General features: G+C 71.4%; 45 protein-coding genes and 4 pseudogenes. 26 read left to right on the top strand and 23 right to left on the bottom strand.

Going from position 1 to position 49,515, the window contains the following annotated elements; translation table 11 throughout:
- Positions 1-106: 106 nt before the first annotated feature.
- On the bottom strand, positions 107-1,372 hold the full coding sequence (locus tag F3T56_RS01865) for a TerD family protein (RefSeq protein ID WP_484422096.1): 1,266 nt from the start codon (positions 1,370-1,372) through the stop codon (positions 107-109).
- 322 nt (positions 1,373-1,694) lie between these two features.
- Here F3T56_RS01865 and F3T56_RS01870 point away from each other — a divergent pair, with 322 nt between their 5' ends.
- From F3T56_RS01870 to F3T56_RS01890, 5 genes are all read left to right on the top strand, one after another.
- Positions 1,695-2,144: a DUF6643 family protein gene (locus F3T56_RS01870; RefSeq protein WP_149822891.1), complete on the top strand. Its 450-nt coding sequence runs from the start codon at positions 1,695-1,697 to the stop codon at positions 2,142-2,144.
- Between the two features lie 56 nt (positions 2,145-2,200).
- Entirely contained in the window at positions 2,201-3,031 is an 831-nt protein-coding gene (locus F3T56_RS01875; RefSeq protein ID WP_149822892.1) for an MOSC domain-containing protein, read from the top strand.
- Positions 3,032-3,253: 222 nt separating this feature from the next.
- A complete protein-coding gene (locus tag F3T56_RS01880; protein ID WP_149822893.1) occupies positions 3,254-3,877 on the top strand; it encodes an Rv1733c family protein in 624 nt (207 codons plus the stop codon).
- Positions 3,878-3,988: 111 nt separating this feature from the next.
- Positions 3,989-6,430 carry a right-handed parallel beta-helix repeat-containing protein gene (locus F3T56_RS01885; RefSeq protein ID WP_172638771.1) on the top strand — a complete coding sequence of 814 codons (2,442 nt, stop codon included), beginning with the start codon at positions 3,989-3,991 and terminating at the stop codon, positions 6,428-6,430.
- A gap of 696 nt (positions 6,431-7,126) precedes the next feature.
- Positions 7,127-8,080, top strand: coding sequence for an alpha/beta hydrolase (locus tag F3T56_RS01890; RefSeq protein ID WP_425473532.1), 954 nt, complete (start codon positions 7,127-7,129; stop codon positions 8,078-8,080).
- On the opposite strand, the gene F3T56_RS01895 is transcribed toward F3T56_RS01890, so the two are convergent.
- Positions 8,077-10,386, bottom strand: a complete 2,310-nt coding sequence (locus F3T56_RS01895; RefSeq protein WP_149822895.1) for a hypothetical protein — start codon at positions 10,384-10,386, stop codon at positions 8,077-8,079. The two genes, F3T56_RS01890 and F3T56_RS01895, sit on opposite strands and share 4 nt — an antisense overlap.
- 400 nt (positions 10,387-10,786) lie before the next feature.
- Here F3T56_RS01895 and F3T56_RS01905 point away from each other — a divergent pair, with 400 nt between their 5' ends.
- Positions 10,787-11,617, top strand: a complete 831-nt coding sequence (locus F3T56_RS01905; RefSeq protein ID WP_149822897.1) for a DeoR/GlpR family DNA-binding transcription regulator — start codon at positions 10,787-10,789, stop codon at positions 11,615-11,617.
- A gap of 147 nt (positions 11,618-11,764) precedes the next feature.
- Here F3T56_RS01905 and cds1 read toward each other — a convergent pair whose 3' ends face one another.
- On the bottom strand, positions 11,765-12,907 hold the full coding sequence (gene cds1, locus F3T56_RS01910; protein ID WP_216372917.1) for an L-cysteine desulfhydrase Cds1: 1,143 nt from the start codon (positions 12,905-12,907) through the stop codon (positions 11,765-11,767).
- Between the two features lie 380 nt (positions 12,908-13,287).
- Here cds1 and F3T56_RS01915 point away from each other — a divergent pair, with 380 nt between their 5' ends.
- Complete coding sequence (locus F3T56_RS01915) at positions 13,288-13,611, top strand: hypothetical protein (protein WP_149822898.1); 324 nt, start codon at positions 13,288-13,290, stop codon at positions 13,609-13,611.
- Between the two features lie 280 nt (positions 13,612-13,891).
- A complete protein-coding gene (locus F3T56_RS01920; protein WP_172638772.1) occupies positions 13,892-14,425 on the top strand; it encodes an ATP-binding protein in 534 nt (177 codons plus the stop codon).
- Between the two features lie 30 nt (positions 14,426-14,455).
- Here the strand turns inward: F3T56_RS01920 and F3T56_RS01925 are convergent, their stop codons facing one another.
- The 3 genes from F3T56_RS01925 to F3T56_RS01935 are packed head-to-tail and all read right to left on the bottom strand — an operon-like array spanning position 14,456 to position 18,068.
- Positions 14,456-17,017 carry an ABC transporter permease gene (locus F3T56_RS01925; protein WP_149822899.1) on the bottom strand — a complete coding sequence of 854 codons (2,562 nt, stop codon included), beginning with the start codon at positions 17,015-17,017 and terminating at the stop codon, positions 14,456-14,458.
- Complete coding sequence (locus tag F3T56_RS01930) at positions 17,014-17,778, bottom strand: ABC transporter ATP-binding protein (RefSeq protein ID WP_172638788.1); 765 nt, start codon at positions 17,776-17,778, stop codon at positions 17,014-17,016. Before F3T56_RS01930 ends, F3T56_RS01925 begins: the two co-directional genes overlap by 4 nt.
- Positions 17,779-17,786: 8 nt before the next feature.
- Entirely contained in the window at positions 17,787-18,068 is a 282-nt protein-coding gene (locus F3T56_RS01935; RefSeq protein WP_149822900.1) for an SHOCT domain-containing protein, read from the bottom strand.
- A gap of 197 nt (positions 18,069-18,265) precedes the next feature.
- Between F3T56_RS01935 and F3T56_RS01940 the strand changes: the two genes are divergently transcribed.
- From F3T56_RS01940 to F3T56_RS01965, 6 genes are all read left to right on the top strand, one after another.
- On the top strand, positions 18,266-18,835 hold the full coding sequence (locus tag F3T56_RS01940; RefSeq protein WP_172638773.1) for a TetR/AcrR family transcriptional regulator: 570 nt from the start codon (positions 18,266-18,268) through the stop codon (positions 18,833-18,835).
- A 31-nt stretch (positions 18,836-18,866) separates the two neighbouring features.
- Positions 18,867-19,460 carry a DUF4865 family protein gene (locus F3T56_RS01945; protein WP_149822902.1) on the top strand — a complete coding sequence of 198 codons (594 nt, stop codon included), beginning with the start codon at positions 18,867-18,869 and terminating at the stop codon, positions 19,458-19,460.
- A 93-nt stretch (positions 19,461-19,553) separates the two neighbouring features.
- The gene (locus F3T56_RS01950) at positions 19,554-19,739 is read left to right on the top strand and encodes a DUF1272 domain-containing protein (protein ID WP_149822903.1); all 186 of its coding nucleotides are present in this window, start codon (positions 19,554-19,556) and stop codon (positions 19,737-19,739) included.
- Between the two features lie 261 nt (positions 19,740-20,000).
- On the top strand, positions 20,001-22,691 hold the full coding sequence (locus F3T56_RS01955; RefSeq protein ID WP_149822904.1) for a YfhO family protein: 2,691 nt from the start codon (positions 20,001-20,003) through the stop codon (positions 22,689-22,691).
- A 22-nt stretch (positions 22,692-22,713) separates the two neighbouring features.
- Positions 22,714-23,700 carry a glycosyltransferase family 2 protein gene (locus F3T56_RS01960; RefSeq protein WP_149822905.1) on the top strand — a complete coding sequence of 329 codons (987 nt, stop codon included), beginning with the start codon at positions 22,714-22,716 and terminating at the stop codon, positions 23,698-23,700.
- Positions 23,701-23,723: 23 nt separating this feature from the next.
- Entirely contained in the window at positions 23,724-24,155 is a 432-nt protein-coding gene (locus F3T56_RS01965) for a GtrA family protein (protein WP_149823176.1), read from the top strand.
- Here the strand turns inward: F3T56_RS01965 and F3T56_RS01970 are convergent.
- Positions 24,124-25,365, bottom strand: coding sequence for an ROK family protein (locus tag F3T56_RS01970; protein ID WP_149822906.1), 1,242 nt, complete (start codon positions 25,363-25,365; stop codon positions 24,124-24,126). The genes F3T56_RS01965 and F3T56_RS01970 overlap by 32 nt on opposite strands.
- A 52-nt stretch (positions 25,366-25,417) precedes the next feature.
- Positions 25,418-26,103: pseudogene (locus F3T56_RS01975) on the bottom strand (alpha-ketoglutarate-dependent dioxygenase AlkB family protein).
- A 104-nt stretch (positions 26,104-26,207) separates the two neighbouring features.
- On the opposite strand from F3T56_RS01975, the gene F3T56_RS01980 reads away from it, so the two are divergent.
- Positions 26,208-27,371 carry a methyltransferase gene (locus F3T56_RS01980; RefSeq protein ID WP_172638775.1) on the top strand — a complete coding sequence of 388 codons (1,164 nt, stop codon included), beginning with the start codon at positions 26,208-26,210 and terminating at the stop codon, positions 27,369-27,371.
- A gap of 9 nt (positions 27,372-27,380) precedes the next feature.
- Here the strand turns inward: F3T56_RS01980 and F3T56_RS01985 are convergent, their stop codons facing one another.
- From F3T56_RS01985 to F3T56_RS02000, 4 genes are read right to left on the bottom strand one after another with little or no spacing between them, the layout of a single operon-like run.
- Positions 27,381-28,154: an AraC family transcriptional regulator gene (locus F3T56_RS01985; RefSeq protein ID WP_149822907.1), complete on the bottom strand. Its 774-nt coding sequence runs from the start codon at positions 28,152-28,154 to the stop codon at positions 27,381-27,383.
- A gap of 12 nt (positions 28,155-28,166) precedes the next feature.
- Positions 28,167-29,036, bottom strand: a complete 870-nt coding sequence (locus F3T56_RS01990) for a class II fructose-bisphosphate aldolase (protein ID WP_149822908.1) — start codon at positions 29,034-29,036, stop codon at positions 28,167-28,169.
- Between the two features lie 13 nt (positions 29,037-29,049).
- A complete protein-coding gene (locus tag F3T56_RS01995; RefSeq protein ID WP_149822909.1) occupies positions 29,050-29,940 on the bottom strand; it encodes an SIS domain-containing protein in 891 nt (296 codons plus the stop codon).
- Between the two features lie 28 nt (positions 29,941-29,968).
- Positions 29,969-30,967 carry an Lrp/AsnC family transcriptional regulator gene (locus F3T56_RS02000; protein WP_149822910.1) on the bottom strand — a complete coding sequence of 333 codons (999 nt, stop codon included), beginning with the start codon at positions 30,965-30,967 and terminating at the stop codon, positions 29,969-29,971.
- A gap of 198 nt (positions 30,968-31,165) precedes the next feature.
- Between F3T56_RS02000 and F3T56_RS02005 the strand changes: the two genes are divergently transcribed.
- Both F3T56_RS02005 and F3T56_RS02010 read left to right on the top strand, forming a co-directional pair.
- Positions 31,166-32,497: an Nramp family divalent metal transporter gene (locus F3T56_RS02005; RefSeq protein WP_149822911.1), complete on the top strand. Its 1,332-nt coding sequence runs from the start codon at positions 31,166-31,168 to the stop codon at positions 32,495-32,497.
- Positions 32,494-34,017, top strand: coding sequence for an amidase (locus F3T56_RS02010; protein ID WP_425473533.1), 1,524 nt, complete (start codon positions 32,494-32,496; stop codon positions 34,015-34,017). Before F3T56_RS02005 ends, F3T56_RS02010 begins: the two co-directional genes overlap by 4 nt.
- Positions 34,018-34,025: 8 nt before the next feature.
- Here the strand turns inward: F3T56_RS02010 and F3T56_RS02015 are convergent, their stop codons facing one another.
- From F3T56_RS02015 to F3T56_RS02030, 4 genes and pseudogenes are all read right to left on the bottom strand, one after another.
- Complete coding sequence (locus F3T56_RS02015; RefSeq protein ID WP_149822912.1) at positions 34,026-34,850, bottom strand: class I SAM-dependent methyltransferase; 825 nt, start codon at positions 34,848-34,850, stop codon at positions 34,026-34,028.
- Positions 34,851-34,892: 42 nt separating this feature from the next.
- The gene (locus F3T56_RS02020; RefSeq protein WP_149822913.1) at positions 34,893-35,867 is read right to left on the bottom strand and encodes a hypothetical protein; all 975 of its coding nucleotides are present in this window, start codon (positions 35,865-35,867) and stop codon (positions 34,893-34,895) included.
- Positions 35,868-36,003: 136 nt separating this feature from the next.
- Positions 36,004-36,977, bottom strand: a pseudogene (locus tag F3T56_RS02025) (SMP-30/gluconolactonase/LRE family protein).
- 334 nt (positions 36,978-37,311) lie between these two features.
- Positions 37,312-37,977: a dienelactone hydrolase family protein gene (locus tag F3T56_RS02030; protein WP_149822914.1), complete on the bottom strand. Its 666-nt coding sequence runs from the start codon at positions 37,975-37,977 to the stop codon at positions 37,312-37,314.
- Positions 37,978-38,166: 189 nt separating this feature from the next.
- On the opposite strand from F3T56_RS02030, the gene F3T56_RS02035 reads away from it, so the two are divergent.
- A complete protein-coding gene (locus F3T56_RS02035; protein WP_149822915.1) occupies positions 38,167-38,622 on the top strand; it encodes an archease in 456 nt (151 codons plus the stop codon).
- 26 nt (positions 38,623-38,648) lie between these two features.
- Here F3T56_RS02035 and F3T56_RS02040 read toward each other — a convergent pair whose 3' ends face one another.
- On the bottom strand, positions 38,649-40,088 hold the full coding sequence (locus F3T56_RS02040; protein WP_281291794.1) for an RtcB family protein: 1,440 nt from the start codon (positions 40,086-40,088) through the stop codon (positions 38,649-38,651).
- A gap of 81 nt (positions 40,089-40,169) precedes the next feature.
- On the opposite strand from F3T56_RS02040, the gene F3T56_RS02045 reads away from it, so the two are divergent.
- Positions 40,170-41,330 (top strand): CapA family protein, encoded by a 1,161-nt coding sequence (locus F3T56_RS02045; RefSeq protein ID WP_149822916.1) that lies wholly within the window; start codon positions 40,170-40,172, stop codon positions 41,328-41,330.
- The gene (locus tag F3T56_RS02050) at positions 41,327-41,986 is read left to right on the top strand and encodes an MBL fold metallo-hydrolase (protein WP_246203331.1); all 660 of its coding nucleotides are present in this window, start codon (positions 41,327-41,329) and stop codon (positions 41,984-41,986) included. The genes F3T56_RS02045 and F3T56_RS02050 overlap by 4 nt, the downstream gene beginning before the upstream one ends.
- A 10-nt stretch (positions 41,987-41,996) precedes the next feature.
- Here F3T56_RS02050 and F3T56_RS02055 read toward each other — a convergent pair whose 3' ends face one another.
- Positions 41,997-42,644 carry a phosphoribosyltransferase gene (locus F3T56_RS02055; protein ID WP_149822917.1) on the bottom strand — a complete coding sequence of 216 codons (648 nt, stop codon included), beginning with the start codon at positions 42,642-42,644 and terminating at the stop codon, positions 41,997-41,999.
- A 192-nt stretch (positions 42,645-42,836) separates the two neighbouring features.
- Here F3T56_RS02055 and F3T56_RS02060 point away from each other — a divergent pair, with 192 nt between their 5' ends.
- On the top strand, positions 42,837-43,145 hold the full coding sequence (locus F3T56_RS02060; RefSeq protein ID WP_149822918.1) for a hypothetical protein: 309 nt from the start codon (positions 42,837-42,839) through the stop codon (positions 43,143-43,145).
- Between the two features lie 96 nt (positions 43,146-43,241).
- Complete coding sequence (locus F3T56_RS02065; RefSeq protein ID WP_149822919.1) at positions 43,242-43,829, top strand: hypothetical protein; 588 nt, start codon at positions 43,242-43,244, stop codon at positions 43,827-43,829.
- Here F3T56_RS02065 and F3T56_RS02070 read toward each other — a convergent pair.
- Positions 43,824-44,291 carry a hypothetical protein gene (locus F3T56_RS02070; protein ID WP_216372914.1) on the bottom strand — a complete coding sequence of 156 codons (468 nt, stop codon included), beginning with the start codon at positions 44,289-44,291 and terminating at the stop codon, positions 43,824-43,826. The two genes, F3T56_RS02065 and F3T56_RS02070, sit on opposite strands and share 6 nt — an antisense overlap.
- A 194-nt stretch (positions 44,292-44,485) precedes the next feature.
- Between F3T56_RS02070 and tgmA the strand changes: the two genes are divergently transcribed.
- From tgmA to F3T56_RS02090, 4 genes are all read left to right on the top strand, one after another.
- A complete protein-coding gene (tgmA, locus tag F3T56_RS02075) occupies positions 44,486-44,677 on the top strand; it encodes a putative ATP-grasp-modified RiPP (RefSeq protein WP_149822920.1) in 192 nt (63 codons plus the stop codon).
- Positions 44,678-44,693: 16 nt separating this feature from the next.
- Entirely contained in the window at positions 44,694-45,695 is a 1,002-nt protein-coding gene (gene tgmB, locus F3T56_RS02080; RefSeq protein WP_149822921.1) for an ATP-grasp ribosomal peptide maturase, read from the top strand.
- A 73-nt stretch (positions 45,696-45,768) separates the two neighbouring features.
- Positions 45,769-46,518, top strand: coding sequence for a maleylpyruvate isomerase family mycothiol-dependent enzyme (locus tag F3T56_RS02085; RefSeq protein WP_149822922.1), 750 nt, complete (start codon positions 45,769-45,771; stop codon positions 46,516-46,518).
- Between the two features lie 62 nt (positions 46,519-46,580).
- Positions 46,581-46,880, top strand: coding sequence for a DUF6332 family protein (locus tag F3T56_RS02090; RefSeq protein ID WP_149822923.1), 300 nt, complete (start codon positions 46,581-46,583; stop codon positions 46,878-46,880).
- Here F3T56_RS02090 and F3T56_RS02095 read toward each other — a convergent pair.
- The 4 genes and pseudogenes from F3T56_RS02095 to F3T56_RS47355 form a co-directional block, all read right to left on the bottom strand.
- The gene (locus F3T56_RS02095; protein ID WP_149822924.1) at positions 46,841-47,506 is read right to left on the bottom strand and encodes a response regulator transcription factor; all 666 of its coding nucleotides are present in this window, start codon (positions 47,504-47,506) and stop codon (positions 46,841-46,843) included. The genes F3T56_RS02090 and F3T56_RS02095 overlap by 40 nt on opposite strands.
- Complete coding sequence (locus F3T56_RS02100) at positions 47,503-48,672, bottom strand: sensor histidine kinase (RefSeq protein WP_149823181.1); 1,170 nt, start codon at positions 48,670-48,672, stop codon at positions 47,503-47,505. The genes F3T56_RS02095 and F3T56_RS02100 overlap by 4 nt, the downstream gene beginning before the upstream one ends.
- A gap of 244 nt (positions 48,673-48,916) precedes the next feature.
- Positions 48,917-49,333: pseudogene (locus F3T56_RS02105) on the bottom strand (TetR-like C-terminal domain-containing protein); the annotation flags it as partial.
- Positions 49,334-49,338: 5 nt separating this feature from the next.
- Positions 49,339-49,515, bottom strand: a pseudogene (locus F3T56_RS47355) (IS200/IS605 family accessory protein TnpB-related protein); the annotation flags it as partial.

Consider the following 49,515-nt stretch of genomic DNA (forward strand, 5'->3'; position numbering starts at 1 on the left):
AAGCACGCCGCCGACGAACGCCTCCGCGAGGTCGTCGACAGGGCGAACGTTGCCTGATGCGGCACTAGAGCCACTCCCTATATACGGCGCTACCTCATATGCGGCGCTACTTCCTGCCCGGCGTCCAGTTCATCCCCCACCCATAGGCGTAGTCGACCGTACGCTGGGGACTCACACCGCGTTCGGGAACCAGGTAGCGGGCCTCGCGCTGGACTATGAGGTCGCCGCCCTGGTTGGTGATGAGGGCGAGGGCGCAGACGGTGGAGGGGACGGTGCACTCGTCGAGGGAGAAGTCGACGGGCGCGCCGTGCTGGGGCTGGAGGGTGACCGTCGCGTGCAGGTCGGCGAAGGAGCGGGCGCCTTCGTAGATGGTCACGAAGATGAGGATGCGCCGGAACGCCTGTATGTGGTCCAGGTTGATGGTCAGGTTCTCGCCGCTCGCGAGGGCACCGGTGCGGTCGTCGCCGTCGAGATGGATGAACGGCGGCCTGTGCAGGGCTCCGAAGGCGTTGCCGAGCGCCTGGACGACGCCCTTGCTGCCGTCGGACAGTTCGAACAGGGCGCACAGGTCGAGGTCGAGGTCGCCGTGCATTGCGACGGCCCGGCCCAGCTTGGCGCCCCACCCCTTGAACTGCTTGCGCACCTCCCAGTTGAGGTTGACGCGCATGGCGCCGGAGGTGCCGCCCTGTTTGGTCAGGGAGACCGCCGGGGCGTCCTTCGTGAGGGTGACTTTGGTGAGGCGGACGGGGGTCGGCGGCGGCGTGGGCGGGGCGGGGGGCGCGGGCGGTGCGGCCGTCACCGGCGGCGGGGCGGTGACGGGTGCGGCCACGGGCGCGGGCGGTGCCGCTTGCTGGGGTTCGTCCACGGTGATGCCGAAGTCGGTGGCCAGGCCCTCGAGTCCGCTGCTGTAGCCCTGTCCGACGGCGCGGAACTTCCAGGCGCCCTGACGGCGGTAGAACTCCCCGAGCACGAAGGCGGTCTCGACACTGGCGTCCGTGCTGTCGTAACGGGCGATCTCGGTGCCCGCCCGGTCGTCGAGCACCCGGATGTACAGCCCGGGCACCTGCCCGAAGGTGCCGCCGTCGGCGGAGGCGGCGAGCACCACGGTCTCGATGGCGGGCTCCACGCGCGCGAGGTCCACGAGCACCGAGTCGGTGACCTGGCCGCCGGCGTCCCGCTTGCCCTCGTGCCGGACCGCGCCCGAGGAGTGCGCGGGCTGGTTGTAGAAGACGAAGTCCGCGTCGGAGCGCACCTTTCCGCCCACCAGCAGCAGCGCCGACGCGTCCGTGTCGGGCACTCCCGGTCCGGAACGCCAGCCCAATTCCACGCGAAGCGCGGTGGTCGGCACCGCGACGTTCGATCCTTTCGGCATTGCCATGTCCGCCCCCATCAGAAGGTCACCAAGAAGGTCGTCGCCGGGCCGGCCCCACGCAGTCCGCCGGATCCGATCGGCTCCGTTGTCGGCGCCAAACCTATTCCCCCGGGCGCCCGAACCCCCAGATGCCGTACCGAAAGACGCGTGGCCAACCGCAGGTAACCCCCGCGGAACTCGCCCTTTACACGATCAGAAAGCTCTCTGCTGCCCTTTTTCGCCGAGTTCGCTCGCATTGGGGATCCGGCGTCACCGCCGACACGGAAAACAACCCTCTTATCGGTCTCCCCAACCAGCACATCGTGGGCTTAACTTATGTGCCATGACCTCCCCCCGCTCCACCTACGGCGGCGGTTACTACTCCGCCTCGTCCTTCGCGGACACCCCGATCTACGACTCCCTCGTCGCCGAGCGGGGAACCCCTCAGATCGCCCCGATCCGAGTCCCCGCCCAGTACGACACCCCGGGCAGCAATCTGCCCGCCCTCCCGTCGGCACTTCCCGCACTGCCGGCGGGCCCCTCCCAGCCCTCCCCCGCCTACGGCTATCCGCAGCAGCAGCCTTCGCCGCTGCAGCAGGCACCGGCCGCGTACATCCCGCAGCAGGCCGCGGGTCCGCGTAGTTACCCGGGCCCCCAGCCGCAGCAGCAGCGCCCCATGGCCGGCGGCGGCATGGGGTACGAGGCGATGCGCCCCGCGGCCCCGCGCCCGGCCCAGCCTGCCGCCCCCTACCAGCAGGATCCGTACAACGGTCAGCAGTACCGCGGGTACTGAGGGCCCTCTGGAATATTCCGCGTGGGGTTGTCACCGCCTGCTGGCAGGATGACCCCATGGGGAATCCGTCACTGCACTCGATTCATGTCCACCCGCTGAAGGCGGCCCGGGGCTTCACCCCCGACGAGGCCGTCGTGGAGCCCTGGGGTCTGGCGGGCGACCGCCGCTGGGTGCTGGTCGACGACTCGGGCAAGGTCATCACTCAACGTCCGCATCCGCGTGTGGCGTTGGCCGCCGCCGGGCAACTGCCCGGCGGCGGCCTCTTGCTGTCCGCGCCAGGGCACGATCCCCTCACCGTCCCCGTGCCCGAGCCCGAGCCCGCCGGGACGACGACGGTGGAGCTCTTCCGGGACAAGGCGGAGGGGGTCCCAGCCGATGCCGCCGCGCACGCCTGGTTCAGCGACTACCTGGGCCTTCCCGTACGGCTCGTGCACCTGGACGACCCGGCGACCCGCCGCCCGATAGACCCCGAGTACGCCCGCCCCGGCGAGACCGTGAGTTTCGCCGACGGCTTCCCGTTGCTGCTCACCACGCTCGCCTCGCTCGACGCGCTCAACTCCCTTGTCGCACAGGGCGACCACCCCGAAGAGGGCCCGCTCCCCATGAACCGCTTCCGGCCGAACGTGGTGGTCGACGGCACGGACGCCTGGGAGGAGGACGACTGGCGGCGCGTCGCCATCGGCGAGGTCGCCTTCCGGGTCGCCAAGATGTGCGGGCGGTGCGTGGTGACCACCACCGACCAGGACACCGCCGAGCGCGGCCGGGAGCCGCTGCGCACCCTCGCCCGCCATCGGCGTTTCGGCGACAAGCTGGTCTTCGGGCAGAACCTGGTTCCGGAATCCGGGGGCACGGTACGGATCGGCGATCCGGTACGGGTTCTCGAATAGCCGTTTGAATATGGCCCGTTGAGCCGTTCGGTCTCGATGAGTTCGGTGCGATCCCGGATTGGGTCAGTGCGGTTTTGACGGAACTCGATCCGACCTTGAAATCTCAACCTCTTACGATTGGTTCCGTGTACGGGGAACACAGGCCCTGGGCCCGGCCGTTGGGTGTTTGTGAGACGTTCATGAGACGGCCTTTCACGGACGCGGAAGGGGGCGGGGACGACCGTGCGGGCGATCGGTGGGCTGCGGGCATGCGGCGGGCTGTGGCGCTGGCGACGTAACCCGTTGCGTCGGACGACCGATCTGGTCGAGGCCTGGCTCGCGTTCGCGGCCCTCGCGCTGATCCTCCTCGCCGCGCCCCTGATCGGCGTCCTCGTCGGGACCGCCGCCCAGGACGCCCTGCAGCAGGCCGTGCGGAAGCAGCACAAGGCCCGGCATCTGGTGACGGCCACCGTCGTCAAGAAGGCGGACGGCTCCCCACTGGACCCCGACCCCGAGACCGCGACGACCCGTGACCGGCAGAGCCGGGTCGTCGCCGACTGGACGGTCCCGGACGGCTCCGACCGGCAGGGCACGGTCATGGCGAACCTCAAGGAGCCGAAGCCCGGCGACCACTTCACGCTGTGGACGGACGCACAGGGCCGAATAACGGGCCGACCGCTGGACACCGCCACCGCGACGACGCATGCCGTGCTGGCCGGATTCGGTGCGACCGTGCTCACCGCGGGACTGGTCGAGGGCGGCAGACGGCTGATCGTCTGGCGCATGGTCCGCCTCCGGTACACCCGTTGGGACCATGCATGGGACAAGGCGGGGCCGGACTGGGGTAGGACGGGCACGGGCAGCTGACGGCCTTCCGACTCCGGTCAACTCCCCCTGCCCGCGCACGCTACGGTGGACCGACCAGCCGAACTGTTCGGCATCGACCCGCGTTCCACGAGGTGGGGGCACAGCAACGCCATGGCACAGGGCACGGTCCAGGTGACGCACACCGGTACATCGCGGTGGCGGCGCCGCACGGGTGAGTACTCGTCGCTCGCCGCGGCCCTGGAGGCCGCGAGCGACGGCGATGTGCTCATCGTCGCTCCCGGCACGTACCGGGAGAACCTCGTCGTGCAGCGCGGGGTCACGCTGCGCGGCCCGGAGGGCTCGCCCGGCTCGGTTCGCATCGCGCCCCTGGACGGGGTCCCGCTGACGGTGTCCGCCTCGGCCGTGGTGCAGGACCTGCATGTGGAGGGCCAGGACGCGGCGGCGCCGGCACTGCTCGTCGAGGACGGTACGCCCGAGCTCCTGGACCTCAGGATCGTCACCCGTTCCGCGACCGGCATTGAGGTGCGCGGGGGCGCCCGTCCGACGGTGCGCCGGTGCACGGTCGACAACCCGGCCGGGATCGGTATCGCCGTGGTGGACGGCGGCGGTGGCGTCTTCGAGGAGTGCGAGGTCGTGGCGGCCGGGCAGGCCGGCGTCGCGGTGCGCGGCGGCGGCCATCCGCGTCTCGACCGCTGCCGGGTGCACCACACCTCGGGCTCGGGCCTGACGGCGACCGGCGAGAACTCCGCGCTCGAAGCGGTCGGTTGCGAGGTCTACGAGGTCCGCGGCAGCGGCGTACAGATCACCGGCCGGGCCACGGCCCATCTCACCGACTGCGATGTGCACCGTACGACCGCGGACGGGGTCACGCTCGACACGGACGCCGTGCTGACCCTCGCGGACTGCCGCATCCACGACATCCCGGAGAACGCGGTGGACCTCCGCTCGCGCTCCGTGCTCACCCTGACCCGCACGACGGTGCGGCAGTTCGGGCGCAACGGGCTGTCGGTATGGGACCCGGGCACCCGCGTGGACGCCAACCAGTGCGAGATCTTCGACAGCACCGGCGACTATCCGGCGGTCTGGGTCAGCGACGGCGCCACGGCCGTGCTGGAGTCCTGCCGGGTGCACGACGTACCGGACGCGCTGTTCGTGCTCGACCGGGGGTCGCGCGCGGACGTCGTCGACAGCGATCTGTCCCAGGTGCGGAACACGGCGGTGTCGGTGAGCGACGGCGCGACGGCGCAGCTCGACGACTGCCGGATCCGGGACGCGGCGACGGGCGCCTGGTTCCGCGACCACGGCAGCGGCGGCACGCTCAACGGCTGCACGCTGGACGGCACGCAGACCGGCGTGATCGTCACCAAGGGGGCGGACCCCACTATCGAGCGCTGCACGGTGACCTCGCCCGCAGAGGCGGGCTTCTATGTCTCGGCCGAGGGCCGGGGCAGTTTCCTCAACTGCCGGGTGACGGGCAGCGGCGGCTACGGCTTCCACATCATCGACGGCTGCCGCGCGACGTTGCGCAAGTGCCGTACGGAGCGCTGCGCGCGCGGCGGTTACGAGTTCGCGGACGGCGGCCCCGGAACCGCGGGCGGCGGGCCCGTGGTCGAGGACTGCACCAGCGACGAGAGCGGAGGGGTGCGGCCCCCGGCGGCACGGGAGACCGCCGCGCAGACCACGGCACAGTCCCCCGGTCTGCTGAGCTCGATCCCGGCCCAGCGCACCGCCGCGCCGCTGCCGCCCGTTCCCTCGCCCGCCGCCGAACCCGAGAAACCGGCGCGGACGTCGAAGGACGTGCTCGGTGAGCTCGACGCGCTGGTGGGCCTGGACAGCGTCAAGCGCGAGGTGCGCGCCCTCACCGACATGATCGAGGTGGGCCGCCGTCGCCAGCAGGCCGGCCTCAAGGCGGCGTCCGTCAAGCGGCACCTGGTGTTCACGGGCTCCCCCGGCACCGGCAAGACCACGGTCGCCCGCCTCTACGGCGAGATCCTGGCCTCGCTCGGTGTCCTGGAGAAGGGGCACCTCGTCGAGGTGTCCCGCGTCGACCTGGTCGGCGAGCACATCGGCTCCACGGCGATCCGTACCCAGGAGGCGTTCGAACGGGCCCGTGGCGGTGTGCTGTTCATCGACGAGGCGTACGCGCTGTCGCCGGAGGACTCGGGCCGGGACTTCGGCAAGGAGGCCATCGACACGCTGGTGAAGCTGATGGAGGACCACCGGGACGCCGTGGTGGTCATCGTCGCGGGCTACACGGCCGAGATGGAGCGCTTCCTCACCGTCAACCCCGGTGTGGCGTCCCGCTTCTCACGGACCATCACCTTCGACGACTACGTCCCCGACGAGCTGCTGCGCATCGTGGAGCAGCAGACCGAGGAGCACGAGTACCGGCTCGCGCCGGGGGCGGGCGAGGCACTGCTGAAGTACTTCACGGCGATCCCCAAGGGCCCCGCCTTCGGCAACGGCCGTACGGCGCGGCAGACCTTCGAGGCGATGGTGGAGCGGCACGCGGGACGGGTCGCCCAGTTCGCCGAACCGAGCACGGACGACCTGACGTTGCTGTACGCGGAGGACCTGCCGGAGCTGCCGTAGCGGATTTGGCGGGGCGGGCCCCAGGAGGCTGTCAAAACTGTTCATAGAAGGGCGTGCGGGAGCGGTTCAGCTCGATCGTGTGATGATCGGCTTCTGGGCTTGCGGTGCCCTGGGCCGATCGGGTTAGCGTTGCCGTGCGATCTGGGACGCCGAGTGCGGCGCCGGCGTGCGGGGCCCCCGCTCCACCGGAGTGATGGTTCGGGGCCTCCCCGTCGCCTCTGGCCGCACCCACATGGCCAGGTCGCGCAGGGCTGTGTCCATCAGCGGCCTCCCGGGCCCGGACCACGCACAGGATGCGTGTCGCCGCCCCGGGGTCGAGTACACCGGGGACCTGGGGGTACCTCCCACGCCCTTGAGGCAGTGGGGGAGCGCCCAAGACCGTTCGGGGCGTGCGGCTGAGCGGATCCGCTCATGCTCAGTCCCACTGGAACGGTAAACCCCACCGCAGGTGTGGCCGCTCCGGCGTCAAGCGGCTGCCCCAGCAGGGGAACGCGCTGCACCGACAACTGGGCGGCACATACGACCTAGTGAGCCTCGGTCCTCGGGGCGTCGGGCAGTACCCGGGCGAGTTGCCAACTCCGGTCCGGCGACCGGCACTTGGTGACGCTGCGTCCTGGCCGCGCCAGACGGCGGCATCGCCGAGACGTGGCATGGTCCCGGCGCACGCCGAGGCCCGTCCCAACGAACGGAGGTGCGGTGCTGCGCAGCTTCAGCACCGCCAATGAGGTGCGCGACATCGACCGCTTCCGGCAGGCTTTGGGCGAGGAGAAGGTGTCGGCGTACGGCGTGTCGTACGGGGCCTATGTCGGAGCCGTGTACGCGCAGCAGTATCCACGGCACACCGACCGGTGGGTGCTGGACAGCAGCGGCGACCCCGATCCGCGGCGGGTCGAGAGGGCCTGGCTGGCGAACATGGCGCGCGGGGCGGAGGATCGTTTCCCGGACTTCGCGGCCTGGGCCGCCGACCCGGCCCGGGACGCGGAAGGCCTGCGGCTCGCCCGGCGGCCCGAGGACGTCCGGCCATTGTTCCTCTTCCTGACGGCGGAACTGGACCGTGCCCCGAAGGAGTCGACGACCCCGGGCGTGCCGCTCACCGGCAACCGGCTGCGACAGGCCATGTACAACTCCCTGTACGACGACGCCGTCTTCCCACGGCTGGCCCGGCTGATGCGCGAGGCCATGACCCCCGAAGCGACCCCGGTGCTGCCGTCGGACCTGGCCGGACCCATGAGCGACGAGGACGCGGCGGTCACGATGACGGTCATCTGCAACGACGTGTGCTTTCCGAGGTCGGTGGCCGCATATGAGAGGGCGGTGGCGGTGGACCGTGCTCGGCATCCGCTCACGGCCGGGCTGCCCGCGAACATCTTCCCCTGCGCCTTTTGGAAGGACAGTCCGGTCGACAAACCCACCAGGATCACCGACCGGGGCCCGTCGAACGTCCTCATGATCCAGAACCGACGGGATCCCTCCACGCCGTATACAGGCGCCCTGAAGATGCGCCAGGCCCACGGCGACCGGGCGCGGCTCGTCACGGTCGAACGCGGTGGCCACAGCGTCTACCTGGGCACCGGCAACGCCTGCGGCAACCGCGCCGTGACGGAGTTCCTGACCACGGGAAAGCGACCCGAGCAGGACATCTCCTGCTAGCAGTGCCGGGGACCCGGTACCTCCGGGCCGATCCGCGCCAGTAGTCGCTGGCGTTCGTCGGCGAAGGTGGGGTCCGCCTGGTAGTCGGAGTGGCCGAGGATCGGGGCGGGCAGGGGGTGGGCGGCGGTGCGGCCGTAGGCGAGGGGGTCCTGGAGGGGCTCGGCGTCGACCTGCGGTCCGCGGTCGCCCGGCAGCCGTACGGGGCCGCCGATCGGGTCGGTGCGGCGGTACAGGTTGCGCCAGCAGTCGACCTCGCGGTGCAGGGAGGTCAGGGCCGTCGGGCCGAAGTGGGCGGGGAACCAGCGGCCGTACAGCCGCTCCAGTGGTGAGCCGTAGGTGAGCAGCGCGACCCGGCTGCGGACCGACGGGGTCAACTGCCAGGCGGCGGCCGCCGCGAGGACGCTGCCCTGGGAGTGACCGGAGATGACCAGCCGTCCGCCCGTGGTGCTCGTCCAGGTGGCCATCCGCCAGGTCAGGTCGGGCACGGCGCGCTCGGCGTAGCAGGGCGGCGCGAAGGGGTGCGCGGCGCGCGGCCAGAACGTGCCCACGTCCCAGAGGATGCCGATCGTGCGGCGCGCGGAGGCGTCCTTGTAGGCCCGGCGGCCCCAGGTCACGAACAGCAGGAGGCCCACACCGATCAGCCAGGAGCCGAGCGCCTGCGCGGTCTGGGCGGCGCCGGTGACGAAGGCGGGCGCATGGTGGGTCGCCTTCGCCGGTGTCTCGCCCGTCGCCATGGCTCCCGCCAAGGCCGCGGCGCCGAGGAGCAGCGTCACGGTGGCGAGGACTCCGATGATGCGTGGTGCCCGGTCGGTGAGGGCCGCCATGGCACGCGCGCGGGCGATGCGGCGGGTGCGGGCGGCGTCACGGGATTCGTGCTCCTCGTTCAGGCCTTCCTTCTCCTCGTTCAGGCCTTCCTTCGCTTGCCCGCGCTTGCGGGGTGCGGCTACGCCTGGTGGCACGTACTCGTCCTCCACCGCTCGCGTCTCCTCCTGTCTCAGCACCCAGGTGCGCCGGGCCAGCCAGGCCAGGAGGGTCAGGGCGACCAGGAGGAGGGGTGGGATGACGGCAGCCTGCCAGGTGAGGAGTACGGGTGGGCCGGGGAGAGGGTCGGCGGTGCCGCCCAGCCAGTCGGCGACGCGTTGGGCGACACCGGCGGACATCACGCCGCCGAGGGCGCAGGCGAGCATGGCGACGGCGGGGCCGGCGAGGCCGTACATCGCGGTGCGCGGGTCGGGGCGGGAGCGGTACAGGATGTGGGCGACCACGCCGAGCGCGATGACGAGCAGGCCCTGGACCAGGGTGATCCCGCCGAAGGTCAGGTCTCCCGGCAGTCGCTGCGTCGAGGTCCAGTCGGGGCGCGGCCAGCCGGCGTGGACCAGGGCGAGGACGAGCAGAGCGATCGAGCCGGTGGGCAGGCGGCGGACCAGGTGCTCGTCCAGGTCCTTGTCGAGGCGATTCTCGGTGCGGCCCCTGCGGCACACGACCCACACCACGACGACGGCGCCCAGCACGAGCGTCGCGTTCAGCAGCCAACCCAGGAGTTCGAGAACGGCGGGGCCGCCCGCCCGGCGGTCGTGGTGGGCCGCGGAGGTACCGACGGCCGCGGCGATCGTCAGGAACCCGGCCGCCGCGTGAGCGGCCCGCAGCCTGGCGACCAGTCGGCGCCCGTACCAGAAGCCGGGCCGGCCGAGGGCGACGCGCTCGGTGTCCGCGTCGACGATGGGGTGCGCGTCGGCGGGCCGGGGGTCGCCGTCCCGGTCCATGGGCCGCTGGGACTCGTACGCGCTCCAGGTGCGGTGGGACAGGTACCACAGGAGGACGGTCAGCACGGCGGGTACGAGGGCGGCCAGGGCGAGGCGGCGGCCCGGCTGGCTCCACCAGCCGTCGCCGGAGACGTCCGGGGAGAGGAAGCCGAGCCAGGTGTGCGCCTCGGCGCACGCGCGCGTGCCCGCGCACTGCCAGGCGGTGAGATCGAGGGCGACCTCGCAGGCGGCGGCGACGAGCAGCACGGTCAGGGTCAGGCCGGTCAGCCGCACCAGGAGGCCGTAGAGACGTACCGTTCGCCGTCGGTTCAGGGTGTTGGGGCGCATCCAGTGGGCGAGGTTGACCACCATGAACGGCAGCAGCAACAGCCACAGGGCGCGCGAGCCGTTGCCCGAGGTGAGGTTGCACCAGACGTAGGCCTCGGGCACCGGTTTGGCCCGGTGGTCCGCGGGCCGGGCTTCCGCGTCGGCATCGTCGATGCGGCGGAAGACGGCCGCCGTGTCGTCGCCGGTGACCCGGACCGTACGTGGGTCGTCCAGCATGCGTTCGGGTGTGGTGCCGCCGACTCCGTGGACGAGAAGTTCGAGGGCGGTATGCCCGGCAACTTCCGTTTGCCCCTTGTCTTCCGTATCTTCCGTCGCGCGATCCACTGTTCCGCTTCCCCCGTGATGCACCGCAAGGCAGATGTGATGTGCAGGCACAGATGATCGCCGCTCAGCGGGATGCGTACACCTGTGGTCACCGAATCTCCCCGATCCGTGTGATAGTGACGGGCGCGAGGACGGCGCGTGACGTGCCCGCGCATGTGCAGGTAGTGGCGCCACCCGTGGTGTGGCGTGCGAATATGGGACGTCCTCGGGACCGGGGACAGGGGGCATTTCCTCGTCGGAGGGGGTATGGGAGGCGTGTCGAGCGTGATGGGGCGAAAGGACCGGAGCGAGCGTGAGTGAGAACCAGAACCTCCTCGCGGAGCAGCGCCGTGCCCTGATCCTCGACGAGGTGCGACGGCGGGGCGGCGTCAGGGTCAACGAGCTGACGCGCAAGCTCGGCGTGTCGGACATGACGGTGCGCCGCGATCTGGACGCGCTCGCCCGCCAGGGCGTGGTGGAGAAGGTGCACGGCGGCGCCGTACCGGTGGCCGAGGCGAGTACACACGAACCAGGCTTCGAGGCGAAGTCCGGGCTGGAGCTGAGCGCCAAGGAGGACATCGCGCGCGCCGCCGCCGAACTGGTGGCGCCGGGGTCCGCGATCGCCCTCTCGGGCGGTACGACGACGTACGCGCTCGCGCACCGGCTGGTGGATGTGCCGGACCTGACCGTGGTCACCAACTCGGTGCGGGTCGCCGATGTCTTCCATGCCGCCCAGCGGTCTTCGGGGCCCCGGCAGGGTGCGGCGACCGTCGTGCTCACCGGTGGGGTGCGGACTCCGTCGGACTCGCTGGTGGGGCCGGTGGCCGATCAGGCGATCGCGGCGCTCCACTTCGATGTGCTGTTCCTGGGTGTGCACGGGATATCGGTCGAGGCCGGCCTCTCCACGCCGAACCTTGCGGAGGCCGAGACGAACCGGCGGCTCGTGCAGTCGGCTCGGCGGGTGGTTGTCGTGGCCGACCACACGAAGTGGGGGACGGTGGGGTTGAGTTCGTTCGCGGCGTTGGAGCAGGTCGACACGCTGGTGACGGACGCGGGGTTGGCTGCGCAGGCTCGGGCCGAGATTGCTGAGCATTTGCGGCGGTTGGTGGTGGCCGGGGAGGACGAGGAGAGCGCCGATCTTTGAGGGGCTTTGATTCCTGAGCGCCGTTTGAGTTCAGGACGTCTTGGGACTGCGGGCCGTCAGTGGCTTGTCGCGCCCACGCGGCGGAGCCGCATAGTGATACAGTCCCGCGCCCCTTGGCGGCGCTGTGCCCGGCGGCGATCGGTCGCCCTACTCCGTCCACACGCCCGTCTCCAGCAGGGTCTCGATCGCCTTCGTGTACGGGGCGATGTCCAGGCCCTGTTCCCTCAGCCACTCGTCCGAGTAGTACTTGTCCAGGTAGCGGTCGCCCGGGTCGCACAGGAGGGTTACTACGCTGCCCTGGCGGCCCGCGGAGACCATCTCGGCGACGATTTTCAGGGCGCTCCACAGGCCCGTGCCTGTGGAGCCGCCGGCTTTGCGGCCGATGGAGTGTTCCAGGGCTCGTACGGCGGCGACGGCGGCCGCGTCGGGGACCTTCATCATGCGGTCGATGGCGCCGGGGACGAAGCTGGGCTCCATGCGGGGGCGGCCGATGCCCTCGATGCGGGAGCCGCCTTCGCAGGTGACGTCCGGGTCGCCGGTGGTCCAGCCCTCGAAGAAGCAGGAGTTCTCGGGGTCGGCGACGCAGAGGCGGGTGTCGTGCTGGGTGTAGTGGACGTAGCGCGCGATGGTTGCCGAGGTGCCGCCGGTGCCGGCCGTGGCGACGATCCAGGCGGGTTCGGGGAAGCGCTCCAACTCCAGCTGGCGGAAGATGGATTCGGCGATGTTGTTGTTGCCGCGCCAGTCCGTGGCCCGTTCGGCGTAGGTGAACTGGTCCATGTAGTGGCCGCCCGTCTCGGCCGCGAGGGCGGCGGCGGCCTCGTACATCTTCCTGGAGTCGTCCACGAAGTGGCAGCGGCCGCCGTGGAACTCGATCAGACGGATCTTCTCGGCGCTGGTGGTGCGCGGCATGACGGCGATGAAGGGCACGCCGATCAGCCCCGCGAAGTACGCCTCGGAGACGGCCGTCGAACCGCTGGACGCCTCGATCACGGGGCGGCCCGGCCGGATCCAGCCGTTGCAGAGGCCGTAGAGGAAGAGGGAGCGGGCGAGGCGGTGCTTGAGGCTGCCGGTGGGGTGGGTCGACTCGTCCTTGAGGTACAGGTCGATGCCCCAGTCCTCGGGCAGCGGGAAGCGCAGGAGATGGGTGTCGGCGGAGCGGTTGGCGTCGGCCTGGACCTTGCGGACGGCTGCTTTGAGCCAGCTCCGGTACTCCGTGTCGCTGTGGTCGACGTCGAGGGTCGCGCCCGGGCGAGTGGTCTGGGGGGTGCTCACGGCGTGCTCCTCACGCATTGCGCCGACGACGTGCGCGGCGTCGGACGTCCCGATGATAAACACCTTCCGCACGCTTCTCACCTGCATAAACATGCCTTTGGGTCACTCAAAGGCACTCCTGTGGCAGCGACGCGCGGGGCGCATGGGGGGCGCATGCCGCGCGTGCGCCGGAACGCCGCCCCCGACCATCCGTGCGCACTGGTGCTCGACGACAGGGACGTGCAGACTTCACGGCACGGGCACAAGTCGATCCCATCCGGGCCACAGCCGATCCCCTCCGGGGGCGGCCGATCCCGGCCGGGCGGCGCAGGGGACGGCGTCTCTCGGGCACACTGGATCACGGTCCGTACCCGGATCACGACTCAAGGACGACCGAAGCGCACAAGGGGGCGGGGCACATGGCGGAGCCGGAGTTCACGGCCACGGGCGTGCGGATCGGGAAGCGGCTGCGGCAGCTCACCCGGGCGGGGCAGGTCCGGATAGAGGATGGCCGGCTGCAGTTGCTGACCAGTTACGGCAGTGAGATCGACAGCGCCCCGGTGCAGGCGGTGCGGGCGACCAAGCCGTGGTTCGCGCCCGAGGACCGGGCGTTGGCCGACGTCAACGGCACCCGTTACACGCTCACCCTGAACGAGCACGACCCGGCTCCGGGGAAGCCCGGACCGCCCTCGGCGCGCCGGTTCATCGAGGCGGTGCGCAGGGCCGCGGGGCGCGGTGGCTGACGGACCGCGAGTTGCGGGACCGCACCCCCTGGGTCACGCTGTTCTCACGTCACTCTGGGTTTACCGGCGATAACGCTGCGAACCAGCCCGCCGGCCACGACAGCGGGCGGCGGTTCGTACGCAGCCGCCCCACGAGCAGCGCGGCAGCCCCGGCGGCCGCCCCCACGGGCGGCAGTCGTAGCAGGCGGCCGCCCCACAGCAGGCGGCGTTTTTCGCCCAGCCACCTCGCTGGATCCGTCCTCCGATCTTCTTCCGGACTCAACTTCGGGGAGTCGCAGCCGTGATCAGCCAGCACAGCAGGCATTGCACGGTGGAGCTCCAAGCCCTGCCGTCGCGGATCGGCCAGGTCCGCAGAATCGTCTCTGCGCAATTGCGCTACTGGCATCTGGATCCCTTGATCGAGCGGGCCGTGCTCGGGGTGACCGAGCTGCTGTCCAACGTCCACCGGCACGCCGAACCGGACAAGATGTGCACCGTGGAGATCGAGTTGCTCCTCGGCCGGCTCACTGTCTCGGTGCACGACAACGACCCGCGTCTCCCGGTCGTCCAGGACGCGGAGCTCTTCGCCACCAGTGGGCGTGGCCTCGCGATGGTCGCCGCGGTGAGCGAGAGCTGGGGTGTCAGGCCGCATGGCGAGTCGGGCAAGGTCGTGTGGTTCACGCTCCCGGCGTCCTCGGCCGCGGTGCCGAAGATCTCGCCGTACGACGCCGGACAGCCGCAGCCGCAGGCTCAGCAGTGCGACGCCGGACGGCGTCCCGCCACGCGCGGGCGCAGGTCCGAACACGCTCCCGCCCGGTCGGCCGTCGCAGGCTGACCGGGCGGTGACCCACTGCCGACCGGTGTCTCACTCGGTGGCGATGGCGCGCAGCATGTCCAGGCGGGCCGCCCGCCGGGCCGGGCGCAGGCCCGCCAGGACTCCGGCCGCGAGGCCCACGAGTGCCACCACTGTGAGTTGCGTCGGCGCAAGCGCGAAGGCGAAGGCACTGTCGCTCGCGCCGTCGAAGGCCTTGACGAGGACCCAGCCGAGGAAGGCGCCGAGGCCGAGGCCGCCCGCCGTACCGAACGCGGCGACCAGGACCGACTCCCAGCGGACCATGGCCCGCAGTTGGGACCGGGTCTGTCCGACGGCCCGGAGCAGGCCGAGTTCGCGGGTGCGCTCGTGGATGGCGAGGGTCAGCGTGTTGGCGATGCCGAGCAGCGCGATCAGTACGGCGAGCGCCAGCAGGGCGTAGACGAGGGTGAGCATCATGTCGATGCCGCCGGCGGAGGACTGGGCGTACTCGTCGCGGGTCTGCACGTCCTGGTTGCCGTAGCGCTCGGCCACCTGTTCTACCGCGGCCTTGCCATCGGCCGTGTTCACGCCGTCCCTGAAGGACACCGCGATGAGGGTGTCGGCGTCCTGGGTGCGGTGCGGGGCCCAGGCGGCGCGGGTGATGACGTAGTCGCCCGCGAGTTCCGACTGACCGTAGACCGCTCGGACGGTGAAGGTCGCCTTCTGGCCGTCGGTGAAGGTCAGTTCGGCCTTGTCACCCGTCTTCAGGTCCTGCTTGTCGGCCTCCTTCTCGGTGAGGGCGATGCCGTCGGTGCCGAGGCCGTCGAGCGAGCCGTGTACGTCGCCGAGGTCGAAGAGGGCGCCGAGTGCGGCGGGGTCGGTGACGGTCAACGCCCGTCCCTCGCCGTTGACTTCGGCGACGCCCCGGCCGAGTCCGACGGCGTTCGCCACCTCGGGCTTCTCGGCGATGGCAGGGGCGAGGCGGGGGCTGAGTCCGCTGCCGCCTCCGCCGAAGCCCGGTGTGCTGACCGCGACGTCGCCGGCGAAGGACCGGGACACCGTCTGGTCCATGGTGGCCTTGAGCGAGGCGGCGAAGACGGTGAACAGGGAGACGACGGCGACACCGATCATCAGCGCGCTCGCGGTGGCGGCGGTGCGCTTGGGACTGCGCAGCGCGTTGCGCCGGGCCAGGCCGCCGGTCACCCCGCGCAGCCTGTCGAGCGGCGCGCCGAGCAGGCGTACGGCGGTCGAGGACACGACAGGGCCGAGGACCACGAAGGCGACGAGAGCCAGGGCGGCGCCGGTGCCCGCGAGCCAGAGGGACGGTGTCGTGAAGGCCCCGGCGAGGGTGATGCCGACGGACAATGCGGCCAGGCCGCCGCCGAGGACGGCGCGGCCGCGCGAGGCGCCGGACTGGTCGACGGCCGTCTCCCGCAGAGCGGCCAGCGGGGCCGTACGACCCGCGCGGACGGCGGGGAGCAGGGCCGAGCCAAGGCAGACCACGACGCCGACCGCGAGCGGCAGCAGCATCGACAGCCCGCTGATCACCAGGTCGCCCTCGGGGAAAGGGAAGCCGATCGCCGGGAACAGCGCCTGCAACCCGGCCGCGATGCCGATGCCGCCCGCGAGACCCACCGCCGACGCGGTCACCGCGACCACGCTCGCCTCGACGAGGGCCGAGACGGTCACTTGGCGGCGGGAGGCGCCGAGGGCGCGCAACAGGGCGTTCTCGCGGGTGCGTTGGGCGACGACGATTCCGAAGGTGTTGTGGATGGAGAAGGTCGCTACCAGCAGGGCGATGCCGGAGAAGACCAGCAGGAAGAGGGTGAAGATGTCCAGGAACTGGCTGGAGATCATCTCGGTGTTCTCCTCGGCCGACTCCTGGCCGGTGATCGCCTCCACTCCCTCGGGCAGTACGGGAGTCAGCGCGTCGACCAGTTCCTGCTGGCTCACGCCGGGGCCCGCCCGTACGAGGATGCTCGTGGCCTGGCCGGGCGCGGCGGTGAGGTACTTCTCGGCGTCGGCGCGGGTCATGCCGGTGTAGGTGACCTGGGCCATGCCGTCCTCGCCGCCGAAGGTCGCGAGGCCGACGATCGTCACCTCGACCGGGTCGGGGGTGCGCAGGGTGGTGGTGTCGCCGATCCTCAGGTTGCCCGTCTCGGCGGTGGCCTTGTTGACGACGACCTCCCCGGGCTTCTCGGGGGCGCGACCCTCGGCCAGTCGGTAGGAGTTCAGCTCGGGGTCGTCGATCCAGTTGCCGGCGAGGGTGGGCGGGCCCGCGCCGCCGATCGGTTCGCCGTTCTTGCCGATCAGTTGGCCGGCGCCCTGGATGTCGGGGGCGGCCGCGGCGACACCGGAGACGTCCTCGATACGGGCGACGAGGTCGGCGTCGACGGGCTCCCGTACGCCCTCGCTCTCCCCCGGTGTGGTGATGGTGTCGGCGCTGCGGACGACGGCGTCGGTGCCGCTGGTCGCCCTGCCGAACATCGTGTCGAAGCTCGCCCGCAGGGTGTCCCCCATGACGAGGGTGCCCGCGAGGAAGGCCACGCCGAGGAGCACCGCCAGGAACGTACCGGCGAAGCGGCGCCTGTGGGTGCGCAGGGAGGACAGGCTGAGGCGCAGGGCGGCGTTCATGAGGGCACCTCGAAGGCTTTCAGGCGGTCCAGCACCTTGTCGGCCGTCGGGGATTCCATACGGTCGACCAGGCGTCCGTCGGCCAGGAAGACGACCTCGTCGGCGTGGGCGGCGGCCACCGGGTCGTGGGTGACCATGACGACCGTGCGGTCCATCTGGCGCACCGCGCGGCCGAGGAGGTTCAGGACCTCTCCGCCGGAGCGGGAGTCGAGGTTGCCGGTGGGCTCGTCGGCGAAGACGACGTCGGGGCGGCCGGCGAACGCCCTTGCCACGGCGACGCGTTGCTGCTGCCCGCCGGACAGCTCGGCGGGGCGGTGGTGGAGCCGGTCGCGCAGGCCGACCACGTCGATCAGCGCGTCGACCCACTCCGGGTCGCCCTTGCCGCCCGCGAGGTCGGTGGGGAGCGTGATGTTCTCGGCGACGGTCAGCGTCGGCACCAGGTTGAAGGCCTGGAAGACGAAGCCGATCCGGTCGCGGCGCAGCAGGGTCAGCCGCCGGTCGTCCAGCGTGCTCAGCTCGGCGTCGCCGATGTGGGCCGTGCCCGTGGTGAGGGTGTCCAGTCCCGCCACACAGTGCATCAACGTGGACTTGCCGGAGCCCGAGGGCCCCATGATCGCGGTGAAGCGCCCGGCCGGAAAGCCGACGCTCACCCCGTCCAGGGCCCGCACGGCCGTGTCGCCGGAGCCGTACACCTTGACGGCGTTCTCGACACGGGCGGCCATGGCGGTCGTGGTCGCGGTGGTCGCGGTCGCGGTGGTCATGCCGGTGGTCATGCCGCACCGCCCTTGCCCGTACGGCCGAACCGCTCGTCCAGGACGGACAGCCGGCGCCAGTACTCGTCCTCGTCGATCTCACCGGCGGCGAAGCGGTGGCCGAGCACGGTGATGGGTGAGTTGTCGTCGGCGGCGGGCCGCCAGGGGCCGCGTCGTCCGCGCCATACCGTGCGGCGCAGCAGCGCGATGCCGCCGATCACGACGGCCGCCCAGAACAGCGGGAAGAGGAGGATCCACGGGCCGGGCCCGCCGTCGGCGAGGTGAGCCAGGGTTTGCATCTCGAGTCATCTCCCGAGTCGGTTCGGACGGTTGGTTCGGTTCGTTCGGTGATGCTTCGAGACTCGCGCCGGAGAGGGGTCGGGGTCGTCGTACGGCCAGCGGCGGTTTGCGTACCTCGCGGGGAGTACGCGGGGCTGTTTCCGCTGCTCCGGAAGGGGGGTCGACTTCTGTAACTACCAGTATGTACAGTGATGTCATGAGCACCCCGGAGCGTCTGATCGAGTCCACCCGCGAGCTGCTGTGGGAGCGGGGCTATGTGGGCACCAGCCCCAAGGCCATCCTGGAGCGCTCGGGTGCCGGACAGGGCAGCATGTACCACCACTTCAAGGGGAAGCCGGACCTCGCGCTGGCCGCGATACGGCGGACGGCCGCGGAGCTGCGGACTACCGCGGCGGGAGTACTCGACGGGCCGGGCTCCCCGTACGACCGTATCGAGGCCTATCTGCGGCGCGAGCGCGATGTGCTGCGCGGCTGCCCTGTCGGGCGGCTCACCATGGACCCGGATGTGATCGCGAGCGACGAGCTGCGGGCGCCGGTGGACGAGACGCTCGACTGGTTGCGTGAACGCCTCGCCGGACTTGTCGAAGAAGGCAAGGAAGAGGGGCAGTTCGCGCCGGAGCTGGACGCGGAGGAGATCGCCGCGACGATCGTGGCGACCGTGCAGGGCGGTTACGTCCTGGCCCGCGCCTCGGGATCACCGGCGGCCTTCGACGCGGGAGTCCGCGGGCTGCTCGCCCTGCTCCGGCCCGCTCGACAGCCCCTTTGACCCTGCGGAACGCGACACTTGGAGGCACTTCATGCTCGCCATGCAGTACGAGATCACCTTGCCCGCCGACTACGACATGGACGTGATTCGCGCCCGCGCGACCGGCAACGGGCCTCGGCTCGACGATTTTCCTGAGCTCGGTCTGAAGGCGTACCTCATGCGGGAGCGCGGGGTGGCCGGGTCTCCGGTCAACCAGTACGGGCCGTTCTACCTCTGGAACACTCCGGCGGGCATGAACGCCTTTCTCCTCGGCCCCGGATTCCAGGGGCTGACCGACGACTTCGGCCGCCCCAGGGTGCGCCACTGGACGGGCCTGGCGTACGAGGAGGGCGGCAGCGCCGGTGCCGCGCCCCGGATCGCCGTGCGCCGCCGGTGGAGTGTGCCGGACGACGCTCGGCTCACCGAGGTCGCGGAGGAAGCGGTGCGTGAGGCCGGGCGGCTGGCCTCGCTCGACGGGGCGGTGTGCGCGGCGGCGGGGGTCGATCCGTACCACTGGGAGGTGGTGCACTTCTCGCTCTGGGAACACGACTCCCCCAAGGCCGAGGGCGATGCCTTCCAGGTGCTGTACATGAACACGCCCGAGCGCGACCGACTGTCGAGCCACCGGCTGGCCCGATCGTGTTGATCTCTGGCCCACCCACCACTTTCGGCCACGGCGCGCGCGCCGAGGATGGGAGGTGACAGACCACCGCACCCGAATCCGAGGAGAGGCCCGCCCATGGCACTGGAAATGCGCGACCGCTGCGAGCGCTGCGAGACGGCGACCCTGCCGGCCGACGCCCCGGCCCGCATCTGCTCGTACGAGTGCACCTTCTGTGTGCCGTGCAGCGCTGCCATGTGGGACGTCTGCCCCAACTGCAGCGGCGAGTTGGTCGCCAGACCTCGCCGCCAGGCAGCCGCGTAGTCGACGATGCGGGAGTTAACCTTCCGTCCATCTGCACGACAGTCAATATCCCCCTGATTGCAATTACCCACGGTACAACCCCCGCCGTATTCGGGATTATGGCTTTTATTTTTCGAGGTCGGCACAACCTTCATCGAGCCCTAAGCCTCTAATTCGGCGAATCGATGATGCGCGGGGAGTGACAGCCCCCGAATTCTCAGGGGGTCCTTCCCGAATGAGCCGTTCCAACGAGGATTGTGGGATTGCCCACAGGAACTCGGTATGCCGAGCGGACAGGGACAGGCTGTGAAGCCGACAACCCGTTCCCCGGCGGAGTTGCGACCGCTGCGACCACAGAGCAAAGCCGCCCTGCTCGCGGCGGTGCTCACCGTCACCGTGCTCTGCGCCGCCGATGTCATCGCCCGCAGCTACCCCTTCGGGCCGCGCACGCGCGCCGTCAACGACCTGGGCAACCAGTACGTGCCGTTCCACGCCCACCTGTGGGACCTGCTGCACGGCAGGGCCGACGGCGGACTGTTCGTCAACTGGCAGTCGGGGTTCGGCTCCAGCTTCCTGCCGGACCTCGGTACGTACGTCAGCAGCCCGTTCGCCCTGTTCGTGGCGCTGTTCCCGCGCGACGAGATCGACCTCGCCGTGTATGTGATCACCCTGCTGAAGGTGGCGTCGGCCGCCGGCTCCATGGCCTGGCTGCTGTTCCGACTGCGCCCGGGGCAGTGGTGGGCCGCGGGGCTGCTGGGCGCGTCGTACGCGCTGTGCGGCTGGACGCTGGCGGACTCCGTCTACAACCCGATGTGGCTCGACGGTCTGGTCGCCCTGCCGTTGCTGTGCCTGGTCGGCGAATGGGCGATACGGGGGCGGCGCCCGGTCCTCGGGGTGGTGGTCGTGGCGCTCGCCTGGATCGCCAACTTCTACACGGCGTACATGGCGACCCTCGCCGCCGGTCTGGTGCTGCTGCTCCGGCTGTGGCTCGATGACCTCTCGCGCAGGCAGCGGCTGCGGGCTGCGGGCCGCGCCCTGGTGACCGTCGTCCTCGGTATCGGACTCGCCGCGCCGCTGGTGACGGTCGTGTACTTCGGCACCCGGCACGCCTATCCGGGCCGGGTCCGGCAGTTCGTGCCCGTCCCCACCGAGGACCTGCTGGCGAGGCTGCTGCCGACGACGTACAGCTTCGGTACGCCGGCCGTGTTCGTGGGCACCACGGCGCTGCTGCTCGCGCTCGCCCTGCCCTTCCATCGAGCGGTCCCGGTGCGGGTGCGGGCCGGGTGGACGCTGCTGGTGCTCGGGGTCGCGCTGTCGATGCAGTGGGGCCCTACGCATCTGCTCTGGCACGCGTTCGCCACCCCGCAGGGCAGCTCGTACCGCCAGACCTTCGTGCTCTGCGCGCTGCTGGTGATCGCCGCCTGGCACGCGCTGTCGTACGGCCTTCCCGACCTGCGCGCGCTGGGCGCGGCGGGTGCGCTGCTGGCACTGGTCATCGCCGTCGCGAGCACCAGCGAGCGGACGCTGAAGTCCGTCAGCCTCCCGCTCGCCCTGCTCGCGGCCGTGGGCGCGCTGCTCGGGCTCGCACTGCTGCGGCCCAAGCGGCGGGACAGCAGGCCGCTGGCCGCCCTCGCCATGGTCCTGCTCATGTGCACGCAGTTCGGCGAAGCCGCCGCCACCGCCGCCGTCGACACCCGCTTGCGGCTCGGCCACATGGACGACTACGCGCCCTGGGGTGCGCGGCAGCGGGAGCAGGCGGAGGCGATCGCCGGGGCCGACGGGTGGCCCCGGTACCGGACCGATCCGGGCCGGGAGCAGACCGTCGGCAACGATCCGCTGCTGGTGGGCGGGCAGGGCGCCCAGTACTACAGCAGCCTCACCTCCGACGTCCTCAGCCGTACGATGACCGCCCTCGGCGGCGGCTGGACCTCGCGCGGCCGGAATGTGCAGAGCCTCGACAACGCCGTCACGGACGCGATCTTCTCGGTCGGCGCCCGGGTGCGCTCCCCGCCGGACCCGCACCAGAACTGGTTCCCGCAGGACGGCGGCGGAGTGACCGTGACCCGGCAGGACGTGCCGCCGCTGGTGACGGTACGGCCCACCGACAGCGGCTTCCCCGGCCGTACGGGCGTCGCCGACTTCGGGCCCTCGCCGTACCGCAACCAGGAACTGCTGCTGGGCACGCGCGTATACACCGTGCCCGAGTTCACCGTGCGCACCGCGGCCGGAAAGCCACCCTCCCCCAGCGACGACGAACGGCCGGGCCTGCGCGTGGGCGCTCTGCCCCGCGCGACGGCCAAGCAAAAGCCGACGATCACGGGCAGCTGCCCGGCGGGCGCCGAGCTGTATCTGTGGGCGCCGCACTTCTCGGGTACCGCGCGGCTGGCCGGCGCCTCCGCCGACGGACTGACCGGACGGTTCCGGTCCGACCAGCCCGTGACCAAGATCGCTCCGATGCAGCGGATGGGCACGGTGCCCGCCTCCGGACGGTTCCGGATCGACCTGTCGCCGAACAAGACGAGCCTGATCCCGGACGGCGCGATCGGCTGCCTGGACACCGCCCGGCTGCGCGGCGCCGTCGCGGAGCTCAGGGAAACCGGCGCCGAGCGGGTGCGCGTGTCCGACGGCACCGTCCGGGCCGAATTCCCGAAGCGCAGCACGGGCATCGCGGTCATCGCGACGCCCCGGATCGCCGGCTGGCGCTGTGCCACCGACAACGCTCCCGCCGTACCCGCCAAGGAGTACTACGGGCTGACCGCCGTACCCCTGTACGGCTCCGCGACCACTGTGACCTGCACGTTCCATCCGCCCGGACTGCGCCTGGGCACGGCGGTCGGGGCCGTCTCGCTCACCGCCGCGCTCCTGATCGGCGCGGTGGGCGCAGCCCGCCGTCGAAGGACACCGGACGAAACCGCCCCGCCGCCCCTCGACTCTCACCCGACCACGCGCGAGCGCATGACTGACGCCGTCTGACCCGCACCCCTGGGGGAACACCATGCTCATCTCGATCGTCGCACCCTGCTACAACGAAGAAGCCGTTCTCGCCCGCTTCCACGACAAGGTCCAGAAGGTCGCGGAGGAACTCCTTCCGCTCGGCCACGACATGGAGTTCGTGTACGTCGACGACGGCAGCCGCGACCGGACGCTCACCGTCCTGCGGCAGCTGGCCGAGCTCGACGCGCGCGTGCGGTACGTCTCCTTCAGCCGCAACTTCGGCAAGGAGGCCGCCCTGCTCGCGGGCCTGCGGCACGCCTCCGGGGACGCCGTGGTGGTCATGGACGCCGACCTCCAGCACCCGCCCGAGCTGATCTCCCGCATGGTCCAGCTGCGCGAACAGGGCTACGACCAGGTCATCGCCCGCCGTACGAGGACCGGCGACGGCTTCCTGCGCACCGCCACGGCCCGGCTGTACTACCGGTTCGTCAACCGTCTCGTCGACGTGGAACTCGTCGACGGCGTGGGCGACTTCCGGATGCTGTCCCGGCGCGTGGTGGACGCGGTCCTGGACCTCACCGAGTACAACCGCTTCTCCAAGGGCCTGTTCGCCTGGGTGGGTTTCCCGGCCACGACCTTCGAGTACGAGAACGCCGTACGCGAACACGGCCGCAGTTCCTGGAGCTTCAAGTCCCTGCTCAACTACGGGCTCGACGGGCTGCTCTCCTTCAACAACAGGCCGCTGCGCGCCGCCCTCTATCTCGGGATGTGCCTGCTGGTGTGCGCGGGGCTCTACACCGCGTGGATCGTGGGCGCCGCACTTGTGAACGGCGTGGAGACGCCCGGCTATGTCACCATCATCACGGCCGTCACCGCCTTCGCCGGAGTGCAGATGATCATGCTCGGGGTGATCGGGGAGTACACCGGCCGGATCTACTACGAGGTGAAGGGGCGCCCGCACTTCCTGGTGAAGGCGACCAACGTGGAGCGGGCGGAAGAGACGGAAGGCCGCACTCCGTGCAGCACGAACAAGGACCTGATTCGCTGATGCACACAGCAGCACACACAGCGATGGACACGGAGGCACCCCCCGAGGCCCGGCCGGCACCGGAACGCCGAATATCGGGCCAGATCCTCACCTTCGCCTTGGTCGGTGTCGTCAACACCATGACCTATTACGCTCTTTACCTGCTGTTGCTCATTTGGCTTCCCTATCTCGCCGCACACATTCTGGCCTTCACCCTGAGCATGATCGGGTCCTTTTTCCTGAACGCGCGATTCACCTATCGCACGCGCCCGACCTGGCGGAAATTCCTGCTGTTCCCGCTCACCAATGCCACCAACTTCGTGATCACGACGGCAGGCGTGTATGTGATCGTCGACGTTCTGCACGCCGGCAACCGGTTCGCTCCGCTCATCGCGTCCGCGGCGGCGATTCCGGTGACGTTCGTGGTGTCCCGGACGATCATGCTCAGGCCAGCGCGGCCAGAGGGTCGTCGATAACGGGCTGCCATGCCAGCTCGGCCGCGCCCACCAGGCTGTTGTGGTCCAGCGTGCAGGCCAGGATCGGTACGACCCCGCTCTGCCCCCACAGGCTCCGGTCGGCGACGACCGCCCGCAGCCGGTCGGGGTCGGCGTCGAGGAGGGCGCGGTGCATGCCGCCGAGGATGATGCGGTCGGGGTTGAGGATGTTGACCAGGCCGGCGAGGCCGAGGCCGAGGCGGTCGATCAGGGTCTCGGTGGCGGTGCGGACGGACGGGTCGGCGTACTGGGTGCGGATCAGATCGTCGGCCTGCTTGAGCAGTGAGTCCTCGGGGCCCGGGTCACGGTCGGCCGCGGTGAGGAAGGCCAGCGGGTCGGCCTCGACGTCCAGACAGCCACGGCTGCCGCAGTGGCAGGGGCGGCCCTCGGGGTTGACGGTGAGGTGACCGACTTCGAGCGCCAGGCCCGAACTGCCCGTGTGCAGACGGCCGTCGAGGACCAGCGCACCGCCGACGCCCCGGTGCCCGGTGGCCACGCACAGCAGGTCGCGGGCCCCGCGCCCGGCGCCGTGCCGGTGTTCGGCGAGCGCCGCGAGGTTGACGTCGTTGGCCGCGAAGGCGGGTCCCTCGATGCCGGCCGCCCTGACCCGCTCGGCGAAGATGTCCCGCACGGGCGCCCCGGCGGGCCAGGCCAGGTGCAGCGGGTTGAGCGCCAGCCCCGCCGGTTCGGCGACCGCCGACGGTACGGCGAGTCCCGCGCCCACGCAGCGCCGCCCGGTCTCGTGCAGCAGGTCGGCGCCCGCGTCGACGACCGAGCCGAGCACCTTCGCCGGGTCGGCGTCGACGATCTCGCAGGCGGGCGTGGTGGCGACGATCCGACCACCGAGCCCGACCAGCGCGGCCCGCCATCCATCGGCGTGCACCTGCGCGGCGAGTGCGACGGGTCCGTCCTCGGCGACCTCCAGCCGGTGCGAGGGCCGGCCCTGGGATCCGGCGGCGGCACCCGGGTGCGCGTCGACCCGGATCAGCCCCAGCGCCTCCAGCTCGGCGGCGACGGCGCCCGCGGTGGCCCGGGTGACGCCCAGCTCCGCGGTCAGTACGGCCCTGGTCGGTGCCCGCCCGGTGTGCACGAGTTCGAGCGCCGGACCGAGCGCGCCCCTCCCCCGGTCCAGCCGGGTACGCGTCGTCGAAGCTGTCCCTTCGCCCGCCTTGGGGGCCGCCTTGCCGTCCATGAGGGGGAGTCTCCCATGATCCGCTCGGGCTCGAACCCGGTCGGGTTCGAGGTCAGCCACCGCCGAATCCGCTCACCCGCAGGGTGAGGTTCAACCGCCCGGCCAGGCCCAACGCGGGCGGCGCCGTGCCCGCGTGGACCCGCGGCACGCCGTGGTACGCCGACCAGGACGTCCCGCCGAACACGAACAGATCACCGCTGCGCAGTTCCACATCCGTGTACGGCCGGGCCCGCGACTCGGTGTTGCCGAAGCGGAAGACGCACGTGTCGCCGAGGCTCAGGGACACCACCGGCGCACCCGACTTCTCGTCGCTGTCGCGGTGCATGCCCATGCGGGCGTCGGCGTCGTAGAAGTTGATCAGGGCGATGTCGTACGCCGCCTCCGGTTCACCCAGTGTGTCCCGCACCGCACGTCGGCCCAGCTCGCCCAGCCACTCCGGGAACGGCTTCACGGGTGCGCCGTCGCCGTCGACGACCGTGCGGGCATAGCCGTACGGGTACCAGTGCCAGCCCAGGCAGACCTGGCGGGAGGTCATCGTGCCGCCGCCGGGGGTGCGGACCGTGCGAAGGCCCGCGGGTGGTCGGGCCCTCCCCCAGTCTCGACTTCGCTCGACCGGGGGGACCCCCATCGGCAGGCGTCCAGGAGCCGCCGCTGGTGCTCCGTGTCCAGCCAGTCCGGGACGTGGACCGCGCTGGGCGCGATCTCCGTACGGGCGCGGGGGAACAGCTCAGCCTCCATAGGTCCATCATCGCGCGTGGTCACTCGGGGAAAGGGCGTGAGCTGCGGCTCGGCGAGCGGGGCCGGGGAAGTGGCTGCCCGGGATCGCTTAGCCTGGGCACACGATGAGCGACCGTATGACCGCGCCCTGGGGCGAGTACACCCTGGCCCGCTTTCCCGAGGACCCCCGTGACCCGCTGCGTGCCTGGGACGCGTCCGACGCGTATCTGCTGCGGCACCTCGCCGGGAGCGGGACGCCGCCCGACGGGACGGTTGTGGTCGTGGGTGACCGCTGGGGCGCGCTGACCACGGCGCTCGCCAGGCACCGGCCGACGCAGATCACCGACTCGTTCCTCAGCCGGGAGGCGACACGGGCGAACCTGGCGCGCAACGGGATCGAGGCGGACGCGGTACGGCTGCTCACCACCCAGGACACGCCGCCGGACCGCATCGACGTACTCCTCGTGCGGACCCCCAAGAGCCTCGCGCTGCTGGAGGACCAGTTGCACCGGCTCGCGCCCGCCGTGCACGAGGGGACCGTCGTCGTCGGCACCGGGATGGTCAAGGAGATCCACACCTCGACGCTGAAGCTCTTCGAGCGGATCCTCGGCCCGACCCGCACCTCGCTCGCCGAGCAGAAGGCACGGCTGATCTTCTGTACCCCGGACGCGGAGACCATCCGGGCGCGGGGCGCCGATCCATGGCCGTACACCTATGAACTGCCCGGTGACCTCGGCGAGTTGGCCGGGCGCACCGTCGTCAACCACGCGGGTGTGTTCTGTGCCGACCGGCTCGACATCGGCACCCGGTTCTTCCTCGGGCAGCTGCCGTACGGCCGTACCGGCGGGCGGCGGGTCGTGGATCTGGGGTGCGGCAACGGGGTGGTCGGTACGGCGGTCGCGGTGGCCGATCCGGACGCCGAGGTGGTGTTCGTCGACGAGTCGTACCAGGCGGTGGCCTCGGCGGAGGCGACGTACCGGGCGAACGCCGACGGCAAGGCGGAGTTCGTGGTCGGTGACGGGCTGGAGGGGTTCGCGCCGGGGAGCGTCGATCTCGTCCTCAACAACCCGCCGTTCCACTCGCACCAGGCGACGACCGACGCCACGGCCTGGCGGATGTTCACCGGGGCGCGGCGGGCGCTGCGGCCGGGTGGTGAGCTGTGGGTGATCGGGAACCGGCACCTGGGCTATCACGTGAAGCTGCGGCGGCTCTTCGGCAACAGTGAACTCATCGCGAGCGACGCCAAGTTCGTGGTTCTCAGGGCGGTCGGGCGCGGCGTCGGGAAATAGCCCGCGCGGTCAGGAACCGTTGCCGCGCAGGGCCCGGGGTGAGGCGCCCAGTTCCCGGCGGCAGGCCTTGTTGAAGGCGTGGAGGTCCACGATGCCGACGGACGCGGCGACGGCGGGGATGGAGAGGGTCGTGGCGCGCAGCAGATGGTGGGCGCGTTCGAGTCTTCGGCGGCGGATGTAGCCGACCACCGTGCCGCCGGTCTCGGTACGGAACAGGCGGGTCAGGTGGTTGTGCGAGACACCGGCCGCCTGCGCCACCTCCGGGACGGTGAGGGGGGCGGCGAGGTGCGCCTCGACGTGGGCGATGGCGGTGGTGACCGCCGGGTGCGGGCCGGGGTCCGCGGCGGCGGGCGGGGTCAGGTGGGCGACGCGCCACAGGGTGGTCCAGATCTCGGCCCGGGTGCGGTCGGGCTCGCTCGGGGCGGCGGCCACTGCCTGGAGCAACAGGCCGGTGAGCAGCGGGAGTTCGGGGCCCGCGTCCTGCATCACGGGGATCGTGCGGGGCGGTCCGGCCGGGGTGATGCGCAGATGGGCGAAGAGGTGTTCCGAGCGGCCCCGGTAGCGGTAGCGGACCGTGGTGCCGGGCGGCACGAGGCTGACGCGGCCGGGGCGGATGGTGTGTGCCGTGCCGTCGACGGTCAGTTCGGCCTCGTACTGGTAGAGGTGCAGCTGCCACAGCTCCGGCAGCCGGAGCACATCCGTCCGCCCGGCCACACCGTGCACGCCGACCCCGATGCCCACGACGACAGGCGGCTCACCGAGGTGGATCTCCGTCTCCCGCATGACGGAAAACTATCAGTGACGAGCGTCACACTCCCCGCGCAGGACACCGATGAGCCGCCCCACCGTCTCCGCCATCGCCGCCCGGCCCACCGTGAGGTACGTGCGCGGGTCGACCACCTCGGCGTGGGCGGCGAGGTACTCCCGGATCGCGCCGGTCAGCGCGATGTTGAGCGCGGTTCCGATGTTGACCTTGGAGATGCCGCCCGCGACGGCCGTCCGCAGTTCGTCGTCCGGGACTCCGGAGGAGCCGTGCAGGACGAGGGGGACGTCCAGCGCGGCGGTCAGCCGCTTCAGCAGCGCGTGGTCGAGGGCGGCGGTCCGGGTGGTCATCGCGTGTGCGCTGCCGATGGCCACGGCGAGCGCGTCCACGCCGGAATCGGCCACGAAGGCGCGCGCCTCGTCGGGGTCGGTATGGGCGCCGGGCGCGTGCGCGTCGAGCGGCGGGACACCATTCTTGCCCCCTACTTGCCCCAACTCAGCCTCGATCCACAGCCCTTGGGCATGCGCCCACTCCACGGCGGCGCGGGTGGCGCCGAGGTTCTCCGCGTACGGCAGACGCGACGCGTCGTACATCACGGAGCTGAACCCGGCGTCGGGGGCCCGGCGCAGCAGGTCGTCGCTCTGGATGTGGTCGAGGTGGAGCGCGACGGGCACGGTCGCACGCTCGGCGACCGCGGTGGCGGCGCGGGCCAGCGGGAGCAGGTCCCCGCCACGGAACTTGACCGCGTTCTCGCTCACTTGGACGACGACGGGCGCGTCGACGGACTCGGCGCCCTCGATGACGGCCTCGACGTGCTCCAGGGTGATCACGTTGAACGCGGCCACCGCGGTGTGTGCCGCGGCCGCCCCGGTGATCAGTTCACCGGTTGTCGTGAGGGGCACGACTCCTCCTGGTTCAGCGGGGGTTCGCGTCGAGGATCACCGAGCGGGTGAGGTGGCGGGGCCGGTCGGGGTCGAGGCCCCGGGCGGCGGCCAGGGCGACGGCGAGCCGCTGGGCGCGGACGAGTTCGGCGAGCGGGTCGAGCCCGCCGGTGACCCACAACCCGCCGGTCTCCCGCACCTGTTCGGCAAGCCCCTCGGGTGCCTCGCCGAGCATCCAGGTCGCCGTGGACCGGGTGGTGACGCTGATCGGGCCATGCCGGTACTCCATCGCCGGGTACGCCTCGCTCCACGCCAGCGCGGCCTCGCGCATCTTGAGCGCCGCCTCGTGCGCGAGGCCCACGGTCCAGCCCCGGCCGAGGAAGGTGAACTGGGCGCAGTCGACGAGCCCTTCGGGCAGGGGTGCGCTCAGCGCGGTGCGCGCGTCGGCCACGGCCCGGTCGGTGTGCAGCCCGAGGTGGGCGCGCAGGAGGGTGAGGGCGGTGGTGGCGAAACGGGTCTGCACGACGGACCGCTCATCGGCGTAATCCAGCACGACCACGTCGTCGGCGACCGCCATCACGGGCGTGTCCGGGTCGGCGGTGATCGCGGTCGTAGGCGTACGGCCCCGGAGCGCGCCCAGCAGGTCGAGCACCTCGGTGGTGGTGCCGGAGCGGCTGAGGGCGACGACACGGTCGTACGCGCGGCCATGGGGGAACTCCGAGGCCGCGAAGGCGTCCGTCTCGCCCTGCCCGGCCCGCTCACGCAGCACGGCGGCGGCGTGCGCCATGAAGTACGACGTCCCGCAGCCGACGAGAGCCACGCGCTCCCCCGGCGCCGGGAGGACCTTCGCGTGGGCCACTGCCTCGGCGGCGACTCGGGTCCAGCACTCGGGCTGGCTGTTCAGCTCGTCCTCTACGTGGGTCATGCGGTAACCCTCCCCAACGGAAACGGGGTCAGTCCCGTAGCCAGGGGGCGAGCATGCCGCCGCGTTTCAGGGTGGTGAGGACCAGGGAGACGTCCATCGACTCGACGTCGTGGAGCCAAGGGGAGCGGGTGACGAAGGTGTGGAGGGTGGCTTCGTCGGGGAACGCGGTCAGGGTCAGGAGTTGGCGTTCGCCGGTGACAAAGCTGGCGTAGCGGACGTGGGCGGACTGGGCGAGGGCCGCGGTCACGGTCTCCACCTTGGCCGGGGGTGTGCGCACCCGGAGGACGGCTTCCACCGGCAGGCCGAGCACGGCCGGTTCGATCACGGCGCGGATGCGGACCCGGCCCGTGCGGCGCAGGGTGGTCAGACGTCGTCTCGCGGTGGCTTCCGACACGCCCGCGACGCGCGCGAGTTCGTCGTAGGTGCGGCGTCCGTCCTCGGCGAGGGCGTGCAGCAACAGGCGGTCTGCGCGGGCGAGTTCGGTGGCCGGATCGGTGAACGGTATGGGATCGGCGGTGGACGGGAACCCGGGGCGGGCACCCTCCCGCAGGGCCGCGATCTCGGAGTCGGTGAGCAGGCCGGCGTGCCACTCGCGGATCGTGCGGACGTGCCGCAGCACCGGGAGGGTCAGGGTCTCCACCACGCCGGGCAGCCCGGACAGTTCGTCCATGACGAGGCCCGCAAGGCGTTCGCGGGGGCAGAGCAGTTCCGCGACGCAGTCCGGGGCGCCGGTGAGGACATGCGCGAAGACGCAGTCGGGGCGGCGGGCCAGTGCCGTCGCGGCCACCCGGGCCCGGCCCGGTGCGCAGCGCACGCCGACCACCGTGCTGCGCCCGCGTACCGCCATGGCCCCGATCCGTACCAGCCCCGACTCCAGCAGGCGGGTGCCGCGGCGGACGACGGTGCGTTCGGGCTCGTCGAGCGCCGCCGCGATGCGATGCCATGAGGCACGGCCGTCGATCTGCAGCGCGCTGATGATACGGCGGTCCAGTAAATCCGCCACGGGGCCGTTCTGCGGTGCGTCCATCGGACCCAACCTATGGCGGATTCCGTCATTCCCGCAGGAGTTCTTGTTCCCTTCCGTCACCTTGGCCCAGCCTGCCGTGCAACAACCACACGCCCCGCCCGCACCCACCCGGTCTCGCCGCCGTACGGCCCCTCCATCCCCAGGGGGCCGTACACGCCGCACGAACCCATGACTCCCGTAACTCCCCGATGTACGGAGATGGTTGACGTGACCGCGACTCCTGGAAGTCCCCCACGCTCCCCGGCGACCGGCTCCGCCGACACCACGCGATCCGGGCCCGCCACCGGCCGGCGCGGGCGGCTCGCGCTCCTCGGCCCCGGGCTTGTGCTGGCCGCCGCGAGTGTGGGCGCGGGTGACATGGTGACGTCGCTCGCGGGCGCGGCCGGGTACGGGATGGCGCTCATGTGGGCGATCGTCATCGGTGTCGTCCTCAAGTACGCGCTCACCGAGGCGGTGGGCCGTCTGTACATGGCCACCGGGCAGACCGTGATCATGAGTCTGAAGTCGGCCGCCCGCTGGCTGCCGCTCGTGTTCATCTTGTTCGTGCTGGTCATCGGGCTGCTCTACGGGGCGGCACTGAGTTCGGTGGCGTCCCTGGCGCTGTCCACGCTGTTCCCCGTACTGCCGGTCAGGCCGGTGGCCGTGGTGATCGCGCTGGCGGCGGCCGCGATCGTGTATGTCGGGCGGTACGCCCTGTTCGAGCGGGTGATGAGCGTCTTCATGCTCGCCAAGTTCCTCGGCATGGCCGTGCTGGCGGTGGCCACGCTCGCCACCGCCGACGATCCGCCGGGGCTGCTCGGCACGCTCCGCCCGCGGCTGCCGGAGGGCGACATCGTGACGGTGCTCGCGCTGATCGGCGGGGTGGGCGGTACGGCCGGGATCGCCTCGTACAGCTACTGGGTGCGGGAGAAGGGCTGGGCGGACCGGAGCCGGCTGCGCCTCATGCGGACGGACTCGGCGGTGAGTTACGGCGTCACGTTCCTGTTCGTGCTGTGCACGACGGTGGTGGGTACGGGGCTGCTGTACGGCACCGGCGGGAGCATCACCGGCAGCGAGGGGCTGGCGGCGCTCGCCGATCCGCTCGGCGCCGATCTGGGGTCCGTGGCCCGGGTGCTGTTCCTGGGAACGTTCTTCCTGGTGACGCTGAGCGCGCTCGTCGGCGGCTTCAACGGGCTGTGCTACATGCTCGCCGACTCCGTGCGGGCATTGCGCGGCATACCGGACGCCGAGGCGGAGCGCCACATCGCCCAGAACAGCCGTCCGTTCCGCCTCTTCGTCCTCTACTGCGCCGTCACCTCGGTCGTCGTCACCTTCCTGGGCCGGCCGGTGTCCCTGGTGCTGACCTACGCCGCCGTCGGCTCACTGATCCTGCCGCTGCTGTCCGGCGCGCTGCTCGTTCTGCTCAACCGCCGGGGCGTGGACCCGGCGTGCCGCAATGGAATCACCTCGAACGTCCTGCTGGGCGGCTCCTTCGTCCTCTTCGGAGTGCTCGCCGTCGTCCAGCTCAAGGACTCCCTGGGAGGGGCGTGAACCACCTCGTGAACCACTCCGTCGACCGCTCCGTCGACCAATCCGTCGACCTCGACCGCAGCCCGAAGCACCCCGTGAACCCCACGGACGACGTGAACCCAACGGACGACCTGTGCTTCCGGACCGCCTTCGAACTCTCCGCCGCGCTCGCGCGCCGCGAGGTGTCCGCACGCGAGGTCGTGACCGCCCATCTGGAGCGGATCGAGCGCGTCAACCCGACGGTGAACGCCATCGTGACCCTCGTCGCCGACCAAGCGCTGGAGCAGGCGGCCGACGCCGACGAGCGGATGGCGGCCGGACAGCCGGTCGGCCCGCTGCACGGGCTGCCCGTGGCACACAAGGACCTGCACGACACGGCGGGCATCCGCACGACGTACGGCTCGCCGATCTTCGCCGACCACGTCCCCGACCGCGACCACCTGGTCGTCCAGCGCCTGCGGGACGCCGGGGCGATCACCATCGGCAAGACCAACGTCCCCGAACTCGGCCTGGGTTCGCACACCGTCAACCCCGTCTTCGGGGCCACCCGCAACCCGTACGACCTCTCCCGCAGCGCGGGCGGCAGCAGCGGCGGCGCGGGGGCGGCCCTCGCGTGCGGGATGCAGGCCCTCGCCGACGGCAGCGACACCGGGGGCTCGCTGCGCAACCCGGCCTCCTTCAACAACGTCGTCGGCCTGCGCCCCTCCCCCGGGCGCGTGCCGTCCTGGCCGGACAAGGCGCCATGGGGTCAGCTGTCGGTGAAGGGGCCGATGGCCCGGACCGTCGCGGACGTCACCCTGGCCCTGTCGGTGCTGGCCGGTCCCGACCCGCGCGATCCACGGTCCCTGGAGCGGCCCGGTTCCACCTTCGTGTGGCAACTCAGCGGTGACATCCGGGGGTTGAGGGTCGCCTGGTCACCCGACCTCGGCGGAGCCGTGCCCGTCGACCCGGAGGTACGGGACGCGCTGGCGCCGGCGGTCGAGGTGTTCTCCGCGCTGGGCTGCGAGGTCGAGGAGGCCTGCCCGGACCTGTCGGGCGCGGACGAGGTGTTCCTCGCCCAGCGCGCCTGGCAGGTGGAACTCTCCTACGGGGCGCTGCTGGACGAGCACCGCCACCGGATGGCCCCGGACGTGGTGTGGAACATCGAGCAGGGCCGCAAGCTCGCCGGACCCGACCTGGGGCGGGCGCAGATGCTGCACGGGGCGCTCTTCCACCGGGTCCGTGAGTTCTTCGAGCGGTACGACCTGCTGTTACTGCCGGTCAGCCAGGTCGCGCCGTTCGACATCGGCCTGACGTATCCGACGGTCGTGGACGGCACCCCCATGGAGACCTATCTCGACTGGATGCGCTCGGCCTACCTGATCTCCACCACGGGCTGCCCCGCGCTCTCCGTCCCGGCCGGCTTCACCCCGCAGGGCCTGCCGGTGGGGCTGCAGTTGGTCGGACGGCACCGCCAGGACTGGTCGGTCCTGAAGGCCGGGCACGCCTTCGAACAGGCGACGCGGGTGGGCGAGCGCCGCCCGCCGGTCGTGAACGCGTAGGGCTCTGCTCAGCGGCTCGCGAGGAGCCCGTAGAGCAGGGGGATCCTGGGCTCCGGCAGACGCCACCAGCCGGACGGGGTGCGGGTCATCCGGGGCCAGCGCGGCCAGGGCAGTTCGTCGCTCTCGCGCAGGCGCCGGATGCTCAGTCCGGCGCCGATGAGCGCGTTGATCACCTCGTCCAGGCCGTGCATCCACTCGTAGCTGTCGGTGGCACCCTCGACGGCGGGCCCGTCGGTGTAGGTGTACGTCGCGTCGCGGTGCACCGGGCCCCGGCCGCCCAAGTAGTCGTTGCGGAGAAGGAGTTCGGGACCGGCCTCCGGTGCGGGCTTGGGGCCCAGGGAGTTGAGCAGCGGATGGAACTCCGCGAGGTACAACCGCCCGCCGGGCCGCAGGAGTCGGGCGGCGACCGCTGCCCAGCGATCCAGGTCGGGCAGATAGCACAGGGCGCCCTTGCCCGTGTACACCACGTCGAACCGCCCCTCCCCCAGGGCCTCGACGGCGTCGTACACGTTCGCCCGTACGTAGCCGACGTCCAGCCCCGCCTTCGCCGCGAGATCTGCGGCGGCCGCCACGGACGCCTCGGAGAAGTCGAGCCCGGTGGCCCGCGCCCCACGCTGCGCGAAGGCCAGCGTCTCGGTGCCGAGGTGACACTGAAGGTGCACCACGTCCCGGCCGGCCAGCTCCCCCAGGTCCTCCCACTCCCAGGACGCGAACCACCGTGCCGGGTCGAGGTCTTCGTCGAGCCCGTAGAACCGGCTCGCGAGATGAACAGGCGTACGGGCGTCCCAGTTGGCCTCATTGGCCCGCATCAAGTGCTCATGGGCGTCGGTCATGACGACATCCAAGCGGTTCCGTCTGCCGACGGGACAGGGCGCTCAGTGCGAGTGATCCGCCGAGGGCTCTTCCGGCGCCTCCGACGCCGTCGCCTTTCCTACCCGGACCGTGAACGCCGCCGTGTGGACCTTTCCTTCGTGCTTGAAGTCGAGGAAGAGGCGGTAGGTGCCGGTGCTGGGTGCGGTGGCCGTGAAGGAGATGATCGGGCCGGGGGCGGTCTTGCCGTCGCCGGGTTCGCCGCCCGGGTGGACGTGGAGGTAGGCGAGGTCGCCGGAGCGGAGGGCGACGAGGTGGCCGTAGGCGCCCAGGTAGGGCTGGAGGTCGGTAACGGGGCTGCCGTCACGGGAGACCTTCAGTTTCAGTTCGCTCGCCGCGCCCGGGCGCAGGCCTCCGTCCAGTTCGACCTCGTAGCCGTCGGTCCGTGCGGTGCCGTTCAGCGCCGGGAGCTTCTCCGGCTTGTACGGGCCGGAGGCCGCCAGGTCCGCGCCGAGTACGAGGTTCTCGGCGCCCTTGGCCGCCGGGGTGAAGTCGGCGAACACCCGATAGCCGCCGGCCCTGGGCAGGTCGACGGAGGTGCTCCATGTGCCGTCGGCGGCGCGGGTGGGGTGCAGGTGGCGGTAGGTCACCAGGTCGCGTGAGGCGAGGATGAGGTGGAGTTCCTTGTCGTGCTCGCGCTGGTACGCGGTGACGGCGCGGCCGTTCTCGTCCCGGATGACGAAGCGCAGGTCGGTGCGTTGCCCGGCGGTCACGGTCGGGGTTCCGAGGTCGAGGGTGTAGCCGTCCTCGGAGATCTGCAGCCCGCCGGCCGCTGGGGTTTCGCGCTGCTCCGCGTTGCCGCCGCCCGCCTCGGGTTCCGGTGACGCCTCGTCGTGGCTGTCGTGGCGCGCGGACCCGCTCTCCGCGACGTCCTTGACGTCCGCGCCGGCGGGCTCGACGGCCTTGCCCACGCCGTAGGCGGTGCCGAACGTCGCGGCCAGCGCTGCGGCGAACGCGGTGATCTTCAGCCCGGTGTTCATGGCCGTCTCCTCGGGATCGAAAGCCCTCTTGTCCTCCAAGCAGCTCCAACCATACCCCCCTAGGGTATCTAGTCAAGCGATCCCGGCGCGCTTGCTTGATACCCACAGGGGGTATATAGGAGACGGCGCCTGTCGGCTAGTGGTCGTGGTGCTGGTGGAGGTGGGCGAGGAGCAGGTTCGGGTCGTTCATGGTGAAGTAGGCTGCGCTGGGCACGTAGACGGTCTCGTGGCGCACGGCCACGGAGGTGGGGTTGGACAGCCCGTCCTGCCGTGTGAGGACGGCGGAGTGGCTGCCGTTCGGGCGTACCAGGGCTACTTGATTGCTCATGATCAGGGCGGCGAGGACGGTGTCCCCGCGTCCGGTGAAGGCGAAGTCGTCGATGCCGGTGAGGCCCGTCGCCCTGGTCTGGATCGGACCCGCCGAGCCGTTCCCGCGTACGGGGATACGCAGCAGCGAACTCCGGTCCGTGTTGGACACCCATACGGCGCCGTCGTGGATCTTGAGGCCGTTCACGCCGACGCCGAAGCCGCCCTCCGAGGCGGGGACGGGATCGAGTTCGGTGCCCGTGGCCCACGCCGTCGGCTCGCCGCCCTCCTTGGGCACTCGCCAGACGGTACCCAGCACCGAGTCGGCGACGTAGAGCACGCCCCGGCGCTCGTCGAGGGCGATGGCGTTGGGCAGCCCGTCCGCCGGCAGCTCGGCGATCTGGCGGGGCTTGGAGCGTCGATACGCCAGACACCGGTCTTGCTGGTCCCGGTGGCGTAGGTGACGTAGAGCGTGCCGTCCTAAGCACGGGCGATCCCGAGGACGATGTCGTCGCCGACGACAGGTGTGTCCGGGTTCGCCTCGGCGGGCAGGGTCGCCCGGATCCGCTTGTGTCCGTCCTTGGTGACGTGGGCGACCTGACGGGCGTACGCGAACGTCAGGTCGGCGGAGCCGTCGGGCTCGAGCGCGATGTTCTCCGGTGTCTGGCCCTTGGCAAAGTCAAAGTGGGCGACGATACGTGGACGGGACACGGTCGGGTCGCCGCCGGTCGCGGGAGCCGCGGCGAGCACGGTGAGCGCGGCGGTGACCACGGCCACACCGGGCAGGTACGGGAGTCGGGGCATGGGGCCTCTCCTTGGAGGGGGCGTGGAGCGCCAGTGAGCGGCGCGAAACGAACATGGCCGTGCGTCAGCTGATGGCGGTGGCAGTCAGGGCCGGGAGTTCGCCCACACGGCGCACGGCATGCGGCCGACCGAGGTCCCCGCACGGGTCCGATGGGGTGTCGGGTGGGGGCGGGTAGGGAGAGGGGGCGGGGGGCGGCATACGGGCACACCGCGTGGCCGTGGGTCGGATCAGTCGTCCGCCGCGGTCAGTCCGTCCATCGCGTGGCCGACCCGGTCCGTCGCACGGACAACCCGTCCGTCGCGGAATCGTCCGTCGAGGAATCGTTCGCAGCGGTCAATCGTCGGTCGCGGTCAGGGGCGCGAGGCGCTCCTCGCACCACGTCCTGGCCGCGTCGGCGACCTCCTCCAGCGCACCGGGCTCCTCGAACAGGTGGGTCGCCCCAGGTACCAGGTGTAGCTCATGCGGGACCGTCAGCAGCCGGGCCGCCTCCTGGTTCAAGCGCAGCACCTCCGTGTCCTGGCTGCCGACGATCAGGAGGACCGGGGCGCGTACGCGGTGCAGGGCCTCCCCTGCCAGATCGGGCCGACCGCCCCGCGACACCACGGTCAGGACCCGCTCCGGGCGCTCCGCCGCCGCCACCAGCGCTGCCGCCGCGCCGGTGCTGGCGCCGAACAGGGCCACGGGAAGCTCCTTGGTGCCGGGTTGGGCCGCCAGCCAGTCGATCACGACCGCCAGACGGCTCCCCAGAAGGGGGATGTCGAAGCGGTACTCGGCGGTCCACTCGTCCTCGCGCTCTTCCCGCTCGGTGAGCAGATCCATCAGTACGGTGCCCAGTCCGGCGGTGCGCAGCTGTTCGGCGACCATCCGGTTGCGGGGGCTGTGCCGGGAGCTGCCGCTGCCGTGGGCGAACAGGACCACCGCCCGGGCCGCCACCGGTACCACGACATCGCCCGCGAGCGCCTCACCGTCGACGGGCACCAAGACCGACTGGGAGATCATCGCCGTCGCCTTCTTCCTGTCCGATCCCGCTTCCCGCGTACCCGGTGCGCGGGGCCTCGATCATCCGGATCCGCGATCGGCCTCGCGGCGCCACCCGATGCCGTATGACCTGGCCGGTCACGGGTACCCGAGGGGGCATCGTCGGCCCGGCGAGCGGTCGGATCGGTCGGATCGGTCAGGAGGTGGGCCATGGTCGGTGACACTGACGACGACATCCGGCTGCGGCGCGAGGGCGGAAGCGGTCACCGGGCGGTCCCGCATACGGCCGACGTACGCGTCGAGGCGTGGGGGGCGAGCCGGGAACGTTGTCTGGCGGAGGCGGTGCTGGGGACCGTGGAGTGCTTCGCCGACCTCAGCGGGGTGCGGCCCACGTCCGTGGAGCGTGTCCGGCTGGAGGAGAGCGGCGACGACGATTTGCTGACCGCGCTTCTGGAAGAGGTCGTCTACCGTCTCGAGGTGCACGGCAGGGTGACCGTCGACGTGGAGGCGGGCCCGGCCGACGACGGCCTCGACGTGCGCCTCGCGCTGGCCGAGCTGGCGGACGTGGAGATCATCGGTGCGGTGCCCAAGGGCGTCTCGTGGCACGGGCTGCACATCGGGCCGGACCCCTACGGCTGGTCGTGCGCGGTGACCGTCGACGTGTGAGACGTCTGAGGGGGGCACTCGACGCCTCAGCCCTTCACCACACCCAGCGGGACCAGCCGGGCGACCACGCGGCACAGTCCCGCGGCCTCGCTTACCGCCACGACCTCGCTCACGTCCTTGTACGCCTCCGGCGCCTCCTCCGACAGAGCGCGCAACGACCGGGGGCGCACCGCGATGCCCGCCGCCTCCAGCCGAGCCCGCAGCTCCTGCCCGCTGACCGCACGCGCGGCCCGGTGCCGGCTGAGCACCCTTCCCGCGCCGTGGCAGGTGGAGGAGAACGCGTCACCGCCCGGAACGCCGGCCAGGACGTACGAGGCGGTGCCCATGGTTCCGGGGATCAGCACCGGCTGGCCCACGTCGCGCAGGTCCTGCGGAAGGTCGGGGTGCCCGGGCGGGAAGGCGCGGGTGGCGCCCTTGCGGTGCACGCACAGTCGGCGTCGCGCTCCGGCCACGGTATGGGTCTCGATCTTGGCGAGGTTGTGGGACACGTCGTAGACCAGCGAGAGGCGGGTGCCCGCGACGCTGCGGAAGACCCGGCGGGCCGCGTCCGACAGCAACTGGCGGTTGGCACGGCCGTAGTTGGCCGCGGCGGCCATCGCCCCGAGATAGGCCTGCCCCTCGGGCGAGTCGACCGGGGTGCAGGCGAGTTGCCGGTCGGGCACGGTGATGCCATAGCGGGACATGGCGCCGTCCATCGCGCGGACGTGATCGGTGCAGATCTGGTGGCCGAGGCCACGTGAACCGCAGTGGATCATCACGCACAGCCGGTCGACGGCGATCCCGAACGCGGCGGCGGCCGTCTCGTCGTACACCTCGTCGACCCGCTGCACTTCCAGGAAGTGATTGGCGGACCCCAGGCTGCCCACCTGACCCAGCCCCCGCTCCCGTGCCCGCCCGCCGACTTCACCGACATCGGCGTCGGCGACCGCCCCGCCGTCCTCGCACCGCGTCAGGTCGCGTTCCTCGCCGTATCCCTCCTCCACGGCGTAACGGGAGCCGCCCCGGAGGATCCGTTCCAGCTGTCCGGGGCCGGTCAGCCGCCATACCCCGCCGGGGCCCGCGCCCCGCGGAATCGACCGGTCCAGGCCGTCCATGATCGTCGGCAGCAGCGGCTCCAGCTCCCGCTCCTCGGAGTCGGCGGCCAGCAGCCGCACCCCGCAGGAGATGTCGAAGCCGACCCCGCCCGGCGAGACGACACCGCCGGCGTCCACGTCGGTCGCGGCCACCCCGCCGATCGGGAAGCCGTAGCCCCAGTGGATGTCCGGCATGGCGTAGGAGGCGCTGACGATGCCCGGCAGCGTGGCCACGTTGGCGACCTGTTCGAGGGACTGCTCGGCGTCCCTCAGCAACGCCCGGGACGCGAACACCCTTCCGGGCACCCGCATCGGCCCGTGCGGGTCGATGCGGAAGCGGTGGGGACGTTCCTCGACCAGTTCCAGTTCCACGGCGGCCTCCCATGTACCCAACGTCGGCCTCCCATGTACCCACCGTCCGCAGTACCCGCGCAGGGCGCCCCCTATCGAAGAAACCGTCCCTAATCTGGAGGTATGAGCGACGGCGTGGTGACGCTGTTCGTCTGTGGTGATGTGATGCTCGGGCGCGGCGTCGATCAGATCCTGGCGCACCCCGGTGATCCGGCGCTGCGGGAGGACTACGTCCGGGACGCCCGGACGTACGTACGCCTGGCGGAGTCCGTCAACGGTCCCGTTCCGGCTCCGGTCGATCCGTCCTGGCCATGGGGCGAGGCGCTGCGGTCGCTGGAGGAGGCCGCCCCGGACGTCCGGATCGTGAATCTGGAGACGGCTGTGACCCGCGCCGACGCGTTCGCGCCGGGCAAGGCGGTCCACTACCGCATGCACCCGGCCAACCTGCCCGCGCTGACCGTGGCCCGGCCCGACGTGTGCGTCCTGGCCAACAACCACGTGCTGGACTTCGGCCGCGCGGGCCTGGAGGAGACGCTGGGCTCGCTGGCCGGCGCGGGCCTGCGTACGGCGGGCGCGGGGCGGAACGCCGACGAGGCGTGGGCGCCCGCGGCGGTCCCCCTCCGGTCCGGCGGTCGCGTACTCGTCCTGGCCTTCGGGATGCGGACCAGCGGCATCCCACCCGGCTGGGCGGCGAGCGCCGGCCTGCCCGGCGTCGCCTACGTTCCCGACCTGTCGGCCGACTCCGCCGCCGCGGTCGTCCGCCGCGTACGCCGGGTGAAACGGGCGGGCGACATCGCGGTCGTCTCCGTGCACTGGGGGGACAACTGGGGCTATCACATACCCCAGGCCCAGATCCGCTTCGCTCACGCCCTGGTGGACGGCGGCGTCGACGTCGTCCACGGCCACTCCTCCCACCACCCCCGCCGCATCGAGCTCTACCGCGACCGGCTGATCCTCCACGGCTGCGGCGACTTCGTCGACGACTACGAGGGCATCGGCGGCTACGAGAAGTACCGCGACGACCTCCGTATCGCCTACGTCGTCACCGTGGCGACGGCCCCGGGTCGGCCGGTGGACACGGACCGTCCGGCAGCCACAGGCCGACTGACCGGCCTGCGCATGATCCCCGTGCAGGCTCGGCGCATGCGGCTGGAACCGGCGCCCGACGAGGACCGCGCCTGGCTGCGCACCACCCTTGACCGCATCAGCGAGGGAGTGCGCATCGTCCTGGAGCCCGACGGCACGCTCACCGCGGCACCGCCCGCAGGGGGAAACGGTCCGTGAACCGCCACCGGTGGCTACGGCTCACGCTGCTCGGCGTGGGCGCGATGAACTCGCCGCGGTTCGCACCGGCGGGTCTGCTGCTGCGCTACGGGCGACAGCGCGCGGCCTTCGACGGCGGCCCCGGCGCGGAACCACCACCCGGGTCGCTCGCGGCCTGGCTGGTCACCGACGAGCGCTCGGAGCTGAGGTCCGCACTGCGCCGGAGCGCGGCCCTGCGGGACGTCTCGATCCGGGCCGGCGATCTGGACCTCGGCGAGGCCGCCGAGGTGCGGGTGCGCTGCCTCCCGGTGGCCCACACCTCCCACCCCACGTACGGCTACCGCATCGAGGCTGACGGCCTCCTCGTGGTGTGGGCGCCGGAGCTCTGGGAGTTTCCGACCTGGGCCGCGCGGGCCGACCTGATGTTCGCCGATGCCGCGGCCTGGGGGCGGCCCATACGGTTCCGGGGCGGCGTGGGCGGCCACGCGACCGTGCAGGCCGTCGCCGAACAGGCCGTACGGCACGACGTACGCCGACTGATCCACGCCCACATCGGCCGACCCGCCCTCCGAGCGATCGACGCCGGCCTGAAGCCTCCGGTGGGTGAGTGGGGTGTCGAGGGCCGCACGTACTCGCTGCGGTTGCCGGGGCCGGGCGCAGACCGGACGGGCAGATGACAGCTGAACGTCACCGATCGTCCTCGCGGAGCGCTTCGAGTACGTCGTCGTCCGTCAGCTGGGCGAAGTCCTCGTACCACTCTCCGACGGCCATGAACCCTCTGGGCGCGGCGAGGCACACCACCTCGTCGGCTTCGTGCCGCATCAGGTCGACCGCTTCCGGTGAGGCGACGGGTACCGCCACGACGACGCGCTCGGGTGCGTGTCGTCGTACGGAACGCACCGCGGCGCGCGCCGTCGCGCCGGTCGCCAGTCCGTCGTCGACGAGGATCACGGTGTGGCCGCGCAACTCCGGGGCGGGCCGGCCCTGCCGGTAGCGCTGTTCGCGGCGGTGGAGTTCCTTGCGCTCCCGCTCCACAACCTCCGCGAGTTCGGCATGGCTCAGCCCCAGCCGGTCCAGGGCGTCCTCGTTGAAGAGGGGCGGCTCGTCGCCCGCGATCGCGCCAACGCCGAACTCCTTCTGGAACGGCGCCCCGATCTTGCGCACGACCAGCACATCCAGCGGGGCCTCGAGCCCGCGCGCGACCTCCCGGGCGACAGGGATCCCGCCACGGGGCAGGGCGAGGACCAGGGGATCCGGAAGGGTCCCCTTCTCCTGCAGGATCCGAAGCCGTTCCGCCAATTCCCGCCCCGCCTGAACGCGGTCACGGAACTGCATCCGCTTCTTCTTCCTCACAACACCGGAAACCACCGGCGTACGGGTTACTCACGGCCGCCGAGTACCCGACGGCACACCGCCCACACCACCCACCTCACCGACACTTGGTCATTGGTCTTAGTGCTATTTTCCGAGGCTCGTTGAGCCATGAGACCGATTACCGCTCGTCCGGGCGGCAATAGTCTGAGCCGCATGAGCGACGCAGCGTTAAAGACCACCCGCGACCGCGCGCTGGACGTTGTGCGGGGCTATACGGACCACGACGCCGTCGCGGTTCGAGACGCGCTGGCCAGTAACAATGCGGGCGGCTGGACAGAGGTGTACGCCGATTTCGCCGTTGCCGAGGCATCACGGGCGTGGGCCCGCGGAGACCGATCGGCGCTGCGCGGGTTGTCGGTCCGAGATCTTCCTGGGGCCGTGCACATCACTGCCGTATTCGTTGTCGTTCTGGGCCTGGCCCTGTGGGGCAGGACCGGGCTGCTCGATGTTCTCAAGGAATGAGGCGGGGTTGTTTCGCTTGTCCAGAGCCGTGCTGAACCGGATCGCCGGCAGCGAGTTCCTCAGGGACTCGCCGACTCGGGACGGTCAGGACACGCCATGAACTTCCGTACTCCGCTGTCCGCCCTGTTCCCCGGAACCTCGGGCCGGCTCCTCACCGCCCTCGTCGATCACCACACCGCCGACGCCGCCAGGCCGTTGACGCTCAACGAGCTGTCCAAGGACGCCGCGGTGACGCCCGGTCAGCTGGAAGCGGCGCTCTTCCGTCTTGGCCTGCTCGGGCTCGTCGCGCCGAGGCGCAAGGGAGAAGCCGTACGTCTCGTCGCGGGCCATATCGTCTGGTCCGCCCTGCGTCAGCTGACAGACCTGCGGGGCCGCGTCATCGACACGGTCCGCGAGCAGGCGCAAGCCCTCCTCCACCCGGCACCGGACTACCTCGCGCTGAACGGAGCCGTCATCGACGGAGCCGCAGCACATCCGGCGGACGTACTGGAGTTGATCGTCGTCCCTCCGGCAACCACACCGGCCGACTGGCAGCATCGTGTCGCCGCCCTCGTCACACAGCTGTCCTGTGATCTGGGCAACGTCGTCGTTCACCGCGGTGCCCGTGACGCCCAGGAGGCGGAGGCCATGGGCGGGAGGAGTGCCGTGCGCGTCTTCCCGCCGGGTGCCGTCACCCGATCATGAGCGCTGTTCCGGCCGTAGTCCGGGGCCCCGGGGCGCCGTTTCGTCGACCGCGGTCACCCGCCGTACCAGGTTCACCCAGGTGGTCTGGAGGCGTGCGGTGCTGACCTGAAACTCGTTGCGCAGGTAGTCCACGGTCTCGAAGTTCGCCAAGGCGAGCATGGAGTGGGCAAGCATGTCGTGATCGCCCTTCACTCCCGCTTCCCGCAGGAGGGATGCGACGTGGTGGTGGAAGGCGCGGCCGAGGCCCGAGGCATGGCGCCGGTCGAGGGGAACCTGGCGTGCCAGCGCGGCACCCAGGTCCCCCTCGTCGGTGATGCGCTCGATCAGGGCACAGCCGAACGCCGCCAGCCGGTCGCTCGCCGGTGCGCCCGGTCCGAGCGGAGGGGGACCGGAGGTGTACGTCTCGTGGAATTCCGCCTCGGCGTCATCCAGCAGGCCGGCACGCGGCGACCAAATCTCCACATACGGTTTCCCATAACCACGCACGGTTGCCCTCTCGCACCTCGCGGTACAAAGCGACAGTCCTCGGACAACGTGAGGCAACCATTCAGTCGTTCGATTCGTATAACTCCCTGGAGGCACAGCGACCCGGCCGAACAGACTGCGGCCGGAGCGTCACCATCCGTTTTGCGGATGGTCCCGAACAAGGAGAAACGATGCGACTGTTCGTGCTCAACTACGCTCGTACGACTGAGCAGTTGGAGTTCAGCGCTCCGTACACCTACGACTCCGGGCTGCAGTTGAACGTGCTCCCCGACGGGCGAATCGCCGCCCATGACCAGGCTCTGATGCGGGAGTTGGGAGCGACGACGTCCACGGCGGGCTCGAAGACCCATTTCGACGACTGAACACGGACCGGCAACGATGACGGTGCTGATCCTGACGTGTGAACAGGATGTGACGGCGGACCTGGTCGTGGCCCAGCTCCACACGACCGGCGTACCGGTGGTCCGGCTCGACCCCGCCGACCTGCCCGGCGGGGTCGCACTCTCCGGTGAGTACGTGAACGGCGCCTTTCGGGGGCAGCTGACCACCGGCGGCCGTTCGGTGAGCCTGAACGGCCTGCGCTCCATCTGGCTGCGCAGGCCGGGAGTGCCGGCCACCCGGGTCGCCGAGCCGTCCCCCTGGCTGACGGAGGAGTCCTCACAGGCCCTGTACGGGATGCTGCGCGGCACGGGCGCCCGCTGGATGAACGACCCCGACGCGGCCCGGCGGGCCCGCCACAAGCCCTGGCAGATCCGGCACGCCCAGCGCAGCGGGCTCCCCGTGCCGGCGACGCTGATCACCACGTTCCCGCAGGCGGCCCGCGACTTCGCCGAGCGCTTCCCCGACCTGGTGGTGAAGCCGGTCTCCGGTACGCACCCGATCGCCGGCGCACACCCCCAGCAATTGCCCAGCACGATCCCGACCAGTCGTATCACCCCTGGCATGGACTTCACCGCCGTCGCCTTCGGTCCGACGCTGCTGCAACGCCGGATCGCCAAGGTCGCCGACATCCGCCTCACGGTCGTCGGCGACCGCATGCTGGCCGCCCGCAAAGCCCTGCCCCCGGACGCGGACCCCGACGAGGTGGACGTCCGCTACGCCACCTCCGGCTCGCCCTGGCAGCCGGTCGACGTCCCGGCGCGTACCGCCTCGGCCGTACGCGTCTATCTGCGGGACGCCGAACTTGCCTACGGGGCCTTCGACTTCGTGGAGGACGCCGACGGGATCTGGTGGTTCCTGGAGTGCAACCAGTCGGGCCAGTTCGGGTTCGTGGAGATGGACACCGGCCAGCCGATCGCCCGCAGCGTCGCCGACTGGCTGTCACACGACGGACCGGACACGGAGACACACCGCAACGGCCGGATGCAGTCGGCCCCCTGACGCCCCCGAAAGGCTGCCCGCCCTGGCACAAAATGGGCCGCCTCGAGTCCACTCCATCCGGCACACTCGCCCCATGGAGATAGTCGAGCACATTCAGGCACTGGACGAAGAGGGAAAACTGCTGGCCGCGGCCGCCCGGGAGGCCGGTACCGACGCCGAGCTGCCGACCTGCCCGGGCTGGCGGGTGCGGGACCTGTTGCGGCACACGGGGACGGTGCACCGGTGGGCCACGGCGTTCGTCGCCGAGGGCCACACCTCGCCGCGCCCCGAGGCGGGCGAGCCGGATCTGGACGGTGCCCCGCTCCTCGCCTGGTTCGAGGAGGGCCACCGGCACCTCGTCGACACCCTGCGCGGCGCACCGGCCGACATCGACTGCTGGAGCTTCCTGCCCGCGCCCTCCCCGTTGGCCTTCTGGGCGCGGCGTCAGGCCCACGAGACGGCCGTGCACCGCGCCGACGCCGAGTCCGCTCGCGGCGGCGGGCCCGGCGCGCCCGCCGCGGACTTCGCGGTCGACGGCATCGACGAACTGCTGCTCGCCTTCCACGCCCGCCCCAAGAGCCGGGTACGCACTGAGAAGCCGTGCGTTTTGAGGGTGCGGGCGACCGACGCGAACACCGTCTGGACGGTACGACTGTCATCGGAACCCCCGGTGACCGAACGAGCCGCGACCTCAGACGTGGTGGACGCGTCCGCAGACGCGGACTGCGAGATCTCGGGCCCGGCCCCACAGCTGTACCTCTCCCTCTGGAACCGGCTCCCGTTCCCGACCGTCACGGGCGACCCGTCGCTCGCCGCGCTGTGGCGCGAGAACTCCGGCATCTAGACCGAGCGGGCCCGTACGCGAATTTCCATGTCCGGCAGGCCCGACGCCCCCACACTCGACGCATGGGGAGACGTACGCAGGCCGAGCGGGACGCGATGACCACGGAGATCGGTTTCGCGCTCTTCGCGGGGACGGTGCTGGCGGGCGCGGCCTATTTCGGTGTGACGGAACTGATGCCCCATCTCTTCGGCTCCCTGCGTGGCCGGTGGAGTCTCATCGGCCCCCTCTCGCTCGCCGTGACGGTGGTGGTGTTCGTCGCGGTCGTGGCGACAGTACTGGCCCGCTTCCGGCGCGCCACGCGACCGGGCCGAAGGGCCCCGGCTCAGCCCAGCCAGCCCGGTCGTACCAACCCCGACTCGTAGGCCAGGACCACGAGTTGGGCGCGATCCCGGGCGCCGAGCTTGATCATCGTGCGGCTCACGTGGGTCTTCGCGGTCAGCGGGCTGACGACGAGGCGACGGGCGATCTCGTCGTTCGTCAGGCCGATCCCGACGAGCGCCATCACCTCCCGTTCCCGCTCGGTGAGTTCGGCGAGCGAGGCGGCGGCAGCGGGTTCCTTGGAACGGGCCGCGAACTCGGAGATCAACCGGCGCGTGACCCCGGGCGACAGCAGCGCGTCGCCGTCGACCACCGCCCGCACCGCGCGCACGAGTTCCTCCGGCTCGGTGTCCTTGACCAGAAAGCCCGACGCCCCGGAGCGGATCGCCTCGAAAACGTACTCGTCGAGCTCGAAGGTGGTCAGCATGACGACCTTGACGTCGTCGAGGCCCTGCTCGTCGGTGATGCGCCGGGTCGCCGCGAGGCCGTCCAGGACCGGCATACGGATGTCCATCAGGACGACGTCGGGGCGCAGTTCGCGCACCTTGCGCAGCGCCTCCTCGCCGTCCGCGGCCTCTCCGGCCACCTCGATGTCGGCCTGGGCGTCGAGCAGCGCCTTGAACCCTGCCCTCACCAGTGACTGGTCGTCGGCGAGCAGTACGCGGATCACCGGTCCTCCTTGACCTCGCGGGGCGCCCGCACCGGCAGTACGGCGAGCACCCGGTACCCCCCGTCGTCGCGCGGCCCCGCCTCGATCGTGCCACCCAACGCGGCGGCCCGCTCCCGCATTCCGACGAGTCCGCTGCCGCTGCCGCCCGCGTCGGCGCCGGTCGCGGGCCCGTCGTCGTCGATCCGCAGCCACAGCTCGCCACCGCCGTGTTCGAGGCGCACGCGCGCGTGCCGCGACCCCGAGTGCCGTACGACGTTGGTGAGGGCCTCCTGGACGATGCGGAAGGCGGCGAGATCGGTGCCCGGCGACAGCGCGGGCGCCTCCCCCTCGACCTCGACGGTGAGACCGGCGGCCGCGGCCTGCTCGACGAGCTCGGGCAGCCGGGCGAGCCCCGGTGCCGGGCCGCGCGGCGCGTCACCGGAAGTGCGGAGCGTGTCGAGCACCTGCCGGACCTCTCCCAGGGCCTCCTTGCTCGCCGCCTTGATGGTGGTGAGCGCGGAGCGCGCCTGTTCCGGGTCGGAGTCGAGGAGGGCCAGGCCGACGCCCGCCTGGACGTTGATCACCGAGATGCTGTGGGCGAGGACGTCGTGCAGTTCGCGGGCGATCCGCAGCCGCTCCTCGTCGGCGCGCCGCCGGGCGGCCTCGGCGCGCTCGGCACGCTCGCGGGCCCACTGCTCGCGCCGTACCCGGACCAGTTCGGAGACCGCGACGATCGCCACGATCCAGGCGGCGACAGGCACTTCCTGCCCCCAGTCGGCCGCGCCGTCCCCGGACGGCGGCAGCCACCGGTACAGCCAGTGCGCCACCAGCACATGTCCCGCCCAGAGCATCCCGACCGCCGCCCAGGCGGCCTTGCGGTGCCCGGAGACGATCGCGCTGAAGCAGCCCAGGGCGACCGTGAAGAACACCGGACCGTAGGGATACCCGGCCCCCAGATAGACCATGGCAGCGGCAGCCGTCCCGAAGGCGACGAAGATCGGGTACCGCTGCCGCCACAGCAACAGCCCCGAACCGAGGAACAGCAGTACGCGCGCGAACAGACCAAGAGAGGCCCGCTCGCCCTCCTGGAACTCGGCAGCGGCATTCGAGCCCACCATCACGAAGACGGTGAGCACCAGCGTGGACCGCCAGGGCCACCAGTGCCCCGCGTCCTCGTCCGCCCACATCCACCACGGGGCACCGCCCCGCCACCCCGGAGGCCCTCCCGACCAGCCGGGATGCCCACCCGGCCCCCGTCGCCACGGCGGTCCTCCCGGTGCCGGGGTCGACGCGCCCGCGCCCTGCTCTTCCATGACGGCCACGCTAGACGCCGAGCGCCGGCCAGGGCGTCACCCGAGCGTGGTGATCACACGTACTCCCGGTGAAGTACGCCCTCCCCACCCGTCTGGGCCGTCCCGAGGCCCCGCTCGTTCAGGAAGACGACGCACCCGGCTGAGGGAACACCAGACCGACGTGGTGGGCGAGTTGGGCGGCCGCGTGTCGGAAGAACGTCTCCCGGTCCTCGACCACCCGGTTGAACTGCCCGAACACCTCGAAGTTGACCAGCCCGAACAGCTGCGCCCACGCCGCGACCAGCACCACGGCCACTTCCGGCGGCAGATCCGGGGCGAGGTCCTCGGCAATCCGCCGTGCCTCCGGCCGGAGTTCGGCCGGCACCTTCCACTGGGCCACGCCCTTGGCCTGGTAGGCGTCGCGCACGATCCGTATAAGCAACAGTCCGACGCGGGACGCGGCCTGCACCGTCGTCCGGGGCGCGGTGTAGCCGGGCACCGGCGAACCGTAGATCAGCGCGTACTCGTGCGGCCGCGCCAGCGCCCACTCCCGTACCGTTCCTAAAGACTGAGCGGGGGTGAGTCCTGTTCCCAGGACCCATGCTCAGCCGAACGCCCCGTACGGTGTTGGGCGTTCTGGTCGACCGCGTTCGCTCCGCATCCGGCGCGTACGGATCGTGTCCGTGGTCCGGGGATGCGGGGGCGGGTTCCCTCACGTCCCGGAGCCACCGGTGCGGC

The organism is Streptomyces tailanensis (genome assembly GCF_008386495.1).
Classification (GTDB): domain Bacteria; phylum Actinomycetota; class Actinomycetes; order Streptomycetales; family Streptomycetaceae; genus Streptomyces; species Streptomyces tailanensis.

What these genes read in the sequence shown, in the direction of transcription:
- F3T56_RS01865 (WP_484422096.1), bottom strand. Translation starts at nt 1,372, where the DNA reads ATGCCGAAAGGATCGAACGTCGCGGTGCCGACCACCGCGCTTCGCGTG.
- F3T56_RS01870 (WP_149822891.1), top strand. Translation starts at nt 1,695, where the DNA reads ATGACCTCCCCCCGCTCCACCTACGGCGGCGGTTACTACTCCGCCTCG.
- F3T56_RS01875 (WP_149822892.1), top strand. Translation starts at nt 2,201, where the DNA reads ATGGGGAATCCGTCACTGCACTCGATTCATGTCCACCCGCTGAAGGCG.
- F3T56_RS01885 (WP_172638771.1), top strand. Translation starts at nt 3,989, where the DNA reads ATGGCACAGGGCACGGTCCAGGTGACGCACACCGGTACATCGCGGTGG.
- F3T56_RS01895 (WP_149822895.1), bottom strand. Translation starts at nt 10,386, where the DNA reads ATGCTGGACGACCCACGTACGGTCCGGGTCACCGGCGACGACACGGCG.
- cds1 (WP_216372917.1), bottom strand. Translation starts at nt 12,907, where the DNA reads ATGCGTGAGGAGCACGCCGTGAGCACCCCCCAGACCACTCGCCCGGGC.
- F3T56_RS01915 (WP_149822898.1), top strand. Translation starts at nt 13,288, where the DNA reads ATGGCGGAGCCGGAGTTCACGGCCACGGGCGTGCGGATCGGGAAGCGG.
- F3T56_RS01925 (WP_149822899.1), bottom strand. Translation starts at nt 17,017, where the DNA reads ATGAACGCCGCCCTGCGCCTCAGCCTGTCCTCCCTGCGCACCCACAGG.
- F3T56_RS01930 (WP_172638788.1), bottom strand. Translation starts at nt 17,778, where the DNA reads ATGACCACCGCGACCGCGACCACCGCGACCACGACCGCCATGGCCGCC.
- F3T56_RS01935 (WP_149822900.1), bottom strand. Translation starts at nt 18,068, where the DNA reads ATGCAAACCCTGGCTCACCTCGCCGACGGCGGGCCCGGCCCGTGGATC.
- F3T56_RS01940 (WP_172638773.1), top strand. Translation starts at nt 18,266, where the DNA reads ATGAGCACCCCGGAGCGTCTGATCGAGTCCACCCGCGAGCTGCTGTGG.
- F3T56_RS01945 (WP_149822902.1), top strand. Translation starts at nt 18,867, where the DNA reads ATGCTCGCCATGCAGTACGAGATCACCTTGCCCGCCGACTACGACATG.
- F3T56_RS01950 (WP_149822903.1), top strand. Translation starts at nt 19,554, where the DNA reads ATGGCACTGGAAATGCGCGACCGCTGCGAGCGCTGCGAGACGGCGACC.
- F3T56_RS01955 (WP_149822904.1), top strand. Translation starts at nt 20,001, where the DNA reads ATGCCGAGCGGACAGGGACAGGCTGTGAAGCCGACAACCCGTTCCCCG.
- F3T56_RS01960 (WP_149822905.1), top strand. Translation starts at nt 22,714, where the DNA reads ATGCTCATCTCGATCGTCGCACCCTGCTACAACGAAGAAGCCGTTCTC.
- F3T56_RS01965 (WP_149823176.1), top strand. Translation starts at nt 23,724, where the DNA reads ATGGACACGGAGGCACCCCCCGAGGCCCGGCCGGCACCGGAACGCCGA.
- F3T56_RS01970 (WP_149822906.1), bottom strand. Translation starts at nt 25,365, where the DNA reads ATGGACGGCAAGGCGGCCCCCAAGGCGGGCGAAGGGACAGCTTCGACG.
- F3T56_RS01980 (WP_172638775.1), top strand. Translation starts at nt 26,208, where the DNA reads ATGAGCGACCGTATGACCGCGCCCTGGGGCGAGTACACCCTGGCCCGC.
- F3T56_RS01985 (WP_149822907.1), bottom strand. Translation starts at nt 28,154, where the DNA reads ATGCGGGAGACGGAGATCCACCTCGGTGAGCCGCCTGTCGTCGTGGGC.
- F3T56_RS01995 (WP_149822909.1), bottom strand. Translation starts at nt 29,940, where the DNA reads ATGACCCACGTAGAGGACGAGCTGAACAGCCAGCCCGAGTGCTGGACC.
- F3T56_RS02000 (WP_149822910.1), bottom strand. Translation starts at nt 30,967, where the DNA reads ATGGACGCACCGCAGAACGGCCCCGTGGCGGATTTACTGGACCGCCGT.
- F3T56_RS02005 (WP_149822911.1), top strand. Translation starts at nt 31,166, where the DNA reads ATGGTTGACGTGACCGCGACTCCTGGAAGTCCCCCACGCTCCCCGGCG.
- F3T56_RS02015 (WP_149822912.1), bottom strand. Translation starts at nt 34,850, where the DNA reads ATGACCGACGCCCATGAGCACTTGATGCGGGCCAATGAGGCCAACTGG.
- F3T56_RS02020 (WP_149822913.1), bottom strand. Translation starts at nt 35,867, where the DNA reads ATGAACACCGGGCTGAAGATCACCGCGTTCGCCGCAGCGCTGGCCGCG.
- F3T56_RS02030 (WP_149822914.1), bottom strand. Translation starts at nt 37,977, where the DNA reads ATGATCTCCCAGTCGGTCTTGGTGCCCGTCGACGGTGAGGCGCTCGCG.
- F3T56_RS02035 (WP_149822915.1), top strand. Translation starts at nt 38,167, where the DNA reads ATGGTCGGTGACACTGACGACGACATCCGGCTGCGGCGCGAGGGCGGA.
- F3T56_RS02045 (WP_149822916.1), top strand. Translation starts at nt 40,170, where the DNA reads ATGAGCGACGGCGTGGTGACGCTGTTCGTCTGTGGTGATGTGATGCTC.
- F3T56_RS02055 (WP_149822917.1), bottom strand. Translation starts at nt 42,644, where the DNA reads ATGCAGTTCCGTGACCGCGTTCAGGCGGGGCGGGAATTGGCGGAACGG.
- F3T56_RS02060 (WP_149822918.1), top strand. Translation starts at nt 42,837, where the DNA reads ATGAGCGACGCAGCGTTAAAGACCACCCGCGACCGCGCGCTGGACGTT.
- F3T56_RS02065 (WP_149822919.1), top strand. Translation starts at nt 43,242, where the DNA reads ATGAACTTCCGTACTCCGCTGTCCGCCCTGTTCCCCGGAACCTCGGGC.
- tgmA (WP_149822920.1), top strand. Translation starts at nt 44,486, where the DNA reads ATGCGACTGTTCGTGCTCAACTACGCTCGTACGACTGAGCAGTTGGAG.
- tgmB (WP_149822921.1), top strand. Translation starts at nt 44,694, where the DNA reads ATGACGGTGCTGATCCTGACGTGTGAACAGGATGTGACGGCGGACCTG.
- F3T56_RS02085 (WP_149822922.1), top strand. Translation starts at nt 45,769, where the DNA reads ATGGAGATAGTCGAGCACATTCAGGCACTGGACGAAGAGGGAAAACTG.
- F3T56_RS02090 (WP_149822923.1), top strand. Translation starts at nt 46,581, where the DNA reads ATGGGGAGACGTACGCAGGCCGAGCGGGACGCGATGACCACGGAGATC.
- F3T56_RS02100 (WP_149823181.1), bottom strand. Translation starts at nt 48,672, where the DNA reads ATGTGGGCGGACGAGGACGCGGGGCACTGGTGGCCCTGGCGGTCCACG.